This window comes from Roseovarius tibetensis, from assembly GCF_050896375.1.
GTDB classification, from domain to species: domain Bacteria; phylum Pseudomonadota; class Alphaproteobacteria; order Rhodobacterales; family Rhodobacteraceae; genus Roseovarius; species Roseovarius tibetensis.
This window is the reverse complement of record NZ_JBPBBB010000006.1, coordinates 111121-156806: the sequence shown is the minus strand read 5'-3', so window position 1 is coordinate 156806 and position 45686 is coordinate 111121. Positions and strand designations below refer to the sequence as shown.

At 66.1% G+C, this 45686-nt stretch carries 14 protein-coding genes (1 of these 14 running past the window's edge); 12 read left to right on the top strand and 2 right to left on the bottom strand.

The annotated features are described in order from the left end of the window. From ACROSR_RS06635 to ACROSR_RS06580, 12 genes are all read left to right on the top strand, one after another. The coding region (locus ACROSR_RS06635; RefSeq protein ID WP_432683318.1) for an adenosylhomocysteinase at positions 1-403 on the top strand (403 nt) is incomplete at its 5' end. 10 nt (positions 404-413) lie between these two features. Next, positions 414-1406 carry an adenosine kinase gene (locus tag ACROSR_RS06630; protein ID WP_432683316.1) on the top strand — a complete coding sequence of 331 codons (993 nt, stop codon included), beginning with the start codon at positions 414-416 and terminating at the stop codon, positions 1404-1406. Between the two features lie 320 nt (positions 1407-1726). Then, positions 1727-34063: an LEPR-XLL domain-containing protein gene (locus ACROSR_RS06625; protein ID WP_432683314.1), complete on the top strand. Its 32337-nt coding sequence runs from the start codon at positions 1727-1729 to the stop codon at positions 34061-34063. Between the two features lie 82 nt (positions 34064-34145). Further along, complete coding sequence (locus ACROSR_RS06620; RefSeq protein ID WP_432683312.1) at positions 34146-34454, top strand: DUF3467 domain-containing protein; 309 nt, start codon at positions 34146-34148, stop codon at positions 34452-34454. Between the two features lie 4 nt (positions 34455-34458). Continuing rightward, positions 34459-36363: a GAF domain-containing protein gene (locus tag ACROSR_RS06615; protein WP_432683310.1), complete on the top strand. Its 1905-nt coding sequence runs from the start codon at positions 34459-34461 to the stop codon at positions 36361-36363. A 9-nt stretch (positions 36364-36372) separates the two neighbouring features. Beyond that, positions 36373-38511, top strand: coding sequence for a PqqD family peptide modification chaperone (locus tag ACROSR_RS06610; protein WP_432683308.1), 2139 nt, complete (start codon positions 36373-36375; stop codon positions 38509-38511). Continuing rightward, complete coding sequence (locus tag ACROSR_RS06605) at positions 38508-40523, top strand: preprotein translocase subunit SecA (RefSeq protein WP_432683306.1); 2016 nt, start codon at positions 38508-38510, stop codon at positions 40521-40523. The genes ACROSR_RS06610 and ACROSR_RS06605 overlap by 4 nt, the downstream gene beginning before the upstream one ends. 36 nt (positions 40524-40559) lie before the next feature. After that, positions 40560-41387 carry an efflux RND transporter periplasmic adaptor subunit gene (locus ACROSR_RS06600; RefSeq protein ID WP_432683304.1) on the top strand — a complete coding sequence of 276 codons (828 nt, stop codon included), beginning with the start codon at positions 40560-40562 and terminating at the stop codon, positions 41385-41387. Next, positions 41377-42111, top strand: coding sequence for a hypothetical protein (locus ACROSR_RS06595; protein WP_432683302.1), 735 nt, complete (start codon positions 41377-41379; stop codon positions 42109-42111). Before ACROSR_RS06600 ends, ACROSR_RS06595 begins: the two co-directional genes overlap by 11 nt. Further along, positions 42108-42992, top strand: coding sequence for a hypothetical protein (locus tag ACROSR_RS06590; RefSeq protein ID WP_432683300.1), 885 nt, complete (start codon positions 42108-42110; stop codon positions 42990-42992). The genes ACROSR_RS06595 and ACROSR_RS06590 overlap by 4 nt, the downstream gene beginning before the upstream one ends. Then, on the top strand, positions 42979-43992 hold the full coding sequence (locus ACROSR_RS06585; protein ID WP_432683298.1) for a radical SAM protein: 1014 nt from the start codon (positions 42979-42981) through the stop codon (positions 43990-43992). The genes ACROSR_RS06590 and ACROSR_RS06585 overlap by 14 nt, the downstream gene beginning before the upstream one ends. Positions 43993-44082: 90 nt before the next feature. Then, positions 44083-44826: a SapC family protein gene (locus ACROSR_RS06580; RefSeq protein ID WP_432683296.1), complete on the top strand. Its 744-nt coding sequence runs from the start codon at positions 44083-44085 to the stop codon at positions 44824-44826. Between the two features lie 27 nt (positions 44827-44853). Here the strand turns inward: ACROSR_RS06580 and ACROSR_RS06575 are convergent, their stop codons facing one another. Both ACROSR_RS06575 and ACROSR_RS06570 read right to left on the bottom strand, forming a co-directional pair. After that, complete coding sequence (locus tag ACROSR_RS06575; RefSeq protein WP_432683319.1) at positions 44854-45666, bottom strand: outer membrane protein; 813 nt, start codon at positions 45664-45666, stop codon at positions 44854-44856. Between the two features lie 5 nt (positions 45667-45671). Continuing rightward, positions 45672-45686, bottom strand: partial view of a hypothetical protein gene (locus ACROSR_RS06570; RefSeq protein WP_432683294.1) — the final stretch only. Its footprint extends 264 nt past the window's final position; only the last 15 of its 279 coding nucleotides appear in the window; its start codon lies beyond the right edge, outside the window — the gene reads right to left on this strand; its stop codon occupies positions 45672-45674.

Below are 45686 nucleotides of genomic sequence, written 5' to 3'. Positions count from 1 at the left end.
CAATATCGGACACTTTGACAACGAGATCCAGGTGGCCAACCTCAAGAACCACAAATGGACCAACATCAAGGACCAGGCGGACATGATCGAGCTGCCCTCGGGCAACCGCATCATCCTGCTGTCCGAAGGCCGCCTGCTGAACCTCGGCAACGCGACGGGGCATCCCAGCTTCGTGATGTCGGCGTCGTTCACCAACCAGGTGCTGGCGCAGATGGAGTTGTGGAGCAAGGGCGAGGACTACGACAACAAGGTCTACGTGCTGCCCAAGCATCTCGACGAAAAGGTCGCCCGCCTGCATCTCGACCGCATCGGCGTCCGCCTGACCGAACTCGCCCCCGACCAGGCCGCCTATATCGGCGTCAAACCCGAAGGCCCCTTCAAACCCGATCAGTACAGATATTGAGAGGCATGTCATGAACAAGCACACACCGCATATCGTGGGCGTCGGTAACGCGCTGGTCGATGTGGTCGCGGCGGTCACCCCCGAGGTGATCGCGCGCCACGGCCTCGAGACCGGTGGCATGTATCTGGTCGATGCCGCCGCCGCCCAATCGCTCTTCGAAGAGGTCGGGCCCGGCGTGCGTCAATCAGGGGGGTCGGTGGCCAATTCCATCGCACATCTCGCCGATCTGGGCGTGGCGGGCACATATCTGGGCAAGACGGCCCAAGATGACCTCGGCCGCACCTTCGCAGAGGAAATGCGCGCCATGGGCATCGATGCGCCGATCGTGCCGGGGTCGGCAAGCGAGACGGGGACCGGGCGATGCGTCGTGCTGGTCACGCCCGACGGCGAACGGACGATGAGCACGTATCTCGGGGCGGCGGTGACGCTGAAGCCGTCCGACCTGACCGACGTGATGCCAGAGCGTTTCGATACGCTTTTCGTCGAGGGATACCTGTGGGACGCGCCGCAGGGTGCGGCGGTGATCGAAACCGCTGCGCAGGCCGCGAAGGCGGTCGGGGCGAAGGTCGCGATGACGCCGTCGGATGCCGGCTGCGTCGAGCGCAACCGCGACGTGATGCTGAACTTCATCGCGCAGCACGCCGACATCCTGATCGGCAACCACGTCGAGATCGGCGCGCTGGCGGGCCAGACCGATACCGAGGCCGCGATGGACTGGGCCCTGTGCCATGTCGGCATCGCCGCCGTGACCGAGCACGAAAAGGGCGCGCTGGTGGCCGACGAGACGGGCCGTTACCATGTGGACGCGGTCGTGGTGCCAAAGGTGCTGGATACCACTGGCGCGGGCGATGCGTTCGCCAGCGGCTTTCTGGGGGGACTTGCCCAGGGTCGCCCCGTGGCCGAGGCCGGGCGCATGGGTGCGGAATGCGCGGCGCGCGTCCTGGGGCATTACGGCGCACGAGACGGCGCTGCGGCACGGGCGATTTCGATCCCTGCCGCGTGACAGTCTGTTCCGGGGCATCCATGCGGTGCCCCGGGATCACGGCCCGCGAATCGTGGTGCCGGACCGGTCGCGATCTGCGGCCACACCCGATCTTTCCCGAAACATCCCGTATCGACTGAACCCTTGCGGCGCGGCCTCTCGGTTGCCGCTGCGTCAACATTGCAGCAGAAATGTCTTGCAATGAGACGGAATGACCCGCCAAGGTGTAGTAAAAAGATGGGACCGTGCCGTGCTGATCGTGCCGGGCGGCGGAATTCGGGAAAATCATTATGTCGATGCCGTTCACGTCAAGGGATGCCGATAGTCTTCCGCATATTCCGTTGAACAGGGGATTTCGGCGACGGTTGCGGCGGCGTGACAGTGCGCGCTACGAGCGTTTGAAAGAGGCCGCGTGGCGCATGCGGCTCGACCCGCTGGAGCCGCGCGTCCTTCTGAGTGCCGACCCGCTGACCATCATCGCCAACGATCTCGACGATGATGGCACGGTCGATACGGACGCCACCGGTGAACTGACCGTTCGGATCTTCGAGGAAGACGACGGGACGAACTGGGTTCAGAAGGCAGAGATCGTCTGGGCCGGTGGTGCCAAACAGGATTTCGCGATCGGCGGCAAGGACGGCTTCGAGATCCAGACCGGTATGGCCGATGACGACGTGTCGGTGATCTTCGATACGTCCTTTGCCAATGCCGGCGGTGATTTCGGGGTCGAGATCGACACCGGCGCGGGCGACGACACGCTGACCATCACGCGATTCGATACCGGCTTTTCCGGTGACATCACGCTCGTCGCCGAGACGATCACCATCGACGACACCGCCGCCGGCGGTGACGGCGTGATCGGGTCCGCCGGCGACCGGGTCGGCGACGTGACGCTGACTGCGAGCAGCGACGCCACAGTTACCGATGACGGCACCAATCAGACCGCGGCGGCGGCCGCCGCCATAAACATCAATGCCGACATATATGCGTCGGGCGCGATCACCGGACTGGCAGAGGCCGCGGTCGGAGAGACCACCGCGCCCCTCGATTTAAAAACACTGATCCAAGGAGCCACAACGCTTGAGCAAGGGGTGACGATCGACGTGCACGCGCATCTCAGCGTCGCGGATAATGTCACGCTGGACGGTGGCACGGTCAGCCTAGATGCCGAGACGCGGACCGATGTCACCATCGCGCCCGAACTGGCAGTCCTGAAGGAGCTGACGACCGACATCACGACAAAGGCCACCGTCACGGTGGGCGACGGCGCGACCCTGACCGCCAATGGGACCGGTTCGGCGCTATCCGTCGGGGCAATGACCGACACGGATGTCACGGTCGATTTGAAAGCTGGCGCCGGGTTCCTCTCGGGCAATGTGTCAGAGCTTTTGTCAGGGGCGAGTGAGGACACGCTGAGCGATTACAGCGCGCTGCTGTCCACGATCAACCTCGACCGGGTGACATCCGTGGATATCGGCGCGGCGGGTGGCGCCACGACGCAGATGAACGCCGCGAATGGCGTCGCGCGCGTCACGTCCCTAACGGGCGGCGATATCCTCAACACCGTGACGTCGAACCTGTTCGGGCTGGCGACGACGGCGTTCACCAAAGACGCCAACGCCATAACGATGAGCGACACCACGCTGACGGCCGGCACAGCCGCGATCACCGCGCGATCGGACACGCTGGTCGCCACCGGCGCCAAGATCGCCACGAATACCCTCGGTGCGGGCGGGGTCACGGTGGATATCACCGGATCGGACCTGACCACGACCGGGGCGTCGCAGGATCTGCTGGACGCCCACGGCAACGCGGTGCGCGATTCCATGGGGCGCGTGCTGTCGGCGGCGCTATCGGTGCGTGCGGTGGATGCCAGCACCTTCAGCGCGCTGGCCTCCAGCGTCGATATCGACGCGAACGACAAGGTCCATGTCAAGAAGCTGGATCTGGAATATGCGAGTGCGATCAACCGGGTTCACCGCGATGTGTCGGTCACGCTGACCGGCACCGACCTGACCGCGGAGAATGATGGCGATATCGTCGTGCAGGCGGCCTCGGACGCGCAGATCCTTGTCGAGGCGCGCAAGCTGCAATCGGAGGATCGCGCACCCTTGGGTGGCGTCAATTCGCAACCCGCCTACGAGATCGGGGGCACGCTGGCGGTCAACGAGATCACCGGCGAGGTTGCGACGCGGATGACAGGCGGCAAGGTCACTGGCGCTGATGTCAGCCTCGATGCGCGCAACGATCTCGTCGTGGACGCGGTGACCGAGGCGGGCGCGGGCATTTCCGGCACCGAGGGGGCGTCGTTCGGCCTGTCGGTCGCATTCAACATGCTTGGCTACGATGTCGGCGAGGACAGCGACAATTTCGGCGAGATGTTCGGCAACTGGCTGCTGGCGGGCGTCGACACGATCCTTGGTGAGGATTTCGGCGGGCTCAACGAATCGCCACTGGCGACAGAGGCGTTGGCGACCGGCGTCATCATCATGGCCACCGGCCATCTGAGCGTGGCGGCGCGCGGCGGGATGATCCTAAACAGCACGGTGTCCAATACCACGCGGGTCAATGCCAACAGCGCGTTCCGCGACACGTCGGGCGCGTCGGCGGGGTTCATCCTGTCCAACAACAAGGTCGCGACATCGACGAAGGCGCAGATCCTCGGTGACGATGCTAACAACTATCCGTCGGGCGACGAGATCAGCGCCGGAACCCTTGGCGTGATCGCCCACGACGATCAGCAGATCGGCGCGAACACACTCATCACGTCAAGCGCCTCGGCCTCCACCCAGTTGGGGCTGGGGGCGCTGGACGACGCGATCGGCGATTACGCGCCGGCCGATTACCGCGTCGGTCCGGATGAAAACGGCGATCTTGCGCTGTTCGAGGACGGGTCGCGGCCCATGCCGTGGCTGCCGCCCGAGTTGATCAAGCTTTCCGACAGGGCGGTCGATCTGGCGTTCGGCGACCGGGTCATGGTCCTGCCCAATATCACCGGTGCGCAATCCGGCACACCGGGCACGGTGTACAAGTACATGGGCACCGACGGGGCCGGGTTGGAGCTTGACCTCGACGCGCTCGACGCGCTCGACTTCGACGACACGACGCTGTGGCAGCCGCAGCTCGAGACCGAGATCACGCCGGCCGGCAAGAGCTTCACGAATTCCGACACCAACGCGTTCGGCGGCATGATCGTACGTAACGAGGTGCAGGGTGCAGCAGAGGCACGGGTCGCCGACCAGACGGTCACAGTAACCGGCGATCCGGCGGATGGCGCGGCGATGACCGTACAGGCGATCCAGGGCACCGATTTCATTGCCCAAGGTGACCTGACGATCATCAGTTCCGGCGGCAACAGCCTGACCGGTGGCGGCACCACGCTGGCCGCCGGTGGGGCGCTGGTCGTCAATACGGTCAACGCGACCGCCACCGCGGACGTGCGCGACAGCGACACCACGGTCGCGGGCGCGCTCGAGGTCAATGCCCGCAACGAAACCGTTCTCGATGCGACGCTCAACTCGGCACTTTCCACCGGGTCCGAGGCCGCTGGCGTGCTGGTGGCGTTCAACACCGTCGGCTATGCGCCGCAGAACCTGCTGTTCCAGACGCTGGATGCGCTGATCGGAACCGATATCGGTCCGCGCACGTCCGCCGACACGACGGCGACGATTTCCGGCGGCACGGTCGAGGCCGGTGCGGTCTCGGTGACCGCCGACAACGTGGCCCGGATCGAGGCGGTGATCGACAGCGATGTCAGTTCCGCCGCGTCGGCCTTCAAGGGTGCGGGCGGTTACGCGGCGCAGGGTGTGCTGGCGTCGAACATGCTGGCCGGGGCGGCGGTCGCGGAAATCCGTGACGGCGCCGATATCACGGCGACGGCAGGTGACGTGGCTGTGGCAGCACGCGATGTCGTGACGCTGAATTCCACCACCGCGCTTGGCAGTTCGCAAAGCACCTCGAACGACTTGTTCCTCGGGATGGTCAATGACCTCGCCCGCAACCTTCTGGACAGCTACGATTACACGACCGCGTCAGGCACCGTGGACCTTGTCTATGGTGACGTGGTGCTGGTGGCCGATCCGGGCGGCGACGGGCCGGACCGGTTCTTCAAGTTTGTAGGCGACGCGGCCAACGGGTTCGACCTGTCGGCCCTGTCGGGCGTTTATGCGCCCGACAACCGCGGCGGGTCCGGTTGGCGGGGCGGGCTTCCTGCCGGCGATCTCGACAACGCGACGGCCTTCACGGATGTCTGGAAAGAGGTCAACGAGACGACCATCATCCCGCCCGGCGTCGCGCGGGCAATCTCGTCAAAGCTGGGGTTCGAGGGCAGCGGATCAAAGGCATACGCGGTTCTCATCACCCGCAACGAGGCTGAGGGCGGCGCGCACGCGGCGATCACCGATGCCACCGTCAGCGCCACCGACGACATCACGATCACCGCCCGCGAAACGGCAACGCTGACCGCCCGCGAATCCAGCCAGGTCGCCGCCAAGGAAGGCTTTGGCGGGGCCGCCGCGACCAACACGCTGCTGTCCAAGGCACGGGCCTATGCCGACAGCGCGACGCTGACCGCGGGTCAGGGCGACACCGCCACCACCAGCGATCCGGGCAGCGTGACCGTCGAGGCGTTCAACCTTGCCATAGCGGATACCCTCATAACCACCGAGATGTCCGCCAAGGCGGACGCGAAAAGCGTTCTTCTGTCGTTCAACGCGGTCGGTTTCGATGCCTCCAACATCTTCTTCCAGGCGCTCGACGCGGTGCTCGGCGCGTCATACCTGACAGACGCCAATCCCGCCGGCGCCGAGGCGTATCTTGCCGGGTCCGACGTGACGGCCGCCGGTGATGTCAGCGTGACCGCCACCAGCCGCGAGCATCGCGGCAGTCTGGCCGACGGCGTGACAGACGTTGCCGGCAACACGGACCCTGAGATCGCCGACCTCGCAAGCGCGGCCGAGCTGACGGCGCTGGCGCTGGATGATGCGGGCCGCGCCGATGCCGATATCGAGGACATCGAGGCCGACGCGGCCACGCGCGCGCTGCTGCGCGAGGCGATTGCGGCGCTTGAGGCGGCGCGCGGTGCCGATGCCATCGCGGTCGGGGACGCCGTCAATGTCGAGACGCTGGCCGGTGGTGCGCAGTGGTATGTCACCGACAGCAACGGCAACGTCTGGCAGGTGCTGTTCGAAGAGGGCGCGCTGGAGGTGTATCGCGCAAACCTGCTTGATGCGACGGTGGGCAACGACGCCACCGTGGGCGCCTCCAATGACCGTGTGCTGGTCGACCGTATGGTCAAGCAGGACCAGCGCGATAAGGCCCGGCAAGAAGGCAAAGAGGTCGAGGGCAAGCTGAAATACGGCTCGAACGCGGCCTCTGCCGGGGGCGTGCTGGCCAGCAATCGCATCGCCAGCGAAACGCGGGCCTGGATCGGTCCCGCGGTGGATCACACCAGCGGCGATACCGTGCGCGAGTTGCGCGACGGCACCATTGTGCGCGATGGCGAGACGCTTTACAAATATGTCGGCGGCGATGTCCTGACCCCCGCGCATAACACGACCACGGTCGCGGATTTCAACGCCGATGACGGCGATCCGGCGACCAATCTCGACCTCGAAAACGACACCACCATCCGGGTGATGCGCGATCTCTTTGCCGATGGTGCGTCGACGCTGATCGGCCAGATAGACGGTGGCCGGGTCCTGGAAGGGCTGGGCGCCGATGTCACGCCGATCGAGAATTTCATCGACCTGTTTGGCGAGGCAGAGCCGATCTTCGCCGCCGGGGATGTACTGCGCTACACCGGGCCGACGCTGACCCTGCCGGACGATCCCGACCTTGCGGACATCCTGACCGCGCTGGAATCGTTCATCATCGACAATCAGGGCGATTTCACCATCGAGAATCCGCCGATCGACCTGTCGGCCGAGGATTATTCCGACGCGTCCCGCTGGGATCAGGTCACGTCGGCCAACCGGCCCACGGTCATGGCCACGCATGGCAGCGTCATGGTCGATGCCGTCGACCGCGCCAACCTGCGCGCCAACACCTCGCTCAAGGTGTCGGCGGTGGCGACCAACAATCTGGACCTGTTCAAAGGGCTGGTCGGCAAGCTTCAGCGGGACGATTACAGTTACACCACCTTCTCGGGCCAGCAGGACATCGCCGCGGGCGACGTGATCCGCGTCGGATCCAATGGCGGGGCGGATGAGGGCACGTATTTCCGCGCGCAGCAGAATATGCAGTGCGTAACCCTCGACGGAAGCTTTGATTTTTCCGATCCATCGATGTTCACCAAACTGGTGGACGAGCCCGACCTCGCCGACACGTTTTTTCCCGATGTCGGCAATCTGGCCGATTCCGACTCCAAGGCGTTTGGCGGGGTGGTCACGACCAACGACGTGCGCGGCGGGGTCGAGGCCAGCATCGAAGAGGTCAACGTGACCGCCGGGAACGGCAATGTCAGCGTGACCGCCGATGCCAATGCCACGCTTCTGTCGCGGATGACGTCCGAGGTCATCAGCTCGGGCGGCTCGGCCTGGGGCACCGGCGATTCGGTCGCGCGCAACCTCGCCGTGGCGACCAACACCGTGCAGAACTCTGCCATGGCCGAGATCCGGCGCGCCGAGGTCACGGCGCTCGATCCCGACGGTGCTGGCACTGGCGACGTGACCGTCGCGGCGTTCCAGCGGTCGATCTTCGATGCGACGGCCTCCACCAGCGGTCAGACCGGGGACGAGACGCAGACGCTGACGCTGGCGTTCAACACGCTGGGATACAAGACGTCGAACCTGCTGTTCAACGCGGTCGAGGCGCTGATCGCCGATCCGGGCTTCAACCGGCTTGTCGATCCCGAGAACCCGGCGCAGGCGCGGGCGGCGATCGTATCGGGTACGGTCGACTCCGCCGGCGATGTGGCGGTCACGGCGCAATCCGACGGTCTTTTGAACGCGACGGTCGCCAACAGCGCCAATTCCGAGGCCGGCGCGCTGGTCGATGCGGGCGGCAAGGCGTTCGGCCTCGTGCTGGCCTCGAACAAGGTTCTGGGCGCGGCCGAGGCGATCATCGACAATTCCGACCTGTCGGGGGCCGCGAAGCGCGTCGATGCCGGGGGCGATATCGCCGTCACCGCCACCGATACGCAACGCCATTTCGCCAACAGCACGCTGACCGTCAGCAGCACGACCGTCAACGATGGCGGGGCTGCAGTTCTGCAGGAAACCGTCAACGACCTCGTCCCGTTCGTCGACTGGCGGCAGACCGGCGGGCAGCAGGACGTGGCGCTGCGCTTTGGCCACCTAGTCGAGACCACGGGTGGCGATCTTTACCGCTACATGGGCAACCCGGACGAGGATCCGGCGACCGGCAAGGTGCCGACAACCGACCTTGGCGCCGCGGATTTCACCAAGACCAACCTGTGGAAGCCGTTCACGCCGACGCAGGCAATCCCACAGGGGCTGAACGTCACCGACAGCGACAGCTCGGCGCTCGGCTTCATGTTCGTCTACAACACGCTTGCAGGCGATGCAGTGGCCGAGGTGCGTGGCGCTACGCTGGATGCGGGCGGCGACATCACGGTGGACGCGGCCCTCGACAGCCAGATGCGCGCGATAACCGATGCTGCGGTGTCGTCCTCGGGCGGCAGTGTTTTCGGCGAAGGCACGAGCGAGGCGATCGGCGGTATCGTCGCCACCAACGTGCTGTCTGGCGACGCCACGGCACGGGTGCGCGACGCGGACCTCACGGCGGGGTCGGATATCGACGTCACCGCGCAGAATTCCGTCACCATGACCGCGATCACGCGCGCGAATGTCGTGACCGGCGATACCGGCGCGAATGTCGTGCTGGCTTTCAACAGCATCGGTTACCAGCCGACCAACATTCTGTCGAACATCGTCAACGCGCTGTCGGGCGACGCCACCCTCGCCGACCCCGAGGACGAGGTGCCGGTCGAGGCGCGCGCGACGCTGGAGAACGTACGCGCGAATGCCGGCGGCGAGATTCATGTCGACGCGCTGAACATCGCCACGCTCGACGCGACGGTCACCAATGTCACCGAAAGCGCCGCGGCGGCCTTCGGAGATGCCAGCGGCAAGGCCATCGGCATCGTCCTGTCTCTCAACAAGGTTGCGGCGGGGGCCCATGCAGAGGTCGGTGGGTATCATTCCGTCGATGACGGCGCGGTCGATATCGCGCAAGGCGACCTCGTGGTTGCGCCGGACGGCACCGTCTACGAGCGCACCGGGGCAGAGCTGGGTGACGTGACGGTCGCGGGGCTGGATTTCACCGCGGGCGGCTGGTCGGAAAAGACCGACGGCAAGAGTGCGATCAACGATCTGGACGCCGTGCGCGGTATCCGCGTGACCGCACGTGACGCTGCGTCCATCGACGCCGAGAACACGATGGAGCAGACCAGCACCGTCACCAACGATGGCGGGCTTTCGGTCATCACGGGCACGCTGGACACGTTCCTCAAGGATTACGCCTATACCGACGCCTCGGGCGAGCAGACGGTGCGCAAGGGCACGCAGGTGCTGGATACCACCGGGTCCGAGGACACCGTCTACCGTTACGTGGGGGACAGCCCCGCGCAACTGGATATGGGCAACACCACCTTCGCGGGGAATTCGGACTGGATCGCGGTCGTGGGCTTTGGCGACGCGCTTTCGTATGTTCCCAACAGCGTGACCAACGTCACCGCGTCCGATAGCCTGGCCGTGGGTATGCTGTTCGCCGTCAACGAGGTCGACAGCGATGTCACCGCCACGCTGACCGGCGCCGACGTGAATGTCACCGATGGCCATGTCTGGGTCGATGCGGTCGAGGACGCGACCATCGAGGCGCAGAACACCGGCACGGTCAAGACCGATGGAGGGTCGGTTCTGGCCGGAGGCAGTTCCAGCCAGGCGTTCAATTTCAACATCGTCACAAACAACGTGCTGGCCGGGGCCGAGGCACGCGTCGCCGACGCGGTGATGGTCGCGGGCAATTCCAACGACACCAACGATCCGGTCGCGGATGCCGTGGTCGTCTTCACCGACAAGGATGGCCAGACCGTTGCCGAAACGCCGCGCCCCGGCGACGGCACCGTCGATGTCAGCGCCGACACGACCGCGACGATCACGTCGCGGGTGGACACCACGACCACCGCCTTCGGCGACTCCGAGACGACGGCGGTCGGCGGCACGATCGCCTTCAACTCTGTCGGCTATGCCGGGCAGAACCTGCTGTTCAATCTTGCCGATATCGCCATCGGGCTGGTCGATACGGATGGCAGTTCCAACATCGCAACCGTCGATCCGGCCCGTGCCGCCGCAGTGGTGGCGCGCAGCGACGTGTCGGGCGCTCAGGGCGTGCGCGTCGCAGGCACCTCGAATGCCGAGATCGACTCGCGGATCGTCAACAGTTCGACCGCCGCCGGGCTGACGGTGGCCGACAGCGCGCAGAACGTGTCGGTCGGCGCGGTGATCGCGATGAACCGCACCGCGTCCGAGGCGTCGGCGTTGGTGCAGGATGGCGGTCTCGTCGAAAGCACGGGCGGCGACATCACGGTCAAGGCCGGCGACACCTCCGAGATCACGTCGGAAATCGAGACCTCCTCGATGTCCGCCGCGCTGAGCAAGGGCGGCGCGCGCAACGTGGCCCTCGCGGCGACCTTCGCGCGCAACGACATCACGTCCGATGTGGCGGCGCGGGTCCTGGGCACGGACCTGTCGGCGCAGGGCGCCGTCAGCGTCGAGGCCGACCGCGCGGCGGTAATGACCGCCACCGGCACCGCGACCGCCATCGTCCTGACCGCAACCGCCGGTGGTGGGGGCGGCGGCAATGACACCAGCGTCTCGGGCGGTGGTGTGATCGCCGTGAATCGCGTGCGCGGCAGCACCGTGGCGGGGATTTCCGGGGCGGACATAGACGCCGGGCGCGTTGACGTGGACGCAAACAGCAGCAGCCGGATCGACGCCGATGTCGTCGCGGTCAGCGGCACGCTGAGCGTCAGCCTCAGCGGCAAGGGCAACGCGGTCAGCATCGGGGTGGTCTATGTCGAGAATTATATCGGCTTTGACGAGCCCGAGGTCACGCTGCCCGCAGGGGCCACGGTGCACGACGCCTATGTCGCCCCCGGCGGCGACGCAACGCTGCTGACCACCGTCAATACCGGCGATTACGTCCGCATCAACGGCTACAGGCCCGGTGCGGGGCAGGTCTACAAATATGTCGGCGACGGCCCGCGCCAGACGCTCGACCTCGACGGCGATCCGGTGCCGAATGGCGTGGACCTGTCGCTGGAGAATTACGCGGACAGCCAGCTGTGGGAACGTCAGGGCATCCAGAAAGTGTCGGACGCGGGCACGCAGGCCTTCCTGAACGATGTGCAGATCGCAGATCAGGCCGGTGACACGCCCCCCGACGCGGTGTCGGTCACGGCGGCCTCGGCGCAGTCGATCACCGCCACCTCGGCGGCGGTCGCGGCGGCACTGGCCGGGTCGGCCAAGGGCGCGGTCTCTGTCGCGGCCGGGGCGGTGGCGGCGCGCAACCGGATCGCCGCCGATGCCGACGCGGCGATCACCGGGGCGGCGACCGACATCACGGCAGGCACCATCACGGTGGATGCCTCGGATTCCAGCGTCATCGACGCGACAACCGCGGGGGCGGCCGTGGCGGCCGCTGTATCCGGCAAATCCGCCGTCGCCGTCGGCATCGGTCTGTCGCTGGCCTTCAACGAGGTCGAGAACGACGTCTCGGCCCGGATCGAGGGTGCGGATGTCACCGCGACGGGTGCCACCGCTGATGGGGATGGCGTCCTGGTCAAGGCGCGTGTCGCGCCGCCCGAGAGCGTGACCGCCAGCCTGACCAGCGTAACCGCAGGCGCGCTCGACGATGCCACGAAAACCGACACAGTCGCTGGCGACGCCGCCAATATCGGATCGCCGGTCACCGCGGCCGCTCTTACCGCCGCCGCCGAACTGGACACCGTCGAAGGCGACGGTGTCGATATCGGCGCGCCGCTCGGCCGGGCGCAGCTGGACGACCTGACGCGCTACGGCGAGGACAATGCCGACGAGGCCGCCGACCGCACGCGCATGGCCGCGCTCGTATCGGCCCTCGATACCGCGCTGGCGGCCAATGATGCGCCTCTGGTGGCCGATCTCATCGCCTCGGACGGCGGTCTCGTGCCGGGGGATTACGACAAGCTGACACTGCTTGCCGAGGGCCGGGGCTGGGTTCTGCTCGACCCGACGGGGCGCAGCTTCGATCTTGTCGTGACCGGGGGCACGCTCAAAGTCAGCTATACCTCGGTGTCCAAGCCCGACCGCGACGCGGATCGCAATACGCTGAAGGCGCTTGTCGGGGCCCTCGATGCCGAGCTTGCCAGTGCGGAGGCCGCGTCGATCAAAAGCACGATCGCGTCGGGTGCCACGGCGACGGATGCGGACTATGATGCGCTGCGCCTGCTGGTTGCCGATAGCGGCGGTTGGACCCTGATCGACGGCGACGGGCGTGCCTTCGATCTGGCGCAGGACGGTGGCAACCTTGCCGTCACTTACCAGGTTGTCGAAAAGGCCGACCGCGATGCCGATCGCGCCACGCTGAAGGCGGTGGTCGCGGCGCTGGATCCCCAGCTTCTGGCTGCAGGTGTGCAGACCATCGAAGGCACCATTGCCGACGGGACCGCGGCGACGGATGCCGAGTACGACAAATTGCGGCTGTCGCAATCCGCAGACCGCCAGGATTGGGTGCTGGTCGACGGGTCCGGCCGAGCCTTCAGCCTGTCGCTGGACGGCGATCAGCTGACGGCGGACACGATGACCATCAATGCCCTGACGGTCGCGGCCTCGGCCGCGGTCGGGCTGGGCAAGACCGGCGTCGCGGTCGCGGCGTCGGGGGCTTCCGGCCAGAACGTGATCCTGTCGACCACCAAGGCGCATGTCAGCGCCGCCGACATCACCGCCCAGACCGGCGACATCACCGTCGATGCCCTCAACGAGGGCTCGATCAACGCCATGGTGCTGTCGGTCGCGCTTGGAGTGGGTGGCGGCAAGACCGGTGTCGGCGTCGCGATCGGCGCCGCCATTGCACAGAACCTGATCGGCGAGACCGCTGGCGGGACGGCGCAGCCCGTGGCGACCACCGCGCTGGTCGAGGACAGCCGACTGCGCGCTGAGAACGGCGCGATCTCGGTCACCGCGACCTCGGATCAGGCAATAAACGCGCTGAGCGCGGCGGGGTCCGTGGCCATTGGCGCAGGCTCCACCGGGGTGGCCGTGGCCGGGTCGGGCGTGTTCATCAATAACGTCATCAACGCCGACACCACTGCGGCAATCACCGGCCACCTTGCCGGTCTTGACGCCGCAACCCCGTCGATCGACGGCGGCAGCGTGACGGTCGAGGCGAAAACCAAATCCGAGATCCGCGCGGCAGCGGCCACTGCGGCCATCGCGGCGGGCTTCGGCTCGACCGGGGTCGCGGTGTCGATCAGTGCCAGTGTGGCGCGCAACGACATCTCCGGCACGACCGACGCCAAGATCGAGAATGTGGGCGCCGGTGGCGTGCAGGCGGCCGATGGCGACGTCAAGGTCAGTGCCGACGACGCGGCCCGGATCGCCGCGCTCAGCGCGGCCGCGTCCTTTGCCGCGGGCTTTGGCTCGACCGGTATCGCGGTGTCGGGGGCGGGCGCGCTTGCCTTCAACAAGACCGCCAACGGCGCGCGTGCAACAATCCTGAACAGCGACATCGTGACGGATAACGGCGCGCTGGATGTGCTGGCCACCAGCACCGGCGAGGTGCGCGCGGGGATCGCCGCCGCGGCGCTGTCGGTCGCAGGCGGGTCCACCGGGGTCGGCGTTGCCATCGGGATCGGCTATGCCAGCAACATGATCGGCTGGGAGTTCGGCACAGCCACCGCCGATTTCACCAGCGGCCAGACGCTGGATTACAAGACCCTCGGGACCGGCAACACGGTGCGCGTGGAAGAGGGTGTCTATGCCGGGCGGACCTATGAATTCATCGGCAGTACAGACAGTTATCCCAATTTCTACACCTCTGCCGATAGCGGTGTCGATATCGCCAAGGGCGATCTGGTGCGGGCGGATGACGGGACCTTCTTCGAGCGTACCGGCAACGCGGTCGAGGATGTCGATGTCGCCAGCCTGGTTTTCGGCAGCGGCTGGGAAGAGGCCCCGGACCCCACCAAGCTGGGCCCGAATTCCGACACGAGCGGTCCGAATGATCCCCTGGTGCCTGACGGGAAGATAACCACCGACGACAAGGTCGTATTGTCGCAGGCCGATTACGCCAACAAGGAACGCTGGCGCGAGGTCAATCTCGTGCGCCCCGACACCTCGGGCGCGCGGGTCGAGGCGTCGATCACCGACAGCAGCCTCGATATCGCGGGTGCGGTCACGGTCAATGCCGCCGCCCGACAGACCATCGAAAGCGCGAACCTCGCCGTAGCCGCCGCCGTTGCGGGGGGCAGCGTGGGGGTTGCCGTGTCGGGCTCTGCCTCGGTCTCGGAAAGCCGCGTGGCAAGCGACGTGACCGCCTTCATCGACGGGTCGGGCGTGGATGGCATCAGCGCCGAGACGATCACGGTAAGCGCCGGGGACGACAGCCAGATCAATTCGGCCAACATCGCGGCCGCCATCGCGGCGGGTTTTGGCGCGACGGGCGCGGCCGTCTCCATCGGCGTTTCGCTGGGGTTCAACACCGTCGCGAACGATGTGTCGGCTTTCATCGTGAATGCCGACGATGTCGTCACCACCGGAATGACGGCAGATGGCGACGGCGTGCGCGTGGCCGCGCAGACCGCCGCCGCCAACGGGCCGCTTGGGATGGGCACGTCTGCCACGTTGGGAAATGATCTCGACAACGTCGATCTGACCGCGATTGCCGTTCAACTCGCGGATGAACTCGGGCTGCCAAGTGTGACCCCACCTGTGGCCCTCGAAAATCTCCAGACCGTGGACCATCTGGCGAAATATCTTGACGATGCCGCCGGGACCGACATGGACGGATACGACGCGAGCGGCACGCGGGTCGACGATCCGGACCGCGAGGACGAGGTCGTGGAAGAGCGGATCAACGAAGATGATCTCGTGTCCGACCGCGCCTTCCTCGAGGTGCTCAAGGCGGCGCTGAGCGATCCCGCGCGCGGCGATCAGACGGTGGTCGGAAATCTTCGGCTGAGCATCATCAAGGACGGCTACTCCGAAGATGACGGAGCCCGCGATCCGGCCGGCCGCTGGCTGGTTGTGGACGAGGCGGGCAGCGCGTGGTCGCTGGCGATCGACGACACCGGCGATCTGGTCGCGCGGCGGTCCACGATCAACGCGATCTCGGGCGCGGCGTCCATCGCCGTGGGCGGCGGGGCCGTGGGTGTTGGCGTGGCCGGGGCTGGCGCGTTCGCGGTCAATTCCGTGCAATCGACGGTGCGCGCGCATATCGAGAACAGCAAGATCGACGTTCAGGCCGGCGATCTGGACGTGGTCGCGACCAGCTTTGCCGAGATCAACGCCGCCGTCGTTTCGACATCGCTTGCCGTGGGTGTCGGCAAAGTCGGCGTGGGTGTCGCCATCGGTGTGTCGGTGGCGCAGAATTACCTTGGCTATGACATCGACGGGTCGGATGCCGGCGGCACGGTGTCGGCCGAAATCGTAGACAGCACGCTGGACGTGGATGGTGCGGTGAACGTTCTGGCCAGTTCGGAAGGGGCGATCAACGCGGTGGTCTTCGCCGGCTCGGCGGCGGTCAGCGGCGGGCTTGTCGGCGTGGGTGTCGCGGGGTCCGGCGTCTATGCCGAGAACCTGATCGGCGGCGAGACGACGGCGGCGATCCGCATGGGGGCCGCGCAGACCGGTGATGATGACAAGAGCATCGACGCGGGCAGCGTGTCGGTCTCGGCGACCGATACCTCGTCCATCGACACCGCCGCGGGCGCACTGGCGCTGAGCCTCGGCCTGGGGGGCGTGGGGGTCGCGGTCTCGCTGGGTATCTCGATCGCCGAGAACGTCATCGACAACACCGTGGACGCGATGATCGTCGCCGATGATGGCGTGACCGGTGCCACCGGCGCGGTCGTGTCGCGCAACGGGGGCATATCGGTCACGGCGATGGACGATGCCACGATCCGGGCCATCAGCGCCGCCGCAGCCATCGCGATCAGCGGCGGCGGCGTGGGGGTTTCGGTGTCCGGCGCAGGCGCGGGCGCGGTGAACCGCATCCGCAACGCCACCAGCGCGCATGTCGAGGGCGTGTCGATGCTGGCGCCGGGACGCCTGACGGAGGTGCCGGGCGAGACCACGATCGCGCGCGACGGTATCAACAGCATCCTGTTCGACGAGACAGGGAACCTGGCGTCGCAATACGCAGGCGAGGATCTGTACGTTCAGTCACTGGACACGAACGGAAATCCGAGGTTTGACGTGACCGCCAATCCGTCCGGCAACGGGTTTATCTACACGCCCATAATGGAGCAACTGACGGCGCAAAGCGCGGCCTCGCCCGGGCGCGTCGTCTATACCAGCGCGCCCATCGACACCAATGGCGATACCTTCGCCAAGGCGGGCTACGTGCCCTTCGAGGTGCCACTGCGCACGCAGGCCAGCGTTCCCGGACAGGCGATCACCGTTGCCGCCACGGGCGACGCGGTGATCGAGGCCGCCGTGATCTCGGCCGCAGCCTCGCTCGGGGTGGGCGGCGTTGGGGTCGGCATCGCCGTCGGATCGTCCTATGTCGAGAACGACATCGGCGCGGGCGACAGCACCGGGGTTTTCGCACGGGTTGTCGATGCGGACCTGACCGCGGCGTCGAATATCGACGTGACCGCGACCATGACATCGTCGATCGACGCGTTCGTCGCCTCGATGGCCGCCGCGATCACCGCGGGCGGTGTCGGCGTGTCCGGCGCCGGGGCGGGCGTGAACGCCATAAACGCCATAGATTATGCGGTGATCGCCACGGTCACCGATTCGGACCTGACGGCCGAGGGCACGGTCACCGTTCAGGCGACCGATGCGGCGACGATCGTATCTGACGTCAATTCGGCCGCGCTGTCGGTGTCTGTTGGCTATTTCGCGGCCTTCGCCGCAAGCATTTCCGTGTCGCTGGCCGAGAACACCATCGACAACACCGTGACCGCCGAGGTCGTGGATTCGGATGTCGAGGCCGGGGACATGGCCGTTCGTGCCAGCGACGACAGCACGGTCAGCGCGACATCGCGCGCCGCGGCGCTGTCGGCTGCGATCGGGCCGGGACTTGCGGCGTCGGGCGGCGGGGCGTTCGCGAATATCCGCACCACCAGCGAGGTGCGCGCCGCGATTTCCGGTGGCGGGGCGCAGGATCTCGTGGACGTTGCGGGCACGATCACCGTCAACGCCACGACAGAGGCGGATCTGACCGCGCGCGTCGATGTGCTGAGCGTGGCGGCGGGGCTGTTCGGTCTGGCGGCCGGCGGATCGGTCGCGACCATCAACACCCGCCCCGAGGCGGGCCGCACCAATGCCCATGCCAGCGTGGGCGGTGTCCGGGTCAAGGCCGGGGCGCTTGATATCGATTCCGTCTCGAAGATGCGGACCGATGCCGAAGTGCGCGGGATCACCGTCGCCACCACCGCCGCCATCGGCGTGAGCGAGGCCGAGGTCCTGACCGGCGCGGTCGTCACCGCCGATATCGGCGCGGGCGGTGACCTGATCGACGTGGGCACGCTATCGCTGGATGCCACGGCGCAGGGACCGGGGACCAATGGTGACGGCATCTCGTCGCGGGTCAAGGCGCAGGCGTCGGGTGGCGGTATCCTGATCGGGGTCCAGTCGGCGAACGCCGTCGCCGACAACACCGACACCGTGACCGCCGACATCGTCGATGGCGCATTGATCGAGGCCGGTGATCTGTCGATCGGCGCCTCTTCGACCACCCGTCAGGAGACCGAGGCGCAGGCGGCGTCCGCAGGGCTGATCGGCGTCGGCTCGGCCGATGCCAATTCCTCCACGGATGTCACCGTCAAGGCGCGGGTCGGCACGGGGACGGACATCACCGCAGACACCATGAGCGTGACCGCAGGCGGCAACAGCGACAACACGGCAAGCACACGCACCGGCGCGTACGGCTTTGCATCAGGGGCGGCCGCGCGGCCGGAAACCCACTCGACCGCTGATATCGACGCGATCATCGCGGATGCCACCGGCACCGGAACCGCAGCGGTCATCAACGTGGCCGACCTGTTCAAGATGTCGTCGACGCAGACCAGCAAGGTCAGTACCGAGGTCGACACCGAATCCTACGGCGCGATCGCCGGTGCGGGGGCGGATGCCGATAACGTGATCGACAGCGATGTGTACACCGAAGTCGGCAGCTATGCCCGCGTGACCGCGGGGCGGATGGATCTGGGCGCGTCGAACCGGCTGGATCGGCCCGGCCCCGGCAGCGGCAATGATATCGAGGCTGACACCGGCGGCGCGATATCGGGCGCGAGCGTCAACAGCCTGACACGGGTCAATTTCGACACCAACGTGATCTTCGATTCAAACTCCGAGACCAAGACGACCGACAATGACGGCGTGCTCAACGCCACTGTCCGCAACGAGATCGCCTATACCACCAAGGTGCGGCTGCTGACCGCGGGCGCGCTGTCCGGTGCGGGCTCCTACCTGACCTTCGATGGCGGGCTGGACGGCAACACAGCCCGCCTCAAGGGCGAGATCCTGGTCGCGGAGGATGCCGATGTGCATGCCGTCGGCGAGCTGGAGTTCGAGGTCTCGGGCAGTTACGACATCTACGTGCAATCCTATTCCGAGACCTACGGCGCGGGCACCGTGGCCATCGGCGATGCCTTCATCGACCTGTACCCCGACAACCGGATCACGGTTGAGGATGGCGCCAAGGTCCTGTCGGAACGCGACATGTTCATGTCCACCGGCACCGACCGCGACCTGACGCTGGAGGATGTGAACCTTGAGGCGCGCACGGACAATTTCGCGGGCTCGGCCATTCCGATCAACGATCTGGAGACGCGCGCGATCTATTTCGTCACCAATGTGATCGACGTGCAGGCCGGTGCGCTGGTCGAAAGCTATGGCAATATCGACCTCAACGCCGACGAGCTGGGTCTGGGGTCGGTGATCGGCATGGCCAAGGCCACCAACTGGGTCTCGGCGGTGGGTGACGCGATCGACAGCGCCTTCGGCGGCAACAACACCGAGACCGGGCCGGGCGAAGGGCTGGCCGATGCGCGCGGTCAGGTCATCAACAACGGGACCATTCGCACCGGCGAGCGCCGCGTGATGGAGCTTTATATCGACGATCTCGTCGATGACGGCAGCGAGACCGGGGCGCTGGTTTTCCGCATGCCGGGTGACGCGATCCCGTCCGACGCGCTGTATGACCGGGTCAGCACCGTCGACCCCGAGACGGGCGAGCTGCTGATCAAGGCAGAACTGGTCGAACAGGAGATCAAATCGTCGGGTCAGTTGGCGCTCGAACAGCTCAGGAAGAAGCTGCTGCAATACGGCACGGACGACAATGGCAACTTACTGGACCCCGCGACCAGCGATTTCGTCCGCGCCACATTGGAAGACATCACGCGGATCGAGAACCAGATGGTTGCGCAGGGCGAGGCGTCGCGTCAGGCCGACGGAACCGTCGTTCCGGTCAACCGCACGGATGTCGTGATCAAGATTGACGACATCTTCGCCTCGGCGGGCCGGGTCCGTGTGCTGACCGACCAGTTGCACGGCTCCGGGCAGTTCGACGTGCCGACCGACGTGACGGTACGGGTGATCAACGACACCACGGCCTCGATGGAGTTTGGCGACATCACCATCCCCGCGGTGAATGGCGGGCTGTTCTTCAACGGCACCGAGGTGACGAACGAAGATAGCATTTCCGACGTCAACGCGGCGATCCGGGAAGAGAACGAGCAGAGCGTCAGCAAGGACAACGCGCCGCTGGATTCCTCGGGGTTCATCGGCGATACCTTCCTGGGACGCGCGACAGTCATAACCCCGTCGCTGCAATTCTCGCCCGACAGCTTCGGCGACCAGAACGGGCCGCAGATCGACGTCCGGGTGACGAAGAATGTCCGCGAACCGGATGCAAGCTTTGATCCGAACGATATCGGCGGCATCATTCCGCCGGATCAGACGCTGACCTTCAAGGGCGATATATTCGCGCCGATGGCCAGCTTTGCCGTGTTCGGGCCGGAAGGGCCGAACGAAGTCAATGCTGTGTTCGAGGGTGACGTCTTCGTGCGGGACCAGATCGTCAACGTGGGCGGCACCATCGACATCGCGACCAAGGGCGACCTGCACGCGGCAGGCGATCCCTATGGCAAGTGGATCGAGTCGGGCCTGATCGGCAACGGCACGAGCGAGGCCGATACGGAAGACAACGAAGACTATGACAAATTCATCAAGGGCGATGGCGGCAGCACGGGCCAGTATTTCAACGACCGTACCGGCGAGGCGGAGACCGTCAACCTGAAGGCCAATCGCATCCTTCTGGAAGGTGGCTATGTCAACATCAACGGCACCATCCAGGCCGGCGAAGATACGTTCGACCTGACGCTGGACAACGGTGTCGCGATCGACATCCTGAATGCGATCATCACCGGGCGCGACATCCCGTCGATCGATTTGACGAATCGCGATTTCCTGCTGTCCTTCGACGTCGAAAGCCGCAGCCTGATCGTCACACCGATGGCGCCCGCCGGTGGCTATATCGATATCGAGGGGCGAATCACCAACACGCGCGAAGGCAATCTGATCGCGCATGCAGGCTATCCACGGATCTCGATCATAAACGAGATGTCCATCCTCGACGGCTTCGGTCTGACCATCGACGTGCGCGATCTCGATGTCAGCCGGCAGGGCGAGGGCACCATCATCCTCAAGGACAAGGGCCGCGGCGTGCGCGACGATGGCTCTGACCGGGCGCTTTTCTGGACGCGCTACGAGGTCGACGAGAATTTCCAGGTGCAGCGCACCGACGGGCTGATCAACCCGACCTTTACCGGCACCGACCTGATCAGCGGGGGGCGGGGCAGCAGCGAAGTCTCGGGTGGCATCAACGCCGAGGGCCGCATCGACCAAAGCGCCACCTACACGCCGCGCGACGGGTACCGCTATGGCTGGAAGGTGGGCGAAGGCTCGCGCGAGGAGATCATCCAGGAGGTCACGGAAAATTCCTGGCTGGGTATCGATTTCCTGATCCCGGACCTGACCGGGGTGCCGATCGTGGACAGCACTGTCCTGAGCCGTGAACTGATCCCGAATTCCAACTATTTCTTCCTCGATCCGAATGAGGGCGCGGCCTATACCTATAATTTCGAACGGCAGGTCACGCCGGGCGAGACCGAGCAGACGGGGTACGAACAGAACACGACCTGGTACGGCAAGACCTCGACCTGGCGGCAGTTCACCACGATCAACGACCGCAAGGATACGCACAGCCACACGATCGAGGCCGACCGCCAGATCGGCATCGATTTCATCGGGTATGACGAAGGGCGGATCACCGTGGATGCCGGCGGGGCCGATATCAAAGTCGGCGGCGCGCTGATCAACCCCACCGGGATAACCTCGCTGATCACCGACGGGCGGATCACCGGCAAGGCCGTCGCGGCGGATGGCGCGGCACCCTATGTCGGCGGGCGCATTGTGGTTCTGGACGGGCGCCGTGGTATCGGGTCCGAGGTGACACCGCTCGACATAAGGGTCGGGGTGGACGACCGTGCCCCGGCCACGGGCTCGGGCAATATCCCCGGCGAACCCGTGACGCTGGACGGGTCCGAGGAATTCGAGGACCCCGAAGAGGATACCGGCGGCGGCCCGCCCTTCCTCTTGGCCGACAGCCAGCTTGACGCGGTGTCGCGGGGGGCGATCCATCTCAACCAGACATTCGGCGATATCAAGCTGGGCACCATCGACAGCTCCAGCAGCTTCACCCTGTTCGGAACCACGATCGAGAGCCGCGACCAGGTGAACATCACGACCGAGGGCAGCCTGCTGCGCGCGGTCAATGACCTGACGACGGCAGCCACGATCGGATTCCTGGCAGACAGCACGGAGAACCGGATCGCGGCGACCGGCCACGAGGTGACCGGCGGGCAGATCGTGCTTCAGGCGAATACCGGGTCCATCGGGACCGAGGCGTCGCCCATCCTGCTGGATACCGGCGACCGGCGCGGTCACACGCTGACCGCACGTGCCGCCCTTGGCGATGTCCATGTTGTCGAGACCGCGGGCGATCTCAAGCTGTTCGAGGTGATCGGATCGGATACCGGCAAGATCGGCATCACCGTCAATGCCGGCGATCTGCTGGACGGCAACCAGATATTCTTCGAGGACGAACGCGCCAAGGCCGAACTTCTCGCCGGTGTCTGGAGCGACATGGAGCTTCTGGGCGACGAGGCCACGGAAACCGGCGGGGCGTTTGACAAGCTGGAAAAGGCGAAAGAGGCCAAGCGCAGTCAGAAGGAGCAGGATTACCTCGACTACTGGGCCGGGCGCGACCTGATCGACCTGAGCAACGACCCCGATGTCGCCGATATCCCGGACACTACGCTGGCGGATGTTCTGGACGGCTCTGCCGAACTGCCGATCACCCCGATCGAGCGTGACTCGCTGCTGGACAGGTACCGCGCAGAGGCGCCCGGCGGCACCGACCCCGACCAGTATGCGGCGCAACGTCTGGCAGAGCTGCGCGCGGCGCGCAGCATCGAATTCCGCGAATTGCACGCGTGGCTTCAGGACATTGGCGGCAATCTGACCGATCCGGCGAACCGCGTTGCGGCCGATGCGCTGGACGGGTTCGCGGCGCTCGATCTGACGCAGGCAGAGCTCGACAAGATCGAATCCGGCATCAAGATCTGGACCGAGGACGAGCTTCTCAACAGCATCGGGGGCGGCTTGCTGAAGCCCGTCACCGACACCACCACGACAATCGAGAACGCCAATATCCGCGGCGGTGACATCAACCTCGACGTGTCGTCGGGGCGTGTCGGGCGCACCGAGGGCGCGGTCACCGTGATCCTCGCCGATGGCACTCCGCTCACCCAGGAAGAGCGGCTGATCGTCGCCGCTGCGGAACGGTCGGATATCTTCTTTGTCATCAGCGCCTTTCAGGACGCCGAGGTGAACTTCGACGCCGCCAGCAACACCATGACACGCGTCGATGGCAGTAACTGGAACTCCGGTGTTGCTGACGACGACCAGAAACTGCGTGCGGGTCAGACGATCCAGGTGCAGGGCAATTCGGCCAACGCGACCGAGGACGAGCGGTATTACTCGATCAAGTCGGTCGATGGTGACACCATAACGTTCGATGAGACGGCGACAGTGTTCGCCAAGTCCGCGCTGAGCGTCGGGCGGTCCGAAATCGGTGTCGATGTCACGGTCTCGGCCATTGTCAACGACCCGCGCGGTGCAGTCTCGGATTCAGTCGTCGACATCACCAGCGCGAATACCATCACCCGCACCGATGGCGGCAGCTTCGTTGCCGACGGGCTGCAGGCCGGTGACACGATCCTGCTGTCCACGACACCGGCCTACACGGCCGCCGATCAGGACGCGCAGGTCGCGCTGCTCGAAGATAACGTCAATTCGGCCGATACCCTTTATACCATAGCGTCGGTGAGCGATGACGAGATCGTTCTTGAGGGAACGCCACTGACAACATCCGTGGGTCCGGACGCAGAGGGCGCCGTGACCGGCGTGACATTGCGGGTGGACGAATACGTGGCCCTCGCCGCGGTTCAGGTCCAGCAACGCGAAGATCTCGACATCGACGCGGGCGGCACGCTTTCGGTCTTGGCCAAGGGCGAAAGCTATATCGGCTCGGAAGAGAACGTCGTGCTGGGTACGATCGAGGTGGGTGACGGCACCGACGTGGACGGCCAGCTTCGGATCAAGACCAGCGGCAACATCATCAATGGCGGCGGTCGGGCCTCTGACGGCGCGAATATCGATGCCAAGGATCTGATCCTCGAAAGCGGGCAGGGCGGCATCGGACGACAGGCGGACGGCAGCGATCCCGAGAACCGTATCCTGATGGATCTCGCGGATAATGGCAGCGTGACCGCACGGGCCCAGGACGATATCCTGCTGACCGAGATTGCCGGCGACATGCGCGTGGCCACGATCTTTTCCGGTGGCGGCGATGTCGATCTCGTGGCGGCGTCCGGGTCGATCATCGACGTGATCGCTTCAACGTTTGTCAATATCGAGGCCGTCAACATCACCCTGGGTGCCTCTGGCAGCATTGGCAGCGAAGGCAACGACCTGGAGATCGAGGCGCGGGGTGCAGGCACGCTGACCGCGACGGCGGCGGGCGACATCTACATCTTCGAGGCGGGCGATTCGGTGCTTGGCGCTGTGATGAACATCGCTCAGGTCACCTCGACGGGGGGTGCGGGCACCTTTGTGCGCCTGACGGCAGAGCCGGGGATGCGCGATGACCCGAACGATGCCGGACCCAACGTGATCGGCCACAGCGTCAAGCTGGTCTCGATCCAGGACACGATCGGCGAACTGACCAATTTCATCGACATCGACACCACCGGTGGCGTCTTCAACGCAAATGCCCTGCAAGGCGACATTCATGTGCGCGAGACGGCCGATGACATGGCGCTGGACGTGGCGCAAAGCGGGTCCACGGGCACCGTCTACCTGACGGCGAGCACCGGAAGCATTCTCAACGCGAGCGGCACATCCGCCGCGGTGGCGGCCTTCGGTGCGGCCAACATCGTCGCGGGGCGTGCGGTTCTGGTCGCGCAAGGCTCCATCGGGGCCGACAATCGCAGACTTGCCACCCGGATCGACTCAATCCAGTCAGTGTCGCGGGATCTTGGCACCTATCTTTACAATGACGGCAATCTGACGGCTTCGCTCGATCCGAACGCGCCCGCCGGGACGGCAATGATGGCGGGCACCGAGATCTATGTCAGCGCCAGCAGTCCCTTCACGGCCGCTGCGGGGATCGCGGCGGGCAGCGGCGATGTCGTGATCGTGGCCAATGAAAGCGCGGCAGAGGATGTCGACACCATCACTGTCGAGGCCGGCGTGACGGTCGAGGCGCTGGACGGCAACATCGCGCTTTACGCGGGCGACCACGTGATCGTGGCCGAAACTGCGACCTTGCGGGCCTCGGGCAATATCTCGGTGTTCACCGATGTCGCGACCGAACTTGGCACCGGGGCCCTTGGCACTGCGGCGCCAACGCTGGTGGTGGACGCCGCGCGCGTCGACGCCCAGGGCGGCGATGTCGATATCGCCGGTCTGGTCGATGCCGGTGGCGCGCTGCGCATCGATACCGGTGCGACCGGTCCGAACGGGCTGGCCGGTGCGGTGGATCAGCGCGACACGGTGTTGATCACCGGCGCGTTGGTCGCGGGCGACCGTATCGACATCATGACCGGTGGCGACAAGGATATCGTGCGCCTCCAGGGCCTTACCGTGACGACCCCGGTGTTGCATGTGGCCGGTGAGGCCGGACAGGATCTGCTGGTGATCAAGGACCCGACGGATCTGTCGGCAAAGGTCACGCTTTCGGGCGGCGCGCAGGAGGACCGGATCGAGGTCACGCGCCTGGACGCGCAAGGCCAGAATGACAGCCTGCTGATAGATGGCGGCATGCATGCCGACGACATCGTGATCCAGACCTGGGGTTCGATGTCCGGTGCGGCGGCCCAAATCGACTACGAGATCGATGTCGCCGATTCGGGCGGGATCGGGCCGGATGCGGGGGCCGACCGGATGGATATCCGCGGCACGTCCGAAAACGATGCGTTCCTCAGCCGCGCCGGCTTTGCCGCGCTCATGCATGGGACCGAGGCGCAGATCCGCGGAATCGATCCCAGTCGCCCGGACACGGTCGAACGGGTCAATTACGACCGCAGCCTGAACGGGCGCCTCGGGCTGATAGGTCTCGATGGCGACGACCTGTTCATCTCCGACGACAACTCGACCATCGTCACGATGGATGGCGGACTGGGGGACGACACGTTCCAGTTCGGCCAGATGTTCGGATCCGAGCCGGTGGCGGGCGGCAGCTTCACCGACCCCGATACCGGCGCCACGGTCTCCAACGGGATCGCACCGGGCGACGGCATCGAGACCATCGAGACGACACGCGGTTTCCTGTCGCGCGGGCTGAGCTATGCGACCACGGCATTCGGCGGCGAGGGCGCGGACCTGTTCACCGTGTACTCGAACAAGGGCGAACTGCGGATGGAGGGCGAGAATGGCAACGACACATTCGTCGTGCGCGCCTTCCTTCTAGCCGGGGCCGATCTCGCGGTGGATCAGGGCCTTGTCAAGGTCCGCGCCGGGGACGGTGACGACAATGTGCGCTACAACATCAACGCGCCCGTCGATATCGACGGGGGTGCCGGGTTCGACACGGTCGTAGCACTTGGCACCGAGGGGGATGATACATTCGTCATCAACGAGGACGGCATTTTTGGCTCCGGCTTGAACATCACGCTGTCCAACGTCGAAGAAGCGATCGAGGTCGACGGTCTGGAAGGCGATGACACGTTCTTCATCCAGTCCACTGCGGCGAACACCGTGACCAACATCATCGGCGGGCTGGGATCGGACACGTTCAACGTCGCCGGTGACGTGACCGAGCGGATCTATTCCGCCGATCTCGACGGGCGCTCCGGCTCGATCGAGCATGTCTCGGACTCGGGTGACAGCGATTACCAGGATATTGCCGTGCCTGGCCTCGGGACGACCATCGCCGACGGCAATATCGGCAAGGTGGTGATCGAGAATACCGGCAGTGACACCACCGTGGCCGAAGGCGGTATGACCGACAGCTACACCATGCGCCTTGCCGAGGCGCCCGAGGCCGGTCAGACCGTGTATGTCACCGTCTCTGCCGGCATCGCATCGCGGCAGGATCGCCGTCTCGATGTGCCGACGATGGCTGCGGGCACCGAGGTCGCGATCACCGGCAACCAGATTACCCGGACGACGGGCAGCTGGTTCGATGATGGGTTCCACGACGCGCAAGGGCTTTCGCTGACCGGCGCGGGCGACAATACCGGCGCCTATGCGATTGACACGATCTCGGCTGACGGGCGCACGATCACGGTCGAGACCGGCTTTGCCGAGGATGTCGCGCCGACCACCGAAATCGCGGTGTCCGGCCAGCAGGCCGCGACCGTCGAGATGCGCGCGAACGGGGCGGGCGGGTTCACCGATGGCCTCGTACTGGCCTTCGACGCGAGCAACTGGAACAGCGTGCAGACCGTCGATATCCGGGCGATCGACGACGCGGCGGCGGAAGGTGAACGCACCGTCCTGATCTCTCATGCGGTGGACAGCGGCGATGCCGCGTTCGACGGGGTTGCGGTCGCCAACCAGGAGGTGACGGTTCTCGACAACGACAAGGCGGAACTGCGCATCCGGGAAAGCGGCGCGGATACCTTCGTGCACGAGGGCGATGCGACGACCCGGATCACAGACACCTACACCGTGGAACTGGCGCGCCGGCCCGAGGTTGGCGAAACCGTCACCGTCACGATTGGCGACACGTCCAATTCCGGCGATCTGCAGTTTTCGAGCAATGTCCTGACATTCAATCACGGCAACTGGGACAGCCCGCAGACCGTCACGATCACCGCGACACCCGACGACAGTACATCGGCCGATCCCGAGGCCCGGACCGAGCGTGTGGATATCGTCCACACCATGACATCCGATGGCGCGATTTACGCCGATGTCGCGGAACAGTCGCTGACCGCCACGGTGTCGGACGGCGACAGCGCCGGGGTCATCATGCGCGAAACCGACGGCGACACCCTGCTGATCGACTCCGAGGATGACAGTCTCGACACGACGGACGACTATACCCTGCGCCTGTCCTCGGCGCCCGATGCGCCGGTCACGATCAGCATTGTTGATGACGGCCAGTCGCAAGTGCGGCCGAGCGCCACTGTCACACTGGCGAACCTTTCAGGGATTTCCCTGCGTCTTCAATCTGTTGCGGGCGGCCCGGATACGATCGAGCGTCTCGATGGCGGCAGCTTCATCGCCGACGGCCTGCGCGCCGGCGCCACGATCACCGTGGGCGGCGCGTCCGACGCCGCCAACAATGGCCTGTTCGACGTGGTCGAGCTGTCGGCGGATGGCAGCACGCTGATCCTGTCTGACGCGGCCGAGGTCGTGACCGAAGACGTCGCCGCCGCAGACCTTCTGGCCGAGGACCAGCGCGTCCGGCTTGTCACCGTGGCCGAGGCAAGCAACATCCCGATCCGCTTCATCGCGGTGGCTGACGGTCCCGACCGGATAGAGCGCACGGATGGCGGCAGTTTCCTTGATGACGGGTTCCGCGCCGGAGCGCGTGTCGATGTCAGCGGTTCGGGCAGTTTTGCCAATAGCGGCACCTTCGGCATCGCCGGGATCAGCGACGACGGCAGCGCGCTGATCCTGCCCGCCGCCATCGCCATCGAGAACGAGAATATCTCTGATGCCTCGCTGACGGTCGAGGTCGGGCAGGTCGTGTTCGATCAGACAAACTGGTGGCAGGAGGTGTCCGTCGAACTGGAACCCGATCCGGATTTCGAACCCAGCCAGCTGGACAATGTGACCAAGACCTTCCCGACCGAAGAACACGCGACATCCAAGATCAGGGGACCGCTGATCCTCGACGGCGGGGCCACCAGCGAGCGCGAGCTTTTCAGCGCCGTCATGCTGCCAGCCGAGTCCGATCCCGGCCCCAAGGACATCCAGTCCGTCACCGACGAGGCCGTGCAGACCGACCGCGTGAACATCTTCAACGATGAATCGGGGATCAATGACACGGGCCGGATGCACAATACGCCCGATGGCCGCACGCTGATCGACGGGCTTGGCATGGGCACCGGCACCGTGACCTTCTCGCAGGGCGAAGGCATGCCGGATCTGACATATGACTCGGGCATCTCGATCTCGACGATGGAGATCATCGAACTGATGCTTGGGCAGGGCGATGATACCTTCACAATCGACGGCACCAACGTCTCGTCGGATTACGACAACCCGGCCGAGGGTGTGGTCAACCGGCCGATCACCGTCATCCATGGCGGCGGCGGGGCCGACACGCTGATCGCCAACGAGATTTCCGAGCCCGCGGTCGGGGCGGCGTCGCTTCTGGTGCTCTACGGCGACACCGACACCGACGGGGCGCGCTACGATTATCGCGGTGGCGTGCCCAACGGCAATGCGCGCATTTTCAACGCGGTCGACTTCCCCGGCGATCATGGCGATCTCATCGATGCCTCGGCCATCGATTTCGGTGATCCGACCCGGCTTGGCGTCGTGGCCTATGGCGGGATCGGTGACGATACCATTCTCGGCAGCCAGGCAACCGATCACCTGGCCGGTGGCGGTGGTGACGACTTGATCGAGGGCGGTGCAGGCAACGACCATGTCTATGGCGATAACGGGTTCCGCCTCGACCCGGTCACGCGGGACCTGACAGTGGCTGCCGATATCGATGCCACGCCGCGTTTCACCAGCGCGGACACGCGGGCGCCGGGGGCGGATACGCTGCGCGGCGGGGATGGCGACGACATCCTGATGGGCGATACCGGCATCATCACGCAGCTTGCCGGCACCAACCGGATCGAGACCACGGGCGCGCTCGCCCGGATCGAGACGGTTCTGCACGCTGCCGGTGGTGACGATGTGATCGAGGCCGGCGCGGGCAATGACATCGCGTTCGGCGGCGCAGAGGACGACACGCTGGTCATGGCCGAGGGCAACAATATCGGTTTTGGTGACGGGGGGGTGATCGACTGGATCGTCGAAGACGGCGACGCCGGTGCGATCGACCTGATCGAAAGCCTGGCCCCGGCGATCGGCGGTGATGACACGCTGTCCTCGGGCACGGGGGCCGATATACTGATCGGTGGCGCGGGCAGCGACCGGATCACCTCGTCCGGCGGGCGCGATGTCCTCTTTGGGGACAACGCCCTGCTGAATGGATACGGGACCGCGCCGCTTGCGGCGGCCGGGGGCGCGCTGATCAACCTGGGTCGGGCGCAGACGCTCGCGCCGCAGGTCGGCGCGCGCGACGAGATCCGCACGGGGGCCGGCGCGGCCATCGTCTTTGGCGGTGCCGGGGGCGACCTGATCGACACCACGTTGAGCGTGAGCGGTGATGAGGCGGATATCGTCTTTGGCGACCACGGGGATGTGCAGTTCGCCATGGCCGGTCCGACCACGCCACAGCCGATTGCAACACGGCTCGCGACGCATCAGCCGGGCTATGGCGGGCGCGACGTGATCACCACCGGAACCGGGGCCGATATCATATTCGGCGGCGATACCAGCGACACCATTCACGCGGGCGACGGGGCCAACATCGTTCTGGGCGATCACGGCACCATCACCGGACGCGTCAGCGATACCCTTTCCGCGCTTGGCCGTGCGATCAATCTGCAACGGATCGTCACGATGGCCGACCGGCATGGGGGCCCGGACGAAATCACGACCGGCCTTGGCGCCGATATCGTGATCGGCGGGCAGGGCGGCGATCACATCACCGCCAATGCGGGTGAAGGGTCGGCGGCCTTTGACGCGGGCAACGTGATCCTTGGTGACCATGGCGAGGTGGTCTTCCTCAACCCCGATGCGGGCGTGAACCTGCCGCGCCTCGTGCGCACCAGCGATCCGATGCGCGGCGGCGCGGATGTCATCCAGTCGGGTGCCGGCAACGACGTCATCCTGGGGGGGACCAGCGGCGACACGATCTACGGCAAGGCCGGGAATGACCTGATCGCGGGCGACCATGCCGAGGTGATCGGCGCGCTTGACCCGGCGCTCTTCATGTCGGGCGACGCGGGCGCGCCGCGCCTCACCTCCATCGATACCGGGCTGCGCCATGGCGGCGGCAGCGACATGATCTACGGCGGGGCCGGTGATGATCTCATTCTTGGTGGCCAGGGCTTTGACCACGTCTTCGGCGGGCAGGGTGATGACGACATCATCGGTGGGCACAACCGTGCCGGCGGTATCGACGGCGCGGACGCGCTGGACGGCGGTGCCGGCAACGATGCGATCCTCGGCGACAATGGCATCATCGAACGGCGCAGCGACACGCTCAGCCCGCGCATGCGTGCTCTTGAGGGCGGCCAGATCTACGGCACCGGGGCCGATGACGACGGCGAAAGCCTTGTCACCGACGCCGCACAGGGCGATCCTGCGGGGACGCCCGGGCGCGACATCACGCTGTTGGATCATTCCGACACGCCGGCCTTCCTCACCCACGGGGCGGATTACATCGCCGGCGGGTCCGAGGATGACATGCTGTTCGGCGGGCTTGGCGACGACACCATCCAGGGCGATGGCAGCATCGATTACGACAGCGACGGGATGGCCGACCACCTCGGCGGCACCGGTGTGGATGCACGGCGCGATGCGGACGGGCTCTTGATCGTCAACGCGTCGGTGGGTGACCTCATGGGCGCGGGCCGCGACGGTGACGATTACATCGAGGGTGGCGGCGGCGCCGATGTCGTGTTCGGCAATCTCGGTCAGGACGATATCGTCGGCGGCTCCTCCAGCTTCTTCGGACTCGACGGGCCGGAAACGCTGCGCCCCGACGGGTCGGACATGATCTTTGGCGGCACCGGCGAGGCGATCACCCGCAATCACGCCGGGGCGTCGGGCGAGACGCGTCATGCCCGTGACGCCGATGTGATCGTGGGCGACAATGCCGATATCATGCGCATCGTCGGCACCTTCGGGACGACGTCGGGCGACTATCTGCGCTTTGCGCATGACACCTACAGTGACAAGGCGCATGTGGTGCCGCGGGCGGTCACGCTGCTCGATTACACGCCCGGCGGGGCCGACATGGATGCCCCGGCGACAGCGCTGGACAACGGCGCCGCGGACGAGATCCATGGCGAGACCGGCGACGACGTGATCTACGGGATGCTGGGCGACGACGTGCTGTTCGGCGATGGCGAGAACGACGATATCATCGGTGGTACCGGCAATGACTGGATTTCCGGCGGCACGGGGGTCGATGGCGTGATCGGCGATGACGGGCGCATCATGACCCGCCGCAACTCGACCGATCATGGCGCGCCGCTCTACGGTCTGGCCGCGTTGCCGGAAACCGACGTGCTGCGCATATCCGACGACTACAGTGCCCTGCGCACCGTGCTGCATGAACGCGGCAAGCTGGTGAAATCCGTGAACGTGACGCCCTTCAGCACCAACCCGGACGATCCGCTCGACATGTATTGGGAGGCCACGGATGCCTCGGACATCATCTTTGGTGGCTGGGGTCAGGACTACCTGCATGGCGGCGTGGGCAACGATGCCATCTCGGGCGGTGAGGCGCTGCCGCTATCGGTGGGCCCGCAGGATCACAACGGCAACATCATCAGCTTTGACACGCCGTTCAATCCCGGCAACGTGGCCGAGGTCAACACCACCTATTTCGCCGGCGAACAGTCTCCCGGCGTTCACGAGGCGTATCTGCCGCTGCTGATTTCGGACACGCCCCGCGCCGCGCTGCGCTACGACGACCAGAACCAGCTATCACTGGCACCGGATGCGGCGCCGCATTTCCTCTTTTCGGATCATCGCGAGGGCACGCCGGATCCGCGATCGTCGGACGGTGCCCCATCGGATGGCGACGACCAGATATTCGGCGATATCGGGCACGACATGCTGTTCGGCGGCACTGGACAGGACGCGGTGTTCGGCGGTTATGGCAACGACTTCATCAGCCTTGACGATGATCTCACCAGTGGCGGCGTCAACGCGGGCGATCCGGCGGGCGTCAACGACGTCCCGGACGAGGACGCGTCCTACGAGGATTTCGCCTATGGCGGGGCCGGGCGCGACATCATGATCGCCAACACGTCAGGCGACAGGATCATCGACTGGACGGGTGATTTCAACGAAACCTTCCTGCCCTACACCGCAGCCGAGGCGCCGACGATCATCACCATCTACACCCCTGACCTGGCGGATTACGCGCAAGAAATGGGGGTCTCGGGCGGGTCCGATCCGACCCGCGCGGCGGATGCCGACAGGATCCTCGCGGATCGCGGGCTGCCTGCCTCGACGAATGGCGAACCGTACGGCGAACTGGGGCTGCCGCGTTTCGTCGCCGGGCAGCGCGGAGAGTTCGTCCAGCAATCCGAACGCGGGCTGGTCCCCGGCCGGGGCACGGTCAATGACGGTGCGATCTTCGGCGCGGCCGTCATCCCGACCGGGCCACGTTTGGCGGACGGGGCGGCAATCGACGATGGCACGACCGATCCCCTGCCGACAGTTTCGGCGCTGACAGGGGATGCGACGACGATCAACCCGCGCATCATCGCCGATACCGGCGCCGATCGGCCGGGGCGTGACCGCATAAACGATTTCGTCAGATCAGAGATCGAGATCACCTACGGAACGCCCGCCACGCCGCTCGGGGCCGTGCCAATCTACGTCTATGACGAGGACAGCGGCACGTTTGTCGAAAGCGGCACCCGGCCCGTGGCCGGCGGGGATCACGGGGCGGCGATCGAGTTGATCGATGCCGATGGCGCCCTGTTCGCCTATGTGGACGAATCGGGCGGATTGTGGTTGATCGATGACATCGTCGACAATCCCGGCGGCCAGCCGGACCGCGCCCGCGCAGAGGACGATATCGAGGATGACTGGTTGCTCGAGCCCGCCCCGGTAGGGTCGTGATCCGCGATGCGGCTTGGGCCACGGGGCGGGGCCGTGCCGGGACAGCCCGGCACCGCGTCCGACACAACTGATCAAAAGGTGAATGACACGAATGACACGACATGACGGATCGACGGCCCCTCGCACCCGAACCAGCAGCGTATCCTGGAATGACACGCAGATGGCGACGGCCTTTGCCAATGTCGTCAACGTCCAGGGCACGCGCGAGCAGGTAGAGCTGTTCTTCGGCACCAGCCGCGGCCTGAAGCCCGAAGAAGAGACGGCGCTTCAGGTCGATCTGAGCAACCGCCTGATCCTGACGCCGCACGCTGCCAAACGCCTCAACACCATTCTCAAACGGGTCCTGGACGAGTATGAGGCGCGCCACGGAACGCTGGAGACGGGCGAATAGCACCATGCACGACATGACGCCGTCGCAATCGCCGCGTGAGGGACCGCCCTGGCACGCGCACGACGGCGCGGGCGCGGACGCCTGGCGCGCGCTGACACGGGCGCAGACGCTTGAGGAAACGGCCGCGGCCTGGGCGGCGATCATGCGCGATCAGATCGACCGGATCGACGGGATCGATGTGGTCGCCGTGGCGGCGCTGCGCCGGCACGCCACCGGCGGGCGGCTTCAGACGATCGGGGTCTGCCCGGTCGGGCGTGCGCCGCCGCGAGACGCCATCGATGCGGCCGAGGCAGCGATGGAGCAGCGCAAGGGGGTGGCGCGCGGTGATCTGCCCACCGGCGCGGGCGCCTCCGGTTCGGGCCTCGTGCACGCGGCCGCGCCCCTGATGGTCGATGACGTGCCGGCCGGGGCCGTGCTGGTGGAGATGCGCCCGGCCACGCGGGGCGCGATGCAGCAGGCGCTGCGGCAGCTTCAATGGGGCGGGGCCTGGATTCGCGACCGGCTGCGCGCCGAGGCGGCATCCGGCGCGGCCACGCAGCATCAGGCGGCGGTGCATGCGCTGAATGCGGTGGCGACCGTGGCCGAACAGGTCGATTTCCCGACTGCCGCGCGCGCCGCGTGCACGGATCTGGCCACCCGGTTCGCGTGTGACCGGGTCTCGTTGGGGTTTCGCCGGCGGCGACACGCCCGTGTCATGGCGATTTCGCATTCGGCGCAGTTCTCGCGGCGCATGCAGCTGTCCCGCGCCCTGGCCGAGACCATGGACGAGGCGATCGACCAACGCGCACCGATCCTGTGGCCCGATGACGACGCCGAAGTGCCGATGGCGACACGGGCCGCCCGGGCGCTGTGCGAGGCGCATGGGTCGGGTCATGTGTATACCGTCCCGCTTTATGCCGGGGGCCTTTTCGTGGGTGCGCTGGTCTTCGAGCGTGATGGCGACACCCCCTTCTCGCAGCGCGATCTCGATATCCTCGAGGCGGTGACAACGGTGCTGGCGCCGGTGCTGGAAGAGAAGCGGCGCAATGACCGCTGGCTTGTCGCGAAGGCCTGGGGCGCGCTGGTGCGGCAGCTTGGCGTCCTCATCGGACCGGGCCATCTCGGGCGCAAGCTTGCGGTCGGCGCTGCGCTGGCGCTGGTCGCGTTCTTCTCGGTTGCGACGACGGATTTCGAGATCAGCGCGGATGCGCGCGTCGTGGGCCAGATCGAGCGCGAGATCGCGCCCGGTTTCGACGGGATCATCGCCGAGGTTCCGGTCGTCGCGGGCGACCGGGTTGCGGCGGGCGACCTGCTGGTGCGTCTAGACGACCGCGATCTGGCGCTGGAGCGCCTGCGCCTGCTGACCGAGCGCCAGAGCCAGCAACTTCAATACGACGAGGCGGTGGCCACGCGTGACCGGGCCGAAATGCGCATCCGGCGCAACCGTATCGAGCAGGCCGAGACACGCATCGAGCTGATCGACGCACGCATTGCGCGCACGCGGCTGACGGCGCCCTTCGACGCGCTGGTCATATCCGGCGACCTGGATCAGTCGCTGGGGACCGCCGTCTCGCGCGGCGAAACGTTGATGACACTTGCCCCCGCGGACGCCTACGAGGTGACGCTACAGGTCGAGGAGCGCCATATCGACGCCGTGGCCCCCGGCCAGACCGGCGCGCTTCGGGTCACTGCCCTGCCCGCACGCACCTTTCCGATCACCATCGACCGCATCACGCCGGTCGCCAGCTATGGCGAGGGCCTGACGACCTTTGCGGTGGATGCGCGGCTTGATGCCGCCGCGCCCGAACTGCACCCCGGCATGGAGGGGGTCGGGCGCATCGCCATAGAAGAACGTCTGTTGATCGATGTCTGGACGCGACCGATCCTCGACTGGTTCCGGCTGACGCTCTGGCGTCATCTGCCGGTCTGAGACAGACCCATGTCCGAGTCGCTGTTTTCACCCGAATGGTACCGCGTCGCCGATCTGCGGCCGCGGTTGCGCGGACATGTCGATATCCACCGGCAGACCTTTCGCGGCGATGTCTGGTACGTGGTTCAGGATCACCACAGCGGCAAATATCACCGTCTGCCGCCGGCGGCGAATTTCATCGTCGCGTTGATGAACGGTGCCCGCAGCATGCAGACGATCTGGGAACGGGCCTGCGACCGGTTCGGCGAAGAGCCCCCGACCCAGGGCGAGGTCATCCGCCTGCTGTCGCAGCTGCATGCCAGCGACCTGATCGCAAGCGATCTGCCCCCCGACATGCGCGAGCTTGGCGAGCGGCACGCGCGCCAGACGCGGCAAGCGTTTTTGGCGCGCATCCGCAACCCGATGGCGCTCAAGCTGCCGCTGCTGGACCCTGACCGCTTTCTTGAACGGACGCATGGCGCGGTGCGATGGCTTTACACGCCGGCGGGATTCGGCCTTTGGCTTGTGCTGGTGGGGACGGGGCTGGTTCTGGCCGCCCTGAACTGGTCGGCGCTAACAGAAGGGTTCGCCGACCGCGTCCTTGCCGTCGAGAACCTGCTGATCCTCGTGGTGGCCTATCCGCTGGTCAAGCTGTTCCATGAGCTAGGCCACGGCTATGCCACGAAGACGTGGGGCGGCGTGGTGCATGAGGTGGGGGTGATGTTCCTTGTGTTCATCCCCGTCCCCTATGTCGATGCCTCTTCGGCGGCGGGATTTGCAAGCAAATGGCAACGCGCGGTCGTTGGCGGTGCGGGGATCATGGTGGAACTGGCGCTGGCCGCCCTGGCGATGATATTCTGGGTCAATGCCGAGCCGGGCCTGCTGCGCGCCTTCGCGTTCAACGTGATGCTGATCGGCAGCGTCTCGACGGTGTTGTTCAACGGCAATCCCCTGTTGCGGTTCGACGGCTACTTCGTGTTCGCCGACCTGATAGAGATTCCGAACCTCGGCCCGCGGGCGAACCGCTATTTCTGGTATCTCGCCCGCCGAATGCTGGGCGTGCAACAGGCCCAAAGCCCTGTCACCGCGCGCGGAGAGCCTGGCTGGCTGTTCAGCTACGCGGTGCTCGCCTTTCTGTACCGGGTGTTCATCAGCATCACGATCGCGCTTTTCGTGGCGTCGAAATTCTTTATCGTCGGGGTACTGCTGGCGATCTGGGCGCTGTCGGCGACCTTCCTGATGCCGGTGCTCAAGGGCATTCGCTACCTGCTGACCAGCCCCGAACTGCGCCGTGTGCGCGGGCGCTCTCTCGCGGTTTCGGGCGGGCTGATCGCGGTCGTGCTGGGCGGGCTGATGTATCTTCCTGTGCCCTATACCACCTCGGTCTACGGTGTCGTGTGGTTGGGGTCCGACGCCAACCTGCGCGCCGGGGCGGATGGCCGTGTCGCCGAAATCGTGGCCTCGGGCCGGGTCACGGCGGGCACGCCGGTGATCCGCAGCACCGATCCGCAACTGGTCGGTGAACTTGCGCTGCGACGGCTCGAGCGGGAAGAGGCGCAGCTTCAACTGGCCGCGCTGACGCTATCGGACCGGGTCCAGGCCGGGATCTTCCGCGAGCGTGTCGCGCTGATGGAAGACCAGATCGACACGCTTGAGACGCGCCGCGCCGGGCTGACGGTGACCGCGAACGCCGATGGCGAGGTGATCGTCCCGGACCGCGAGAACATGCCCGGCCGCATGGTCCGACGGGGCGATATCCTTGGCTATGTCCTTGGGGATGACCCGCTGCGCGTGCGCGTTGCCGTGCCGCAGGGCCGGGCCGAGCTGGTGCGCACCCGGACGCGGGCGGTCGAGATCCGGCTGGTGTCCAGGCCCGACCGGGCGATCCCGGCGCGGCTGTCGGGAGAGGTGCCGGCCGCCGGCAACCGCCTGCCGTCGCGCGCGCTGTCGAACGAGGCGGGTGGCGGGATCGTGCTCAACCCCGCCGCGCGCGAGCCGCTGACCACGCTGCAGCCGGTCTCGCAATTCGTCCTGTCCGTCCAAGAGGATGTCCGACCCTCGCGGATCGGTGAGCGGGTGCATGTGAAATTCGATCATGGAGACGAGCCTGTGATCCACAGGCTTTATCGCAGCACCCGTCAGCTGTTCATGAGCAGGTTCAGCCTGTGAGCGTCGGCGCCGATCACGCTGGGCGGCTGCGGCTGCCACGGGTCGAGGAATACGCCGAGCGCGTCGATACCGAGGCGAGCGCGCTGGACCGTTTCGGGGCAAACCTTGCCGCATCGGTCGTCGCGAACGCGGCCGGGTTGCGCCATCACCGATTTCGTCCGATCCTGCGGCACATGGCCCGGCATGACGCGCGTCTCAAGGCGCTTGGCGATGATGATCTGCGCGCCGAGGCCCGCGCGGTCCGTCTGAGACTGCGCAGCGCGCTGCGCGGGCACCGCCTGCCGGTCGCCGCGGCGGGCGAGGCGTTCGCGCTGCTGCGCGAGACGGCAGAGCGCATTCTGGGAAAACGCCCCTACGACGTGCAGGCGATCGGGGCCTGGGCGATGATGAACGGTCATGTCGCCGAAATGCGCACCGGGGACGGCAAGAGCCTGTCTGCGGTTCTCGCCGCGGCGACGGTCGCGCTGTCCGGACGGCAGGTGCACCTGTTGACGGTGAACGATTATCTGGTGACGCGTGACGCCGAAGAGTTCGCCGCGTTCTACGGTTTTCTGGGTCTGACCGTGTCGACCGTCGTCGCCGGTCAGGACGGCGACACCCGGCGCACCGCCTACGGCGCCGATGTCGTTTATGCGACGAACAAGGAGGTTGCCTTCGACTTTCTGCGGGACCGCGCGATGTTGCGGCGTGCGCCGGGCAATCTTCGGCGCAAGGTCGACCGCCTCGCGCCGTCGGGGGGCGGGGTCTCGGGGTTGCGGCTGCCGGGGTTGCCCGTGGCCTTTGTCGATGAGGCCGACAGCGTCCTCATAGACGAGGCGCGCACCCCGCTGGTCATCTCGGGACAGGGCACGATGCGCGGCGGGTTCGACGATGCGGTGTTCACCGCCGCGATGGCGGCGGCCCGGCAGCTTGGCGCCGGCACGGATTACCGCATCCCGCGTGGCACCCGGACCGTGGAGATCCTCGAGGCCGGGTTCGACCGGCTGGACCAGATGACGGACGACCGTGACGACGCCTTTGCCATTCCGGTGATCCGGGATCACATGGTGTTGCAGGCGCTCAAGGCGCTCGATATCTTTCACCGGGGCGAGGCCTATATCCTGCGTGATGACAAGGTGCAGATCGTTGACGAGAACACGGGGCGCGTCACGCCCGACCGGCAATGGTCCGACGGTCTGCACCAGATGGTCGAGCTGAAGGAAGGTCTCGAGATGAGTGCCACGCGCGAGACCCTGTCGCGCATGACCTATCAACGGTTTTTTCGTCGCTACGCCCATCTGGGCGGCATGACCGGGACCGCGCGCGACGCCGCATGGGAGCTTGCGACGGTTTACGGGCTTTCGGTCGTGCGGATCCCGACCAACGCGCCGGATCGCCGGATCTTTGCCCGCGACCGTCTGTATCGCCACGAGGATGACAAACTGGCGGCGATTGCCGCGCGCGCGGGCGCGCTTGCGGCGGCGGGCGTGCCCGTGCTGATCGGCACGCGGTCGATCAACGCGTCCGAGGCCGTAAGCGACCGTTTGACCGCCGCCGGGCTGGACCATCAACTGTTATCAGCGGCGCAGGATGCCGACGAGGCCGCGATCGTCGCCGAGGCGGGCCAGCCCGGACGCATCACCGTTGCCACGAACATGGCCGGGCGCGGCACCGACATCAAGCTGGCGGGCGGCGTGACGGATGTGGGCGGGCTGCATGTGATCCTGACCGAACGCCATGACAGCCGCCGCATCGACCGCCAGTTCGAGGGGCGCTGCGGCCGGCAGGGTGATCCGGGCCATGTCGAGGCGTATCTGAGCCTTGAGGACGAGCTCATGCGTGGACCCGATGCGGCCCGCTGGCGTGCCGTGGCCGCGGGGCTCATGCGGATGTTCGGGCCGCGCACCGCCGGTTGGGTGCTGCGCCGCCGCCAATTGCGGGTCGAGCGGTTGCACGCACGGATGCGCCGTGACCTGATGGAAAATGATCGCAGTCTCGGGCGGCTTCTGGCCATGTCGGGTGAACTGGAATAGATTGCGATAGCTGTGATGATACAGGGGACACATGCGATGCGCATTCTCAAGGTGCTACTGCTTTCATCGATCCTGCCTGCCCTGCCTGCCACCGGCCAACCCATGTCGGAGCGTGCGTTCGACTGTGTCATGGACCCGTCGAGCACCGTGGCGCTCAGCTCGCCCGTTACCGGCCTGATCGACGAGGTTCTGGTCGAGCGGGGCGATCCGGTGACACGGGGGCAGGTCGTTGCGCGGCTGGTCTCCGACGTGGAGAGGGCCGCGCTCGGCGTTCTGAGAACCCGCGCGGAAAGCGATGCGGCGGTCGAGGCGCTGGAAATCCAGCGCGCGCTGGTCCAGAGCCGGTATGACCGTGTGCAGACCCTTGTCGAGCGTGGCGTCTCCTCGACCGATCAGCTTCAGGTCATCGAGGCCAGCCTGGCCGCCGCCGACTCCGATCTTGCCCGCGCCCGCCTGGAACGCGAACTCGCCCGACAGGAGCTTGTCCGCGCCGAGGCGCAGATCGAACAGCGCACGATCAAAAGCCCGATCGACGGGCTGGTGCAAAGCCGCACGCTGTCGGCCGGGGAACGGATCGGCACGGACGGCGAGATCGTCACGATCGTCGCGCTTGACCCGTTATATGTCGAGGCGTTCCTGCCGGTTGAGATGGCCCCGCTGATCCGCGAGGGCCAGTCGGCCGACATTCGCCCCGCCTTGCCGATCGAGGGGGTGTTCGAGGCCACGGTGCAGGTCATCGACCGTGTGTTCGACGCGGCGTCCAGCACCTTCGGTGTCCGGCTTGCGCTGCCAAATCCGGATGGCGACCTGCCGGCGGGGCATCGTTGCGTCCTCAGTTTTCCCCAGCCCGCCAATGACGGCTGAGGCGCTGCATGGTATCCTGACCGGGGCCTTGCGTGGCCCGTGCATCGTGGAACGTTCGGCCAAGATCACGCCCGGCGCCCTTCAGACCGACAGGCGGCTTTTCTCGTTTCCGCGTCGCGCGCTTTATCCCGGTCCGCGCCGTCGGCTTGCCGCGCTGGTGGAGCGGCTGGGCCTGGCGGACCCGTCGCCGGTTCTCGACGCGCTGCCGGGGGCGCAGGCGGTGCATTTCGGCGCCGATGGACCGATTCGAAAATGCTATCTGGAATATGCGCCCGACACCGCGCCGCAGCCGGGGTTGCTGTTCCTGGCCGTGAAATGGCGCGACGGGGCGGTGCGCGTCGATCACTACTTCGACAGGACACCTCTGACACAAGCGGCCAAGCACGCGCTGCTTGCGCAGGCCGTGCCATCGGGCCCCGCACGGACCTGTGGCGCCGAGATGCTTGCCCTCGCCCGTGCTGGAGACCCGGACGGGACAGCGGTCGTGCTGGAGGTCGTGGGCCACGGGGACGCGCGCCGGTCGGTCGATATTTCCGTCGCCGACGCGGCACGGACGCTTGGTGCGCTGGACGGCACTCTGGCGCCCGTGATGGGGATCGCAGGCGAGGCGGGAGAGGCCTTCCTGCGGGCGCAGGCAGGGGCTGTTCTGGGCCATTTCGCCGCCGGGTGCGGCCCCGACGGCACGGCATTCGCGACGCTGTATTACGGGGCCGCCCCGCGATGACGGATTGGCTGGAGGTGGCCCGCACCGCGCGTGCGCGCCCGTCGGACCCGGCGCTGGATTTCTGCAAGTGGCCATATACGCGACCGGCCCCGCCACAGCCCGGTGCCCTGCGAAGCGAGGCACTGCTTTACGCGGCCTGCGCGGCGGCGGGGTTCGACGCGTCGATGGGGCAGGTTCTGGACCGCGTGCGGCGCGTCTGGGGGCGGTTCGGCACGGTCTGGGGGGTCAAGTGGTCAGGCAGCCACCTGTCGATAGAGCTTTATTTCTATGATTATGCCCGTGCCGGACGGTCGCACGGCGTTACCGATTTCCTGACGGCGACGCGGCCGCTTCTGCACGCGCCGGTCAGCGTGGACGAGGCGCTGCCGTATTTCATGTTCTCGGTCGAGATGGCGGCAGAGACCCTGCATTCCGGTCAGTTGGGGCAGATCGACATCTACATGGGCAATCCGGGGTCCAGCGTGTCGTCGGGCATCTGCTACGGTCTGACGCAGGCCGGGTTCGAGCTGCGCAATTTCTACTTCTTCTTCGACGCGGTGCATGAGGCTGGCGCAGCCTGGGACAAGCTGACAGAATCGGTGTTTCTTGCCGCGCCGACGCGATTGCGGCGCGATGATCTGGTCTGGCCCGAAATGCGGGGGATGCAAACCGTCGTCGTGGCCAACAAGCGGCACTGCGACAGCCTGTACTTTTCGCGCATCACGGTCGATCAACTGGCGCATTTTCTGGACCGTCTGGATTTTCCCGGTCCGATCCGCCGCGTCCTGCAGGAAAACCGTGATTTGCTGGCGCATCACCTCTATGATGCGGGGTGGGATTTCCACTGCGATGCGTCGGGCCGCGTGACGCCCACCAAGGGAAGCTTTTATGGCCTCTTCTGAAGCAGAGATACGCGCCGCCCTCGCCGCCATAGGGACCGAGGGCACGCGCGGCGGTCTGACAGCGCCGGGCGGCGATCCGCAACGTGTCGAGGGGCTGAGCCTGCGCGGGCACGAACGCTACGTGTCGCTGACGATGGAGTTCCGCTGCAACCTGCGCTGCGTGCACTGCATGATAGAGGACACGATGGACCGCTTGCAGGCGACCCCGGACGCGGTGTTCGAGAAGGTCTGCGCCGATCAGGCCGAGACCGGGCGATGGGACGGGCTGGTGCTGACCGGGTCCGAGATCACCCTGCGGCGCGATCTCGACCGGATCGCACGGCGCGCGAAGGCGGCCGGCTTTCGGCATATCCGCATCCAGACGCACGGGATGCACCTCGGGCGGACCGATTATGCCGACAGGCTGATCGATGCGGGTATCGACGAGTTTTTCGTGTCGGTCGCCGGCAGCGACCGCGAGACCCACGACCGCATCACGCAAGTGCCCGGATCGTGGGACAAGATGATGGCGGGGCTTGCCCATCTCGACACCCACGATCATCTGCGCATCATCACCAATTCGGTGGTCACGTCGCAAAGCTATACGCTGTTGCCCGGCATGGTCGCGGCCCTCGGGCACCTGCGCCGGTTGGTTCAGATGGAGTTCTGGAACTACTTCCCGATGGCCGAGACCGACACGAAGGGCCTGATCGCGCGCCACGGCGATATCCTGCCCTATCTGCGTGCCGCGATACTCGAGTGCCGGGCGCGGGGGCGGTTCGTCGAGGTCAAGAATTTCCCCGAATGCCTGCTGGCCGAGCTGGGCGATGCGCTGGTCAACGCGCAGCCGACGCTGGTCATCGACCCCGAATTCTGGCGCGAGTTCGATCGCAACGAGTTTCACCTTTGCCCGCATCGCGAGGCCTGCGCGTCGACCGAATGTCTTGGCCTGACGCGCGCGTATCGCGACCGGTTCGGTGACGAGCGTGATCTGCTGCGCCCGCTGAACCCGGCGCGCTGACATCACCGTGCCCGATGACATGATTTTCGGGGTTTCTGTGACGACGTCTATACGATTAGGGTATCACATGACAGGACAGGAGAATGCCTTATGACGAAACAGTTGATGATCTACGAGCGGGCCGTGCCGATCAACGCTCAGGCGCATGCGAATTGGTCGGTCAAGGCCGGTGACAGCTACGCCTTCGCGCGCGATGTGAATTCGGTGCCGATCGTGGCCGCCGAGTTTTCCGCGGCGGCGCTCGAATATGCGATCATCTTCGCGGGTGAGGGCGAGGTTGTGTTTCCCTCGGTGATCCTGGGGATGCGCGACGGCGAGAACGCGCATGTGGATGCGACCGGCCGGTGGACCGGGCGGTACGTGCCGGCGTTCCTGCGGCGGTATCCGTTCGTCTTTGCCTCGTCGAAGGATGGCGAGACATTCACGCTGTGCATCGACGAGGAATACGAGGGGCTGAACGACGAGGGGCGCGGCGAGCGTCTGTTCGACGCGGATGGCAATCGCACGCAGTACCTTGAAAACATGCTGCGTTTCACCAGCGAGTATCAGGGCCAGTTCAAGCGCACAGAAGCCTTCGCGCGCAAGCTGCTGGAGCTGGACCTGCTGGAGCCGGCGCAGGCGCAATTCAACCTGCCCGATGGCGAGCGGACGCAACTGGCCGGATTCAAGACCATCAACCGCGACAAGCTGCGCAACCTGCCCGCCGAGACGCTGTCGGACATGGCCAAGCGCGACGAGCTGGAGCTGTGCTACCTGCACCTGCAATCGCTCAACAACCTGACGCCGATGACGCAGCGTGTCACCGCCGCCAACACGCCGGAACCCGCCATGTGATCGGGCACATGACGGGGCGCGTCGGGATCAGAAGTTGTAGCTGATCCCGACGCGGACTTGCGTCACCGAGGGCGAGAACCCGAATGTGCAGCTATCTGTCGCACCCGTGCTACAGGCCGGGATGCCGCCGCTCGCCTTGTCCTCGACATCCGCTTGCTGGCTTTCGAATTCGTAGTGCATGACCTCGAAACGGCCGACTACGTTCTCGCGGAATGCATGCTCGACCCCCGCCCCGATGGCGAGACCGAAGAACCCGTCAGAGGTTTCCGCGCAGATCGAATTGTCACACGTGGTCTGGACCGGGCGGTTGACGTTATAGGCCTCGAACGTGCCGTCACCGTAGGCCACGCCGCCGGTGATGTAGATCAGGCTGTTGCCGCGTGGCAGACCGGCGCGGGCACGCAGCGACATGATTGATTCGAAGCTGTTATCGTAGACCTGACCGCTTGTCCCGGCCGCATTGGCGGAGAAGAAATTGTCCATTTCCACGCCCGTGCTGTAATCGAACTCGGCCCCCAGCACGAGACCGTCGGGCAGCGTGTAATTGTAGCCAAGGTACAACCCGCCCGAAACGCCGACCTCTGACTGGGTTGGCGGCTCGTTCAGGAACTGGTTGTTCAGGTCCGATTGATCGGTTTCCGACACGGACGCGCCAAGATGCGCCCCGACGTAGAACCCGCTCCAGTCGCGGGTGACGGGCGCTGCGGGCGGCTGCGGCGTGGCGACCGGCGGTCGCGCGGTGGCCGTGCCGCCGTTCGCATGGACCTGCGCAGGGACTGCGGCGGCAAGTAGAACAAGCGCATAGCGCGATGCGCGGCATGTCGGTTTGGTGGCTGGCATGTGTTTCAAGGCGACTCTCC

Bases quoted from the DNA above. Each gene is read 5' to 3' on its own strand.
- ACROSR_RS06630 (WP_432683316.1), top strand. From the start codon at position 414: ATGAACAAGCACACACCGCATATCGTGGGCGTCGGTAACGCGCTGGTC.
- ACROSR_RS06620 (WP_432683312.1), top strand. From the start codon at position 34,146: ATGACACGAATGACACGACATGACGGATCGACGGCCCCTCGCACCCGA.
- ACROSR_RS06615 (WP_432683310.1), top strand. From the start codon at position 34,459: ATGCACGACATGACGCCGTCGCAATCGCCGCGTGAGGGACCGCCCTGG.
- ACROSR_RS06610 (WP_432683308.1), top strand. From the start codon at position 36,373: ATGTCCGAGTCGCTGTTTTCACCCGAATGGTACCGCGTCGCCGATCTG.
- ACROSR_RS06600 (WP_432683304.1), top strand. From the start codon at position 40,560: ATGCGCATTCTCAAGGTGCTACTGCTTTCATCGATCCTGCCTGCCCTG.
- ACROSR_RS06595 (WP_432683302.1), top strand. From the start codon at position 41,377: ATGACGGCTGAGGCGCTGCATGGTATCCTGACCGGGGCCTTGCGTGGC.
- ACROSR_RS06590 (WP_432683300.1), top strand. From the start codon at position 42,108: ATGACGGATTGGCTGGAGGTGGCCCGCACCGCGCGTGCGCGCCCGTCG.
- ACROSR_RS06585 (WP_432683298.1), top strand. From the start codon at position 42,979: ATGGCCTCTTCTGAAGCAGAGATACGCGCCGCCCTCGCCGCCATAGGG.
- ACROSR_RS06580 (WP_432683296.1), top strand. From the start codon at position 44,083: ATGACGAAACAGTTGATGATCTACGAGCGGGCCGTGCCGATCAACGCT.
- ACROSR_RS06575 (WP_432683319.1), bottom strand. From the start codon at position 45,666: ATGCCAGCCACCAAACCGACATGCCGCGCATCGCGCTATGCGCTTGTT.